Origin of the sequence: Sporofaciens musculi, from assembly GCF_009830285.1 — a bacterium.
GTDB lineage: Bacteria > Bacillota > Clostridia > Lachnospirales > Lachnospiraceae > Sporofaciens > Sporofaciens musculi.
In genome coordinates, this window is sequence record NZ_WUQX01000002.1 from 1 (window position 1) to 49,487 (window position 49,487).

Annotated in this window: 49 protein-coding genes and 15 pseudogenes; 53 read left to right on the forward strand and 11 right to left on the reverse strand. The window is 48.7% G+C overall.

What is annotated here, in order from left to right; translation table 11 throughout:
• The first annotated feature begins 238 nt into the window (after window positions 1–238).
• From GN277_RS27405 to GN277_RS29625, 12 genes and pseudogenes are all read left to right on the forward strand, one after another.
• Entirely contained in the window at window positions 239–433 is a 195-nt protein-coding gene (locus tag GN277_RS27405) for a hypothetical protein (RefSeq protein ID WP_159757322.1), read from the forward strand.
• A gap of 20 nt (window positions 434–453) precedes the next feature.
• Complete coding sequence (locus GN277_RS27410; RefSeq protein ID WP_159757325.1) at window positions 454–888, forward strand: hypothetical protein; 435 nt, start codon at window positions 454–456, stop codon at window positions 886–888.
• Window positions 885–1,055, forward strand: a complete 171-nt coding sequence (locus GN277_RS27415; RefSeq protein ID WP_159752888.1) for a transposon-encoded TnpW family protein — start codon at window positions 885–887, stop codon at window positions 1,053–1,055. The genes GN277_RS27410 and GN277_RS27415 overlap by 4 nt, the downstream gene beginning before the upstream one ends.
• Window positions 1,056–1,085: 30 nt before the next feature.
• A pseudogene (locus GN277_RS27420) lies at window positions 1,086–2,018 on the forward strand (VirD4-like conjugal transfer protein, CD1115 family); the annotation flags it as partial.
• A gap of 440 nt (window positions 2,019–2,458) precedes the next feature.
• Complete coding sequence (locus GN277_RS27425) at window positions 2,459–2,665, forward strand: hypothetical protein (RefSeq protein ID WP_159749052.1); 207 nt, start codon at window positions 2,459–2,461, stop codon at window positions 2,663–2,665.
• Window positions 2,649–4,475 carry a reverse transcriptase domain-containing protein gene (locus tag GN277_RS27430; RefSeq protein ID WP_016295882.1) on the forward strand — a complete coding sequence of 609 codons (1,827 nt, stop codon included), beginning with the start codon at window positions 2,649–2,651 and terminating at the stop codon, window positions 4,473–4,475. The genes GN277_RS27425 and GN277_RS27430 overlap by 17 nt, the downstream gene beginning before the upstream one ends.
• Before the next feature lie 90 nt (window positions 4,476–4,565).
• Window positions 4,566–4,905 (forward strand): annotated as a pseudogene (locus tag GN277_RS27435) (hypothetical protein); the annotation flags it as partial.
• Entirely contained in the window at window positions 4,892–5,062 is a 171-nt protein-coding gene (locus GN277_RS29615) for a hypothetical protein (protein WP_002569167.1), read from the forward strand. The pseudogene GN277_RS27435 and the gene GN277_RS29615, both read left to right, overlap by 14 nt.
• A complete protein-coding gene (locus GN277_RS27440) occupies window positions 5,059–5,415 on the forward strand; it encodes a hypothetical protein (protein WP_159757328.1) in 357 nt (118 codons plus the stop codon). Before GN277_RS29615 ends, GN277_RS27440 begins: the two co-directional genes overlap by 4 nt.
• 54 nt (window positions 5,416–5,469) lie before the next feature.
• On the forward strand, window positions 5,470–5,628 hold the full coding sequence (locus GN277_RS27445; RefSeq protein ID WP_159752892.1) for a Maff2 family mobile element protein: 159 nt from the start codon (window positions 5,470–5,472) through the stop codon (window positions 5,626–5,628).
• Between the two features lie 135 nt (window positions 5,629–5,763).
• Window positions 5,764–6,027 (forward strand): annotated as a pseudogene (locus tag GN277_RS29620) (helix-turn-helix domain-containing protein); the annotation flags it as partial.
• On the forward strand, window positions 6,022–6,387 hold the full coding sequence (locus GN277_RS29625) for a TnpV protein (protein WP_204162868.1): 366 nt from the start codon (window positions 6,022–6,024) through the stop codon (window positions 6,385–6,387). The pseudogene GN277_RS29620 and the gene GN277_RS29625, both read left to right, overlap by 6 nt.
• A 51-nt stretch (window positions 6,388–6,438) precedes the next feature.
• Here GN277_RS29625 and GN277_RS30680 read toward each other — a convergent pair whose 3' ends face one another.
• On the reverse strand, window positions 6,439–6,591 hold the full coding sequence (locus tag GN277_RS30680) for a hypothetical protein (protein ID WP_244325010.1): 153 nt from the start codon (window positions 6,589–6,591) through the stop codon (window positions 6,439–6,441).
• Between the two features lie 288 nt (window positions 6,592–6,879).
• On the opposite strand from GN277_RS30680, the gene GN277_RS27460 reads away from it, so the two are divergent.
• Both GN277_RS27460 and GN277_RS27465 read left to right on the forward strand, forming a co-directional pair.
• Window positions 6,880–7,077, forward strand: coding sequence for a hypothetical protein (locus GN277_RS27460; RefSeq protein WP_244325011.1), 198 nt, complete (start codon window positions 6,880–6,882; stop codon window positions 7,075–7,077).
• An 8-nt stretch (window positions 7,078–7,085) separates the two neighbouring features.
• Entirely contained in the window at window positions 7,086–7,244 is a 159-nt protein-coding gene (locus GN277_RS27465) for a hypothetical protein (RefSeq protein WP_244325012.1), read from the forward strand.
• 989 nt (window positions 7,245–8,233) lie between these two features.
• On the opposite strand, the pseudogene GN277_RS27470 reads toward GN277_RS27465, so the two are convergent.
• Window positions 8,234–9,038: pseudogene (locus GN277_RS27470) on the reverse strand (helix-turn-helix domain-containing protein).
• Window positions 9,039–9,238: 200 nt separating this feature from the next.
• On the opposite strand from GN277_RS27470, the gene GN277_RS27475 reads away from it, so the two are divergent.
• From GN277_RS27475 to GN277_RS27590, 25 genes and pseudogenes are all read left to right on the forward strand, one after another.
• Window positions 9,239–9,433 carry a hypothetical protein gene (locus tag GN277_RS27475; RefSeq protein ID WP_159749058.1) on the forward strand — a complete coding sequence of 65 codons (195 nt, stop codon included), beginning with the start codon at window positions 9,239–9,241 and terminating at the stop codon, window positions 9,431–9,433.
• Between the two features lie 137 nt (window positions 9,434–9,570).
• Window positions 9,571–9,762: a hypothetical protein gene (locus GN277_RS27480; RefSeq protein ID WP_159757334.1), complete on the forward strand. Its 192-nt coding sequence runs from the start codon at window positions 9,571–9,573 to the stop codon at window positions 9,760–9,762.
• Window positions 9,752–10,090, forward strand: coding sequence for a MarR family transcriptional regulator (locus tag GN277_RS27485; RefSeq protein WP_002592693.1), 339 nt, complete (start codon window positions 9,752–9,754; stop codon window positions 10,088–10,090). Before GN277_RS27480 ends, GN277_RS27485 begins: the two co-directional genes overlap by 11 nt.
• Complete coding sequence (locus GN277_RS27490) at window positions 10,083–10,376, forward strand: DUF3847 domain-containing protein (RefSeq protein WP_159757337.1); 294 nt, start codon at window positions 10,083–10,085, stop codon at window positions 10,374–10,376. Before GN277_RS27485 ends, GN277_RS27490 begins: the two co-directional genes overlap by 8 nt.
• A gap of 119 nt (window positions 10,377–10,495) precedes the next feature.
• Window positions 10,496–10,891 (forward strand): annotated as a pseudogene (locus GN277_RS27495) (DUF5720 family protein).
• A gap of 1,145 nt (window positions 10,892–12,036) precedes the next feature.
• Window positions 12,037–13,144, forward strand: a pseudogene (mobQ, locus tag GN277_RS27500) (MobQ family relaxase); the annotation flags it as partial.
• 67 nt (window positions 13,145–13,211) lie between these two features.
• Window positions 13,212–13,628, forward strand: a complete 417-nt coding sequence (locus GN277_RS30685; protein WP_244325013.1) for a transposase — start codon at window positions 13,212–13,214, stop codon at window positions 13,626–13,628.
• Complete coding sequence (locus GN277_RS30690; protein WP_244325014.1) at window positions 13,625–13,945, forward strand: hypothetical protein; 321 nt, start codon at window positions 13,625–13,627, stop codon at window positions 13,943–13,945. Before GN277_RS30685 ends, GN277_RS30690 begins: the two co-directional genes overlap by 4 nt.
• Window positions 13,906–14,490 (forward strand): DDE-type integrase/transposase/recombinase, encoded by a 585-nt coding sequence (locus GN277_RS32630; RefSeq protein WP_244325021.1) that lies wholly within the window; start codon window positions 13,906–13,908, stop codon window positions 14,488–14,490. The genes GN277_RS30690 and GN277_RS32630 overlap by 40 nt, the downstream gene beginning before the upstream one ends.
• Window positions 14,487–14,798, forward strand: coding sequence for a hypothetical protein (locus GN277_RS32635; protein ID WP_244325015.1), 312 nt, complete (start codon window positions 14,487–14,489; stop codon window positions 14,796–14,798). The genes GN277_RS32630 and GN277_RS32635 overlap by 4 nt, the downstream gene beginning before the upstream one ends.
• A 125-nt stretch (window positions 14,799–14,923) precedes the next feature.
• Window positions 14,924–15,571, forward strand: a complete 648-nt coding sequence (locus GN277_RS27515) for a CHC2 zinc finger domain-containing protein (protein WP_159757340.1) — start codon at window positions 14,924–14,926, stop codon at window positions 15,569–15,571.
• Window positions 15,483–16,877, forward strand: a complete 1,395-nt coding sequence (locus tag GN277_RS27520) for a virulence-associated E family protein (RefSeq protein ID WP_159757343.1) — start codon at window positions 15,483–15,485, stop codon at window positions 16,875–16,877. The genes GN277_RS27515 and GN277_RS27520 overlap by 89 nt, the downstream gene beginning before the upstream one ends.
• Before the next feature lie 256 nt (window positions 16,878–17,133).
• Window positions 17,134–17,331, forward strand: a complete 198-nt coding sequence (locus GN277_RS27530; RefSeq protein WP_016223833.1) for a hypothetical protein — start codon at window positions 17,134–17,136, stop codon at window positions 17,329–17,331.
• Between the two features lie 6 nt (window positions 17,332–17,337).
• Window positions 17,338–19,003: pseudogene (locus GN277_RS27535) on the forward strand (recombinase family protein).
• A gap of 94 nt (window positions 19,004–19,097) precedes the next feature.
• Window positions 19,098–19,181, forward strand: a pseudogene (locus tag GN277_RS27540) (Maff2 family mobile element protein); the annotation flags it as partial.
• 19 nt (window positions 19,182–19,200) lie between these two features.
• Window positions 19,201–20,070 (forward strand): VirB6/TrbL-like conjugal transfer protein, CD1112 family, encoded by an 870-nt coding sequence (locus GN277_RS27545; RefSeq protein ID WP_002595174.1) that lies wholly within the window; start codon window positions 19,201–19,203, stop codon window positions 20,068–20,070.
• Window positions 20,071–20,247: 177 nt separating this feature from the next.
• Complete coding sequence (locus tag GN277_RS27550) at window positions 20,248–20,649, forward strand: PrgI family protein (RefSeq protein ID WP_002569171.1); 402 nt, start codon at window positions 20,248–20,250, stop codon at window positions 20,647–20,649.
• Window positions 20,600–23,034: pseudogene (locus GN277_RS27555) on the forward strand (VirB4-like conjugal transfer ATPase, CD1110 family). Before GN277_RS27550 ends, GN277_RS27555 begins: the two are co-directional and overlap by 50 nt.
• Window positions 23,031–23,986 (forward strand): annotated as a pseudogene (locus GN277_RS27560) (DNA-methyltransferase). The pseudogenes GN277_RS27555 and GN277_RS27560 overlap by 4 nt, the downstream one beginning before the upstream one ends.
• A gap of 35 nt (window positions 23,987–24,021) precedes the next feature.
• Window positions 24,022–26,090: pseudogene (locus GN277_RS27565) on the forward strand (CD1108 family mobile element protein).
• A gap of 42 nt (window positions 26,091–26,132) precedes the next feature.
• The gene (locus GN277_RS27570) at window positions 26,133–26,411 is read left to right on the forward strand and encodes a DUF4315 family protein (protein ID WP_009003586.1); all 279 of its coding nucleotides are present in this window, start codon (window positions 26,133–26,135) and stop codon (window positions 26,409–26,411) included.
• Entirely contained in the window at window positions 26,404–27,120 is a 717-nt protein-coding gene (locus tag GN277_RS27575) for a DUF4366 domain-containing protein (protein ID WP_159752913.1), read from the forward strand. Before GN277_RS27570 ends, GN277_RS27575 begins: the two co-directional genes overlap by 8 nt.
• A complete protein-coding gene (locus GN277_RS27580; protein ID WP_159752915.1) occupies window positions 27,117–27,305 on the forward strand; it encodes a hypothetical protein in 189 nt (62 codons plus the stop codon). Before GN277_RS27575 ends, GN277_RS27580 begins: the two co-directional genes overlap by 4 nt.
• A 15-nt stretch (window positions 27,306–27,320) precedes the next feature.
• Entirely contained in the window at window positions 27,321–29,411 is a 2,091-nt protein-coding gene (locus tag GN277_RS27585; RefSeq protein ID WP_159757346.1) for a DNA topoisomerase 3, read from the forward strand.
• 239 nt (window positions 29,412–29,650) lie between these two features.
• Window positions 29,651–32,935, forward strand: a complete 3,285-nt coding sequence (locus GN277_RS27590; RefSeq protein ID WP_244325016.1) for an antirestriction protein ArdA — start codon at window positions 29,651–29,653, stop codon at window positions 32,933–32,935.
• A 4-nt stretch (window positions 32,936–32,939) separates the two neighbouring features.
• Here GN277_RS27590 and GN277_RS27595 read toward each other — a convergent pair.
• A protein-coding gene (locus GN277_RS27595) for an IS3 family transposase (protein ID WP_244325017.1) occupies window positions 32,940–34,086 on the reverse strand; the annotation gives its coding sequence in 2 pieces (ribosomal slippage) (window positions 32,940–33,834 and window positions 33,833–34,086; 1,149 coding nt in all).
• Between the two features lie 73 nt (window positions 34,087–34,159).
• Here GN277_RS27595 and GN277_RS27600 point away from each other — a divergent pair.
• The 4 genes and pseudogenes from GN277_RS27600 to GN277_RS27615 form a co-directional block, all read left to right on the forward strand.
• Window positions 34,160–35,206: pseudogene (locus tag GN277_RS27600) on the forward strand (YodL domain-containing protein); the annotation flags it as partial.
• Window positions 35,207–35,209: 3 nt separating this feature from the next.
• Window positions 35,210–36,163: a hypothetical protein gene (locus GN277_RS27605; RefSeq protein ID WP_159757349.1), complete on the forward strand. Its 954-nt coding sequence runs from the start codon at window positions 35,210–35,212 to the stop codon at window positions 36,161–36,163.
• Window positions 36,160–36,372, forward strand: a complete 213-nt coding sequence (locus GN277_RS27610) for a transposon-transfer assisting family protein (RefSeq protein WP_456300604.1) — start codon at window positions 36,160–36,162, stop codon at window positions 36,370–36,372. Before GN277_RS27605 ends, GN277_RS27610 begins: the two co-directional genes overlap by 4 nt.
• On the forward strand, window positions 36,369–36,734 hold the full coding sequence (locus tag GN277_RS27615; RefSeq protein ID WP_002585089.1) for a cysteine-rich VLP domain-containing protein: 366 nt from the start codon (window positions 36,369–36,371) through the stop codon (window positions 36,732–36,734). Before GN277_RS27610 ends, GN277_RS27615 begins: the two co-directional genes overlap by 4 nt.
• A 169-nt stretch (window positions 36,735–36,903) precedes the next feature.
• Here GN277_RS27615 and GN277_RS27620 read toward each other — a convergent pair whose 3' ends face one another.
• The 4 genes and pseudogenes from GN277_RS27620 to GN277_RS27635 form a co-directional block, all read right to left on the reverse strand.
• Complete coding sequence (locus GN277_RS27620) at window positions 36,904–37,551, reverse strand: hypothetical protein (protein WP_159757355.1); 648 nt, start codon at window positions 37,549–37,551, stop codon at window positions 36,904–36,906.
• Between the two features lie 60 nt (window positions 37,552–37,611).
• Window positions 37,612–38,954 (reverse strand): annotated as a pseudogene (locus GN277_RS27625) (relaxase/mobilization nuclease domain-containing protein).
• Entirely contained in the window at window positions 38,915–39,244 is a 330-nt protein-coding gene (locus GN277_RS27630; protein ID WP_004081247.1) for a plasmid mobilization protein, read from the reverse strand. Before GN277_RS27630 ends, GN277_RS27625 begins: the two are co-directional and overlap by 40 nt.
• A gap of 262 nt (window positions 39,245–39,506) precedes the next feature.
• On the reverse strand, window positions 39,507–39,860 hold the full coding sequence (locus GN277_RS27635) for a helix-turn-helix transcriptional regulator (RefSeq protein WP_009447119.1): 354 nt from the start codon (window positions 39,858–39,860) through the stop codon (window positions 39,507–39,509).
• A 189-nt stretch (window positions 39,861–40,049) separates the two neighbouring features.
• On the opposite strand from GN277_RS27635, the gene GN277_RS27640 reads away from it, so the two are divergent.
• The 10 genes and pseudogenes from GN277_RS27640 to GN277_RS30710 all read left to right on the forward strand — a co-directional run.
• Window positions 40,050–40,697, forward strand: coding sequence for a TetR/AcrR family transcriptional regulator (locus GN277_RS27640; protein WP_159752925.1), 648 nt, complete (start codon window positions 40,050–40,052; stop codon window positions 40,695–40,697).
• A gap of 109 nt (window positions 40,698–40,806) precedes the next feature.
• Window positions 40,807–41,043 carry a hypothetical protein gene (locus tag GN277_RS27645; RefSeq protein WP_159757358.1) on the forward strand — a complete coding sequence of 79 codons (237 nt, stop codon included), beginning with the start codon at window positions 40,807–40,809 and terminating at the stop codon, window positions 41,041–41,043.
• A gap of 14 nt (window positions 41,044–41,057) precedes the next feature.
• Window positions 41,058–42,167, forward strand: a complete 1,110-nt coding sequence (locus GN277_RS27650) for an ABC transporter transmembrane domain-containing protein (RefSeq protein WP_244325018.1) — start codon at window positions 41,058–41,060, stop codon at window positions 42,165–42,167.
• Window positions 42,164–42,739 carry an ATP-binding cassette domain-containing protein gene (locus tag GN277_RS30705; RefSeq protein WP_244325019.1) on the forward strand — a complete coding sequence of 192 codons (576 nt, stop codon included), beginning with the start codon at window positions 42,164–42,166 and terminating at the stop codon, window positions 42,737–42,739. The genes GN277_RS27650 and GN277_RS30705 overlap by 4 nt, the downstream gene beginning before the upstream one ends.
• A gap of 517 nt (window positions 42,740–43,256) precedes the next feature.
• Entirely contained in the window at window positions 43,257–43,697 is a 441-nt protein-coding gene (locus tag GN277_RS27660; RefSeq protein WP_159752929.1) for an RNA polymerase sigma factor, read from the forward strand.
• Window positions 43,678–43,938: a helix-turn-helix domain-containing protein gene (locus GN277_RS27665; RefSeq protein WP_002569189.1), complete on the forward strand. Its 261-nt coding sequence runs from the start codon at window positions 43,678–43,680 to the stop codon at window positions 43,936–43,938. The genes GN277_RS27660 and GN277_RS27665 overlap by 20 nt, the downstream gene beginning before the upstream one ends.
• Window positions 43,939–44,410: 472 nt before the next feature.
• Window positions 44,411–44,578, forward strand: coding sequence for a transposon-encoded TnpW family protein (locus GN277_RS27670; protein WP_244324802.1), 168 nt, complete (start codon window positions 44,411–44,413; stop codon window positions 44,576–44,578).
• 100 nt (window positions 44,579–44,678) lie between these two features.
• On the forward strand, window positions 44,679–45,431 hold the full coding sequence (locus GN277_RS31930; protein WP_204162866.1) for a recombinase family protein: 753 nt from the start codon (window positions 44,679–44,681) through the stop codon (window positions 45,429–45,431).
• Entirely contained in the window at window positions 45,407–46,213 is an 807-nt protein-coding gene (locus GN277_RS31935) for a DUF4368 domain-containing protein (protein WP_159757367.1), read from the forward strand. The genes GN277_RS31930 and GN277_RS31935 overlap by 25 nt, the downstream gene beginning before the upstream one ends.
• Window positions 46,214–46,932: 719 nt before the next feature.
• A pseudogene (locus GN277_RS30710) lies at window positions 46,933–47,184 on the forward strand (tyrosine-type recombinase/integrase); the annotation flags it as partial.
• 402 nt (window positions 47,185–47,586) lie between these two features.
• Here the strand turns inward: GN277_RS30710 and GN277_RS29635 are convergent.
• From GN277_RS29635 to GN277_RS30715, 4 genes and pseudogenes are all read right to left on the reverse strand, one after another.
• Window positions 47,587–47,772 (reverse strand): hypothetical protein, encoded by a 186-nt coding sequence (locus tag GN277_RS29635; protein ID WP_204162867.1) that lies wholly within the window; start codon window positions 47,770–47,772, stop codon window positions 47,587–47,589.
• Between the two features lie 448 nt (window positions 47,773–48,220).
• A complete protein-coding gene (gene rpsI / locus GN277_RS27690; protein WP_159752933.1) occupies window positions 48,221–48,613 on the reverse strand; it encodes a 30S ribosomal protein S9 in 393 nt (130 codons plus the stop codon).
• A gap of 26 nt (window positions 48,614–48,639) precedes the next feature.
• Window positions 48,640–49,069, reverse strand: a pseudogene (rplM, locus tag GN277_RS27695) (50S ribosomal protein L13).
• Window positions 49,070–49,260: 191 nt separating this feature from the next.
• Window positions 49,261–49,392, reverse strand: coding sequence for a M15 family metallopeptidase (locus GN277_RS30715; protein WP_244325020.1), 132 nt, complete (start codon window positions 49,390–49,392; stop codon window positions 49,261–49,263).
• Between the last annotated feature and the right edge of the window lie 95 nt (window positions 49,393–49,487).

Below are 49,487 nucleotides of genomic sequence, written 5' to 3' on the forward strand. Positions count from 1 at the left end.
TATGCAGGCGGCAGGGTTTAAGACTTTGAGCGCGGGGAACGTGGCAGTACAGCGGCACATCTGGGGCGTGCTGGAATACAAAAGATAAAGCAGGACAAGGGAGCGACTTGCCGGGCTTGCCGGTGACGTTGCCGACAAGAGGAACAGGCGGCGGCTCTGGATAAAACCTTGAAGCAGAAAGGCAAGCAATTAGCCGGGCTGGACAAACAGCTTACGGTCTGGAGAGAAAGCCAGCGCAATGTATAGCGAACTGGAACGCATGGGAAAGAAGAACCTTTGGGGACACATGGAACTACTCCCGGAAGAATTTAAGAAGCTGCTGACCCTTGCAAAGTCCGGGCTTGCGTCACAAGGGAAACTCCTTGAATTGCAACGGCAGCTTACCGAAGCGGTGAAGGGGCTGAAATCTACCGTACCCGCTGGCAGGACTTGAAGGGCAGGACAAAAGACTACATGGAACTGGAACGGCTGCACCCAGAACAGACAAGGAAGGCACTGGAAAGCCTGAAACGGCTGGAACCGGAAAACCTCCGCGCCCACGCAATCCCCCAAAAAGGAAGCGGCAACAGGAACGCTGACCCTCCCTCCTGTTCTTTGGATGAGGTCGGGGGTGTGGGGGCAGAGCCACCCATAGCACTAACGCCGCCGGTACACCAGTGGAGCCGGTTTTGCCGTAGAATGGAGCGGACGACAGCGGGAAAACAGTTCTTTTTCCTGTTCCCCGTTGTCGGCAGCGCAATGGCACGGCAAAATCCAGACTGTCAAGGGGAAAGGGTGGAGATTTTCAGAGCGGAGCGGCGAAAATACGACCCGACCCTTGACTGGCTGGATAGGCGGAACGGAAGGGAAAGACAAAAACTTGAATCAGCAGAAAGGAAATCTAAATGAATAGAGCAGATACAACAACTATCACCACAAGACAGGAAGCGCCGCGACTTATCCGGCGGATAGGCACGACCACTTATGAGGTATCTATACATTTCAGTGATACCAGCAAGGAAACAATGGCTGATAAAATCAAGAGATTGATTGAACAGGACATTCAGCTTGTGTAACGGTAAATATGTCCTTGACACACCGTCCGAAAAGGAACACTGATTTTGGAAACCGGGAAAATGTTGCAGCGGTACAAATACCGTATCAAAGTGTTAAATACGATTAACTTCAAAAAATCCATGAAATACAATCCCTTTGCCTATCTGCGGAGCGAAAAGGACATTTTGAAGTTAGTCAATACCATTATCGCCAACACCAAAGGCGACGGGGAAAAATCCGGCGAGGATTTCTGGGTGAAAGCGGAAAAGCTCTACTACACCGCACTAATCGGCTACATCTGGTATGAAGCCCCGGAGGACGAGAAGAACTTCACGACGCTGCTTGAAATGATAAATGCGTCGGAAGCCCGCGAGGACGACGAGGATTTCCAGAACCCGGTTGACCTCATGTTTGAACGTCTGGAAGAAAAAGACCCGGAACATTTTGCAGTCAAGCAGTACAAAAAATACAAACTGGCGGCGGGCAAGACCGCAAAAAGCATACTTATCTCATGCGGCGCGAGGTTAGCCCCATTCGACATTAAGGAGCTGCGGGAACTGATGGAAACCGACGAAATGGAGCTTGACACCATAGGCGACAGAAAGACCGCCCTTTTCGTCATTATCAGCGACACCGACGATACCTTTAACTTTGTCGTGAGTATTCTCTACACACAGCTATTCAACCTCTTGTGCGACAAAGCAGATGATGAATACGGCGGGCGGCTTCCCGTCCATGTTAGGTGCTTACTTGATGAATTTGCGAATATCGGGCAGATACCAAAGTTTGAAAAGCTCATTGCAACGATACGGAGCCGGGAAATATCCGCGTCAATCATCTTGCAGAGCCAGTCACAGCTAAAAGCCATTTACAAAGACAACGCCGATACCATAGTCGGCAACTGCGACACCACGCTTTTCTTGGGCGGCAAGGAGAAAACCACCCTTAAAGAAATATCGGAAATTTTAGGAAAGAAACCATTGTGCGCCCGTTAGGGTGTATGCCATAAACCGCCTTTAGCAAGCGGTAGACAAAGATATCAAAGAAAGGACGGTGAAAATTTATAGTCTATCATTCCACGACTTATCCGTGAGGGGAAACCCTCTGGGGAGTGTAGCATGTCGTTGTTATAGCCGCCACTATTAACGCTATAACTGGCATAAAACGGCGCAATCTTCTAACCGCTGTTTTATGTGGGGATGAAAATCCGTGTATGAGGATGAAAGCTAAACTGCTTGATTGGTAGCCGGAGCCTGGGAGTATCTGGCCTACGTGCGAAAGAAGATGAAACGCACGGTGCTTTGGCGTCTGTCGCTCAATCGTCGGCAGACGTGCGATATCCAAAGCAGGGCAAGCCTTAGATTAGGTTGAACGGCGAACGCCACATATCTACAAAGATTACCGACAACACGGAACGCTAAGTATGGCATACGCTACCGGGGATGACCTAAACCCGCCCATATGCGGGCATGGTTACACAGCTCCCATAGTAGCCCGTGGACTCTGGATTTACAGGGATAGCCGTAAAAACGGAAGCGGGAGAGCCGCCCACATGACGAAGGGGAGCAGTATGCTTTTAATACAGAGAAAGAAAGGAAGGTGCGTGAGGCATCATGAGAAATCCAACTGATGTATTGAATAGCCTAAACAAACAGTCTAAAGATTTATCGTATAGGTTCCAAAGGCTCTACCGGAACCTGTACAACCCGGAGTTTTACCTTTTGGCATATAGAAATATCTACGCCAATGAGGGAAGCATGACGCCGGGTGTGGATGGTGAAACACTGGACGGAATGAGCAGTCCGAGAATAGAGCGTATCATCAGCGCATTAAAAGACCGTTCTTACCGCCCAAAACCTGCACGGCGTACATATATTGCAAAGAAAAACAGCAGTAAGAAGCGTCCGCTTGGGATTCCTTCCGGGGATGACAAGCTGGTGCAGGAAGTAGTCCGAATGATATTGGAAAGCATTTATGAGCCAACCTTCTCCGACTATTCCCACGGATTCCGCCCGAAAAGGAGCTGCCATACAGCCCTCGAACAGATACAGCGGACATTTGCGGGGGCAAACTGGTTTGTGGAAGGTGACATTCAGGCATGTTTTGACAGCTTCGACCACCATGTTATCATTGATATTCTGCGCAGGCGCATTGATGACGAAGCTTTTATCTCATTGATGTGGAAATTTCTGAAAGCCGGATATATGGAACAATGGCAGTACAACAGGACTTACTGCGGCACTCCGCAGGGTTCCGGTATCAGTCCCATATTGGCAAATATTTACCTGCATGAATTGGATATGTATGTGGAGGAATACAAAGAAGGCTTTATAAAAGGGAACCGGGTAAACCGTAAAGTGAACCCGGAATACGCCAGACGGAACCGTGAAGTGCAGAAGTTCATGCGCCAGAACAGGGAAGTATGGGATACGCTTACCGAAGCCGAAAAGAAAGAACGTGCCGGGGAATTACGCAGACTGCGGGAGAAACAGAGGGAAATCCCGTCTAAGCAGTTCAGGGATGAAACCTATAAAAACCTGCAATACGTCCGTTATGCGGATGACTTTATCATAAGCATTATCGGGAGCAAAAGGGATGCGGAAGAATTAAAAGCAGACCTTGCTGTATTCCTCAAAGAAAAATTAAACCTTACGCTGTCAGTGGAGAAAACCAAAATCACCTATGCTACTGACCGGGCGAGATTCCTCGGCTATGATATCTCTATTTCAAAGAGCCGGGAAATCACAAAACGCCAAGGCAGGAAAGTGAAGGGGTACAGCGGCGCAGTAAAGTTATACATGCCGCATGAAAAATGGGAATCAAAACTGTTGGAGTATGGCGCAATCCGTATCAAGAAGGACAAAGTTACACAAAAAGAGCATTGGAAAGCCATTCACAGACCACAGCTCATTAACCGTAAGGATATCGAAATCCTGTCAAAGTACAACTCTGAAATCAGAGGTTTGTACAACTATTACTCACTGGCATGTAATGTATGCGCAATGAGCAAGTATGCGAGTTTAATGCATTATAGTATGTTGAAAACATTCGCAAATAAATACCGCACAAAGACCAGAAAAATCAAAAAGAGATATTTCAGAAATGGACGGTTTACAGTCATTTATAAGACAAAAGGCGGTATGAAGGAGAGCGTATTTTACAGAGGGCCTTTTATCCGCAAGGACAAGCCTAATGTGCCGCAGGCAGATATCCTGCCCGCCTATAAGCGGTATGATAAACCGAACCGCATAGCGGCAAAACTGCGCTCCAAAACCTGTGAACTCTGCGGACAGTACACAAATGACGTGGAGATTCATCAGGTGAAACGGCTGAAAAGCCTTAGCGGTAAATATGAGTGGGAAAAAGTTATGTTAAAGAACCATAGGAAAACGCTGGCAGTATGCCCGGCGTGCCACCGTGAGATACACGGAAAAGACTGATTTTGTTAGTTGATGGCATATGGAGAGCCGTGTGCATCGAGAGGTGCCCGCACGGTTCGGGAGGGAGCGTCCACGAGGCGCTTACCTCATGACAGCTTCAACACTTCCGAAACCAGAGGTACGGAGCCGTTCATGGGCTGAACTATCAGAAATTGGGAAAGAATTTATGACGGAAGATGAAATTGCAGTCATGGACGGAGGGAAATGTATCTTGCAGCTACGCGGGGTGCGCCCGTTCTTTTCGGACAAATTTGACATAACGAAGCACCCGAAATACAAGTACCTGTCCGACGCAGACCCGAAGAACGCCTTTGACATGGAAAAGCACCTTAAACGCCGCCCCGCCATTGTCAAGCCCGACGAGGTTTTTGACTATTACGAGATTGACGCGGCAGACTTACAGGAGGACGCAGACCATGAGGAAACGTAGCGCAGAGGAAAAACAAAAGCAGCTTGAACGGTTTTTAATGAATGTTGCGGAAGCCGCCGACGCTGCATTATGGGAGTATTGGCGGGAAAAGGAAGCGGAACACCGCCGTTTTGCAACGGAGTATGTCACGCGCCGGGGGCTTATCCCGCAACAGTGACAGCATGGCAGACCGCCGGGAGACAGGGGAAGCTACACTTCCCCTACGCTGCCTTGCGGCAGCTATCGCAAAGTGAACTTGCGGGAAGCGAACACCTTTACGCAAGCTATTCACTTCCCGCAAGTCTGAAAAAAACGTCCGGCAGCACAGCGGGACACAGAAAGGAGCGATTGAAGCAATCACATCTATCCATACCAAACATGATACGCGCCCCCACTTTCCGGCGCAGTACACAGCGGCAGGAGCCGCACCCCTGTACAACTGAATACCGCCGCGCCGCAGAACTTACGCAGCGCGGGGACAGCCGCCTTTACCAGAGGGCGGTTTTTTATGCGGCGGCGACCATACGCTGACCGCCTTTTGTCCGCTTGCCGGACAGCCGCAGACGCGGCAGAAAGGATATATTTATGGCATTTTTCAATAGCGCAGTAGACGTTTTGCAGACCCTTGTTGTAGCACTTGGAGCCGGGCTTGGTATCTGGGGCGTAATCAATCTGATGGAGGGCTACGGCAATGACAATCCGGGTGCGAAAAGCCAGGGCATGAAGCAGGTCATGGTTAATTAGATGTAATCAAAAGAGGAAAGGAAAAGCACAATCCAGACGGAACCGGCGATACCGTCAAGAAATATTTGTGAGTTAGCAAGAATCCTGATATAATGGGTATAAGCGCCCATCCGGGGCAGAAAGGCAGGGAGAAAAATGCACATCAGCTACAAACCGCTCTGGCACACACTGATAGAGCGAAACATGAGGAAAGAGGATTTAAGGCTTGCCGCTGGACTGACCACAAATATGATAGCCAACATGGGCAAAGAAGGGAAACATATCAGCATGGACACGCTGGCACGAATCTGCGAAACGCTGGATTGTGGCATTATGGATGTGATTGAGCTGGCCAGTGACGAGCCTTCCACCACAGGAGGGAACGACAATGGAAAAACTGAAAGAAAGAATCGGTTGAAAGAAAGAACAGAGAACGGTATTGATTATATTCTGGCAGGCGATTACTATATTCCGGACTTGAAGCTGCCGGAGGAGAACCGCCCCATCGGACGCTATGGGCGGCTGCACCGGGAATATCTCAAACAGGAACACCCGGCACGGTACAGCTCCCTTATCCTGACCGGGAAATTATGGACGTACCTTGCCGACCTGAACGAGCAGGCAGAGAAACGGCGTGACTTAATCATAGAGCAGATGAAAGCCGCCGAGGGAGTGACCGAGGAACTGAAAGCCCGGAACCAGCTTGAATGGGTAGGCCGGATGAACAATATCCGCAACCGGGCGGAGGAAATCATAAACAGCGAGTTGATTTATATTTGATTGGGTATAAAATGGCCAGCCGATTATAAATGGCTGGTCATTTTCTAATCTTCACCTGCGCTCCAATACCGCCTGAATCATGGCAACGGCGATTTCCTGTTGGCTGGGCGAAGTGCTTTCCAACAATGCTGCCAGTTCTCGTATTTTACTGACCTCATTATCTTCCAGCGCATCCCGCAGCAGATAATCCGGAGAAATTTTCAAGTACTTTGCAGATATTGATAAATACAGGCAGGCTGGGAATCTTTGTCCCGCCTTCAATCTGCCGGAGGTATGCGTTTATGGTAGCCCAATTCTGAAAAAAATCAGCCGTGTTCCCCGGTCTTTCCTCACCATGTTGATACGTTTGCCCAATTTTGTTTCCATAATGCCCACCCATTTCATAAGCTATTAGCATTTATTTTGTTAAGTTTTAGACTACATCACACATAGGGATTGCAATAGCTTTTAAAAGACTATATAATATTATTCTATAGACTTAAACAATGAGCGATGAACAACACAATGGAACTGAACGATTTTATCAAACTTTTTGATTTGCTGAATGACAGCAAAGGGATGAGGATTGCCGATCTGAACACAGACGAGCGGAACAGCCTGCTCAATGTCAGGACAGAGGACGGGGATGTATTTGAAATCGTATGCCGGCAGGCAGCAGGGAAGGAGGACGGATGGACGACCGCAAACTGACCGTTTAAATGGGCGAGGTGCTTTCAAGAAATCGCCGCCGCAGATTTTTTACAAAAAGTGGCTGGAGCAGGGTGGATTCTCCGGAAGGGGATAAAATCACCGTAAAATGCCAGCAGGGGAAGCTTATTATCACAAAAGACGGAACAAGAGCGGATTCAGTGGGATAATATCTATTGCAGCTAAATGAATTTTTGTAAAATCTATTCCATCAGGAAAGTTATTGCGATATAATGGAGCCAGTGACAAATCGGAATATGAATGGGCAAAAATATATGATTCAAAAGAAGTTTTACATGGCGGAAGAAGATTGGTAAAATATCAAAAGAAGAAGATAAAGTAATTCGCCCAGGAAATAAATGGACTTCGCATGTACAGTCATTTTTATCGTTTATGCATGAAAACGGGTTTAATAATATTCCTAAACCATATGGAATTAACGTATCTGGAATGGAAATGGTTTCTTTTGTGGATGGCACTGTTTATAATGACAGTTTACCGAAGTTCTATTCTAACAGATGACGATTTTGGTTGAAGTGGCAAAACAACAGCGTCGGTATCATGATACCATCGAAAATTTTGTTCATCGATTAAGGGAGAAGAAGTTTGGATGCTGCCCAAACAATTACCAAAGGTTATGTGTCATGGGGATTTTGCACCGTATAACATAACTTTTGTTGAGCGTGTGTAGCATGGGATAATGATTTTGATACATTACATCCAGGACCAAGAATTTGGGATGTTGAATACCAGTATATAGATGAATTCCATTTGTTTCACCGAAAATCCTGATTATTATTATAATTTATATGAACAGATTCGTAGATTAAAGTTATTTGCAGACGCCTATGATTTAAAGAATAATGAAAGAGAACAGTTGCCCAATATGATAATTCAACGGATAAACAGTCTTGTTGCATATATGAGAAATGAGGCAGTTCTGGAAATGAAGATGTTCGGAAAAATATAGAAGATGGACATTTGAATTTGTATTTGGATGATATTCAATATATAAAAGAGTCTCAAAAGAATATACTGGAAGGAATATTGTAGCCTTGTTAGCAAACTTCCTGTTTATCGAGCCATGTTCTCAACTAAATACCGCCAGCACGAAACCGCTGCTGCATGGAAACATACACAACCATGCAGCAGCGGCCAGCTATTTCCGTTTCTTCCTCTGGCCGACATAGCTCTTGAAGTATTTGGACTTTTCAAGGATATTGCACAAGCTGCCGGAATTCCACATCAGACAGCTTGTTATAATTGATACCCAGCCGCTTGCAGTAAAGCGCAGCCTCTTTTTCAAGAGGGCTTCCCTTGAAATTTGCAACATCCTCCAAATCCTGTTTCAATTCTTCGGCAATGGTAGTTGGCGGCGCACTCTCACTGTCAGACTTATGTGCAGCACGAATATCCCGGACGATTACGCTTATATCGTCCTGTTATCATGTGGCTGAAATATTCGTCATCCTCAATGTGTGCAGCTTTTGTAAAATCCGCAGGTACGGGTCATCTAAGTTCCATGGGCGGATGGGCGGTTCTATAATTCCGTTGCCGGACAGTATCGACAAGGGAGTTGAGGTTTTGAATTGCATGGAAGTTCCCATCCACATAAACTTCAATATCAGCCAAAAACTTTATAAAATCCTTGTGGGTGGCAAGTTCCACAGCAGACGGTTGTTAATCCGGCCACTTTTCCTTAAACCATTTCATCACTCAAATGCAATCTGTTAAATCCCGTGTTGGCCTGCTCCTGTTTTCTGTCCGGCATAGCAGATAATCAATGGACTTTTAGAAATCCGCCAGCGTGATAAGATTGCCATGATTGATTTCCATTGTCCTTAGATTCATAGCTGGCAAGGGCAGATTTTGAAATCTTTGTCAGTTGTGCCAGTTCTTCCAGATTCAGCCCTTTGTCCTTGCAGTTCCCAAAGGCGTTCCTGTATGGTAGTCGCTCCTTTCATGGGCGCAAAATGCACTTTCTGGATTTTGCTTCCCTGCCGCTTAACTGGATTATACCATACTTTCCACAATCGTGGAAATTTTCGAGATTTTGGGCTTTATTCCTGATTCGTGGACATACGGCACATGGTACAAAAATGTCATATGATATAGGCAGTTCATCGATGGATTATTCCAATCGAATGACCGGCCTGTATGGGATATGCTCCCCGGCGATGTAACGCAACGACTTCCGGCAGGGAAACGGAGGAACCCTGACCGGAACGAGCGTACCAAGGAGAGCGAAACGCCGCCAAAGACGGGGGCAGGAACGACAGCAGAGGGAACCGGCAAAATGAACACCGAAACGATACCGAAACACAACAATTTCACGGGGCATAGTCTGCCCTGCCCGTAATACCAAGGGGGATTTTGGGGCGGCTCTACGGCTGTATTTCCCCTGAAAATCGCCCCGAAACGATACACAAAAAACCACTGCCCGCCCATTCCGGCTGTACCTGCTGAATCGGGCGGTTTTTCTATGAAGGAGGCACCATGCCGAGAATGTCAAAGAAGTTGAAGAAAGAGCTTGCTTTCTTCCTGAACGACCGGGGGCGCAGAAGCTACAATGAACTTTGCCGGAAATGCCAGCATGGGTGCAAGCAGAGTTTCCGGGCTGTCATTATCGACTGCCCCCACTACCTATCCAAACGAGCCAAAAGGAGGACACCATCCAATGAATTGTGAATTTATGATAGCCAGTACGCCCCTGCCGCCCTGTATGCCGCTCCCAAAGGCAATGCTCCGGCTTCCGGTCAGCAACACGGCAAAGGTCATGTATGCCCGCCTGCTGGATGAAATCCTGACAAGGGGAACCGAGGACAGCAACGGGATTCTGTTCATCCGCTTCCCCGTCATGGAGATAGCGGCGGCACTCTCCCGAAGCCCCCAGACCTGCAAGCGTTCCCTGAATGAGCTGGAACAGGCGGGAATGATTATGCGTGTCCGTCAGGGAATCGGGGAGGTCAGCCACATCTATATCCTGCTCCCGAAGGAGGACGCTGCCCATGAATGAGAAGCTGGAAAAACTGAATCAGGAGATTGAAAAGACCGAAGCCAGACTGCGGCGGGCGCAGCATAAGGAGAAAATGCTGGAACACCAGATAAAGACCCTGAACCGGAAGGAACGGACGCACCGGCTCTGCACCAGAGGGGCAATGCTGGAAAGCCATCTCCCCCACCCGGAAGCCGTGACGGATGAACAGGTCAGCACCATTTTAAAAGTATTGTTCCACCGGAGCGACACCAAACGTCTTTTGGAACAGGTTCTTGCAGAAAACCGGAAGGAGGATATGAAATGAAATTTTCAAAAAATGAACTGAATGTCATCTATCAAAATGCCGCACCGACCAAGGCGGAAACTCTTGCAGGCATAAAAGAAATCGTATCGGTAACAGCGGATTTAATGACAAAGTTAATCATGGAGAACGCCATCCGAAGACTGGAACGAATACCAGAACCAGAGTGCAGCCAGTTTATTGCCAGTGTAAAAGCACGGTTCCCGACAGAACAAAACAACAATTCTATCCGTCAGCGACTTGCGGCGGCAAAGTTGCAGGAACAGATTTTACAGGGGCATGACCTGTCAGGAAAAGAACGGTTCCGCCCGGAAACCCGCCACATGATTATGGTGGAAGTACAGAAACAATGCTTTGTTGGCTTTAAGGGGAGCGGTTCCGTTTTATCTCTCCGATGAAGGCTACAGGAACGCAAAAAGCGCAGCGAGCAGGAGGGGGAAATCAAAATAAAAAGCCATGCCGCCGTTGTTGACGGAAAGCTCTATCCTGATAAGAAGCCCAGACAGCAGGAACGGTAAAAAGCCTGTTCCAGAAAAACGGCGCGCCAGGCGCGTTCTGATTTTTACCGGGCGCAATTATACACCACTTGGGGAATTTTTGGTCCAAATTGACAAGCTGGAAAATCTCCCAATATACACCACTTAGGGAAGTGGACAGCGGATGATTTCCTGCGGACAGCAGATGATTTCCAATCTACTCCAATCATCACAGGGGAAGCTACCCTTCCCCTGCGCTGGCTTTGCCAGCTACCCCTTTGTGGCTTTGCCACCTGAAAATCTTACAGAGAAGCTATTCCATTTAGCAAGTTAAAGCTGTATAATAGTACCAGTTTTGTTTGGGATTTGTAGGAATGAATATGAGTTTTTAAGAAGAAAATGGAAGAATTATTATCAAAGGAATTTTATATTAGTCCCTGTAACTAAATGGAAAATTGATAGTGTATACTGTTAACTTCAATGCAAAACAACCATATATTAAAATACTAGCCTATAGAAATTGTATTGTGGTTTGTACATATAAATTTCATTTAAAGTTCGAGAACTTTTACAAAGCAAATTAAGATGAAATATTTGAACTTCCTTTGGTTTATTTATAGACAATACATTATGTTCTAATGACAACAAAATTCAGAAGATGTATTGATTTCATTTTGCTGATTTTTGCCATTATATTTTATCCCTTACGGGCTTGACTGGTTTTGAAAATTCCTTAGCATATTGATGAAAATGGTTCTACAAAACAAAGAAACTAAATTTTCAGTGAAAATAATTAAAATTTTTGGGTTGGCAGGTGCCGCAGTATCATTAATAGATAAAATTTTTTGGGAGGAAGTTTAGACTTTGGAAGAATATAGAAATGCCAAATTTTGAATATTTAGGACTGTTGACTTAAAGAATTCTGGCAGAAAATTATTCCATTTATTTATCATCGAATATTTTTAGATGGTAGTAAAGAAATAACCGTTATGGGTTGATATTTGAACTATTCTTGATGGGAATAAATTCAAATTGTGAAAATTTAAGCTGAATCAAACTGTTTGTCGAACTGACAATCATCAAAAAACTAAATACTTGCCGCCCACCAGCGGCAACCCAAGCAGGAAACTGAAAAAGTTATCCTGCTCTTTTTTTGCCCGGAATCCGGGAGAAAGGAGGGCGCACACTTGCCATGCCCGCACTGTAAAATCACCATCATTAAGCGGAGCAACAATGAATCCGCTGTTTCTGCCGCCGCCTACCAGAGCGGCGAAAAGCTGTTCTCTGAATACGACCAAGAGCAGAAATACTATCCCTACAAGAACGAAGTCACCCACAAAGAAATCATGCTCCCACCCCATGTGCCGCCGGAGTTTGCAGACCGCAATACCTTATGGAACTCTGCCGAAGCGCAGGAAAAACAATGGAACTCCCAGCTTGCCCGGAGGTTCGTGCTTGCCATCCCAAGGGAAATCCCGCCGGAACAGTACGCCGACCTTATCCGTGACTACTGCCGGGAGTTTTTTGTTTCCAAAGGCATGATAGCCGATTTTGCCATCCATGACAAGGGGATGGGAACCCCCACGCCCATATCCTGCTCACCATGCGGGCGATGGACGAAAAAGGGAAATGGCTCCCAAGTGCCGCAAGGTATATGACCTTGACGGAAACGGCGAAAGAATCCGGCTCCCGTCCGGCAGATGGAAAAGCCACAAGGAGAACACCGTGGACTGGAACGACCGGAAATACGCTGAAATCTGGCGGCAGGGATGGGCGGACACGGCCAACCGCTATCTGGAAGCCAACGACCGCCCGGAACGGCTTGACCTGCGCTCCTATGCCCGACAGGGGATTGATAAAATCCCCACCGTCCACATGGGGCCTGCCGCCTGCCAGATGGAGAAGAAAGGAATCCAGACCAGCATCGGCAACCTGAACCGGGACATCAAAGCCGCCAACTCCCTCATGCAGTCCATCCGCCAGATGGTGCGCCACTTAAAAGGCTGGATTGCCGATTTAAAAGAGAAAAAAGCCGCTCTGATGGAAGCATTGGAGCAGACGAAGGAACCGACCATACCGGAGCTGCTCTCACAGTATTTAGAACTGCGGAGCGGACAGCGTGCCGACTGGACTTCAGGGAAGCTCAAAGGCACAGTTGCCGACTTCAACAAGGTACAGGCGGCAATGGATTTTCTGCGGAAAAAAGGAATCTCCACCGTGGAGAGCCTTGACACCCGGCTGGACGAAATCAGCCAGACCGCCGTTTCTGTCATGGAGGGCGTGAAAAAAAGCGAGAAGTGGTGTTAGTATATAAGTGTGGACAGGAAAAGTTGAACAACCTATACTATCAAGTGAAAAAGCCATGGCGAAAAACCAGCTGGAATTCAAGCAGCAGATCGTGGATCTGTATAATGCCGGAGGAACCTCGTATCCGCAACTGGAGCGTGAATATGGCGTAAATCGAAGCACACTCAGCAACTGGGTAAAACAGCTCTCCCCCATCAAAGTATCCGGGGAGGAGACGGTCACCCTTAAGGAGTATAAGGCTCTCCAGAAAGAAATCCAACGCCTTAAGATTGAGAATGAAATATTAAAAAAAGCGACCGCCATATCGCGAAAGAACAATAGCCGAGATTGTTTCCTTTATCCAGAACAACTTAACCCGCTACTGTGTATCTCAGCTTTGCAGCGCTCTGAAATTCCCAAGGAGTACCTATTACAAGGCTCTGGTTTGTGTACCCTCGCCAGAAGGCATATGCGGAATTCGGCAGGAAAGTGAAACAGGCATATGATGACTCAAAACAAAGGTATGGGGCTGTCAAAATATGCCGTGTGCTGAATGATAATGGTACACCTTGCAGCGTCAAAGGGTGCAGAGGCATATGGCAGAGCAGGGACTGGATCGTAGTAAAGAAGTACAATCATCATGCCAACCATGGCAGCATCCCGGAGGATAAGAAAAATATCCTGAGGCGTGATTTTGGGCGGAGACCATCAACCAGAAATGGTGTACGGATATCACTTACATCCATGTACAGAAAGAAGGATGGACCTATCTGGCTTCTGTCATGGATCTGTGCAGCCGAAAGATTATAGGGTATGCCTATGGCACATCTATGACGGCGGAACTGGCGGTTAAAGCGGTAGAAAACGCATGCCTGAATGTCAGGGATACCGAGGGGATCATCCTTCATAGTGATCTTGGAAGTCAGTATACGAGCCAGGCATTTGAAGACTGCCTGGGCAGTAAAGGAATCCTTTCATTTAGTCGTAAGGGAAATCCATACGATAATGCCTGTATGGCTGAAAAAGGAAGAAATCTATCTTCATACTTACCAGGATTTAAGGGAAGCGGCAATGGATCTTTTCTGCTGGATAACCGTAATCTCCACCATAGCTCTAGAGCCTTGACACCCGGCTGGAGGAAATCAGCCAGACCGCCGTTTCTGTCATGGAAAGTATTGAAAAAGCCAAAGCGTATCAAAGCCATCGACACCATGCTGTCCTACATTGACAAATACGAAGCCAACAAGCCAGTCCATAAGGAGTACGCCGCCATCGGCTGGAAGAAGAAAAAGAGCAGTTTGCGGAGAGCCACCGGGAGGAACTGGACGCTTACAATGCCGCCATCCGGTATTTGAAAGCCAACCTGAAAGGCAACTCTTACTCCCGCAAAGATTTGGAATCCGAACGGGAACAGCTTGCTTCTGCCCTGCCGGAACAGGGGGAGGAGCTGGAAGCGGTTCAGGCAGATGTAAAAGTGCTGCGGGATGTGCGCCGCTGGCTCAATCAGGTATTGCCGTCCGAGCAGTACCGCCAGACCGCCGAGCCGGGGAAGAAACCGTCCGTACAGGGGAACCTGAAAGGGCGGCAGGAACGCATCCGGCAGGAGCAGGCAGAGAAACGCCAGCCACCCCGGACACAGAAACAACAGAATATGGAACTTTAAACAGGCACTTGTTTTGTGATTGGAAATCGCTGGCAAGTGCCTTTTTCATTTTGAACAAGATGGATTTACAGACAACGTGAACGACATTGTGTCGCTCACGTTGGGATTATCAGGAGGAACGCCTATTGAACGTATTTGAAGCCGTGAAGCAGTCCGTCACCACAAGGCAGGCTGCGGAGCGTTATGGAATCAAAGTAAACCGGAATGGGATGTGCGTCTGCCCGTTCCACAACGACAAGAACCCAAGCATGAAGGTTGACCGCCGCTTTTACTGTTTCGGCTGCGGAGCCACCGGGGACGTGATTGACTTTGTTTCCCGGCTCCACGGTATCGGCAGTAAAGAAGCCGCCCTCATGCTGGCGCAGGACTTCTCCATCCCCTATGAGGACGGGAGGAACGCCGGGAAGCCGCCCATCCGGCCACGCCTGCGGAGGGAAACCGAGGAACAGAAATTTAAGCGCATGGAGCGGCACTGTTTCCGGGTGCTGTCCGACTATTACCATCTCCTGCGCCGCTGGAAGGAGGAATACGCCCCACGGCAGCCCGATGAAGCATGGAATCCCCGGTTTGTGGAAGCCCTGCAGAACATGAGCCGGGTGGAATACCTGATGGACGTGCTTCTCTCCGGGGACATTCAGGAGCGGGCAGCCCTTATTACAGGACACGGAAAGGAAGTGAGGAACCTTGAAAGACGAATGGCAGAATTTACCGCCCCAGATACGGCAGGAAATAGCGAACATGGCAGACAGCGCCGAGCCGCCCCGGAGCGTTGAGGAAGTCAAGGCCATGCTGGAAACCACCGAGAAAGGCGGCTTCCGCAACAGCATCCGCAACTGCCTGACCGTGTTCCAGTGCGACCCGCTCCTGTCCGGGGCGGTTGCCTATAACCTGCTGACCGACCGCACCGATATTTTAAAGCCCATCGGCTACAAAAAGACCCCAAACAGCCCCATGACCGACACGGACATGAAATATATCCGGCTGTATCTGGAAGAAACCTACGGCCTGACAAGCGAAAAGAAGATACAGGACGCCGCCGACCTTGCCGCCAATGAGAACAGCTACCACCCTGTCCGGGAGTATTTAAACAGCCTGACATGGGACGGAACCGGGCGGATACGCTCCTGCCTGCGGCATTTTTGGGAGCCGGTGAGGACGAGTACACCTACCAATCCCTGCGCCTGTTTTGTTGGGAGCCATCCACCGGGCATTTTCCCCGGCTGTAAATTTGAAGTCATGCTCTGTCTGGTAGGCGGGCAGGGAGCCGGGAAGTCCACCTTCTTCCGTCTGCTGGCAGTCAAAGACGAGTGGTTTTCGGACGATTTGCGGAAGCTGGACGATGACAATGTATACCGGAAGCTGCAAGGTCACTGGATAATCGAAATGTCGGAGATGATTGCCACCGCAAATGCAAAGAGCATAGAGGAAATCAAGTCATTTTTGAGCCGCCAGAAGGAAGTCTACAAGATACCCTACGAAACCCACCCGGCAGACCGCCCAAGGCAGTGCGTGTTCGGCGGCACATCCAACGCCCTTGACTTCCTGCCCCTTGACCGCTCCGGCAACCGCCGCTTTATCCCCATACAGGTATGCCCGGAACAGGCGGAAACGCACATTTTAGAGGACGAAGCCGCTTCCAGAGCCTATTTAAACCAGGTGTGGGCGGAAGCGATGGAGATTTACAAAAGCGGCAGATGGAAGCTGACATTCAGCCCGGAAATGGTGCGCTATCTAAAGGAACGCCAGCGGGACTTTATGCCGGAGGACACCAAGGCCGGGATGATTCAGGCTTTCCTTGACAGCTACCCCGGCGATACCGTCTGCTCCAAACAGCTTTACAAAGAAGCCCTGAACCACTCCTTTGACGAGCCGAAACAATGGGAAATCCGGGAAATCAACGAGATAATGAACCAGTGCGTCACCGGCTGGAAGTATTTCTCCAACCCCCGGATGTTCGCCGGGTACGGCAGGCAGAAAGGATGGGAACGGGAAAAGCCGGCAACGGACACTGGCAACGGGCGTGGAAAAACCCCGGAGGGATTTACGCCAGTGCCGGAGCAGATGGAGCTTCCCTTCTGAAAAACCGGCAAATAACAGCCCGTTGCATCACGTTGCACGTTGCTATCCCGTTGCCGGGCCGGTTGCCGGGGAAAATCCCGTAACTGTCGGCTTTTCTCCCCTTTAACAACCAAAGCAACAGAAAAATAAAAGAAAAAGTATAAAATAACCCAACCGCCAGACAAGGATTAGTTCCAAGGTTTTTTGAAGCCCGTTGCCGGACTTCGTTGCCGACCTTCCCTGTCTGGCTGTTTTCATGTATGGAGGACAACTGCCTATGGCGAAAAATAAAACAGAGATTCATGTCACCACAGTATTTGACGGCGAGCTGGACGCTACGGACGTTTTCGTGAGCCTTATCGCACAGAAACACAGCAGAAAAACAGATAAAGAATATCTTGCTAAACCACAAGAAATAGGGTATAATAAAGATGAGGTTCCAAGTGACCGTGTTCCGTCTGGATTGTGCGGGTAAACGGTTATGATGAACACAATGGAATATACAGGGATGGACACACTTCTTGCCGGGAGCTTCCGGGCAGCTATCTATTGCAGGCTGTCCAAGGACGACGACCTTGACGGGACGAGTGCCAGTATCGAGAACCAGCGGGATATGCTGGAAAAGTTCTGCCAGAAGCAGGGATGGGAGGTTACGGCAGTCTATCAGGACGACGGCTTCACCGGTTTGAACATGGAACGCCCCGACCTGAAACGGATGTTGAAAGCCATTGAGCGGAAACAGATAAACCTTGTGATTACAAAGGATTTATCGAGGTTAGGACGGAACTACTTGCAGACCGGGCAGCTTATCGAGGACTTCTTCCCAAGAAACGGTGTGCGCTACATCGCCATGAATGACGGTATCGACACCATGCGGGACAACAACGACATTGCGCCCTTTAAAAATATCCTGAATGAGATGTACAGCAAGGATATTTCCAAGAAAGTCCATTCTTCCTATGTGCTGAAGGCGCAGAAAGGCCAGTTCACCGGCTGTATCGCCCCGTTTGGCTACAAGAAAGACCCGGAGGACAAGAACCACCTTCTCATTGACGGGGAAACCGCCCCGGTTGTCCGGCTGATTTTCGGATATGCGCTGGACGGCCACGGCCCCAACTACATCCGGCGCAGGCTGGAGGAAGAAAAGCACCCCTGCCCGACATGGTGGAACCGGAAGCGGGGACACCGGAACATCCGCACCAAATGGGAAAAGAAAGACCCGGAAAACGGGCGGTACGTCTGGGACTTCTCCGTGATTAAGGAAATCCTGATGAACCCCGTCTACACCGGCGCAATCGCTTCCCAAAAGACCGAGTACCGCTTTAAAATCGGCACTATCCGGGATAAGAAGCCGGAGGACTGGATTGTGGTGGAGGGGACGCATGAGCCGCTGGTGGACAAAAAGGACTTTGCGATTGTGCAGGAAAAACTGAAATCCCGCCAGCGACCGGGCAAATCCGGGGAAATCAACCTCTTTGCAGGGCTGATAAAATGTGGGGAGTGCGGAAAGGCTCTCACCATCCGCACCACGCATGAGAAGTTCCCGAAGCGGATTTTCTCCTGCAAGACCTACAATGCCTATGGGAAGCAGCACTGCACACAGCACCGGGTTGAGTTTGACACGCTCTATTCTCTTGTGCTGAACAAAATCCGGGAGTGCGCCGCCGCTGCCCTGACCGACAGTGAAGCAGTAGCCGGACGGCTGACCGATACCTGCCAGGCCGAGACAGAAAGACCAGCGGGAAGCGATGGAGCGCACCCTTGCCAAAGACGAAGAACGGATTGAAGTGCTGGAAAAGATGGTATTGCGGCTCTATGAGGACATGGTAGCCGGACGAATCACAGAAGAAAACTTCAATCTCCTGCTGGAAAAGACACAGAAGGAACAGGCGGAATTAAAAGCCAAGGTTGAGAAAGGCCGGAAACGCCTTGCCGATGAAATCCGGCTTGCCGTGGACGCAAGGCAGTGGGTGGAATCCATACAGGAATACCGGGACATCACCGAGCTGGACGCTTCCATCCTGAACCGCCTGATTAAAGAAATCGTTGTCCATGAAACCATAGACAGCGCGAAAACAAGACACATTTCTATCGAAATTCATTTTAATCTCAAACCCATACCGGAAGTGGAGCAGGTCACAGGCTGACCGCTCCCCTGCTCCGGGGGATTCTTTAAAAACTCCATATATATTTCTTGACGTGCCGCCGCCCGCCAGAAAGCTGTATTGTTCCTACTAATTGGGGATAACACAGCTTATGGCGGGCGGCGGCGTTGCCCTTATCGGCATGACCCTTGTACCGCTGCTTTCCGGCTTGTTCGGTTAAGAAGCGCGGGTAAAGGCTTATGCAGAGCATACTTGACGCGATTAACGAATGGATAAAGGAAATCCTCATAGGAGCCATAAACGGTAATCTGTCAACTATGTTCGGGGACGTAAACGAAAAAGTCGGCACTATCGCCGCAGAGGTAGGGCAGACCCCGCAAGGGTGGAACGCAAATATATTCTCCATGATACAGACCCTTAGTGAGAATGTAATCGTACCCATTGCGGGGCTTGTCATTACCTACGTCCTATGCTATGAGCTTATCAGCATGGTAACGGAAAAGAACAATATGCACGACGTTGACACTTCCATGTTCTTCAAGTGGGTGTTCAAGGCGTTTGTGGCAGTCTACCTTGTGACGCACACCTTTGACATCACTATGGCGGTGTTCGATATGGCGCAGCACGTTGTTTCCGGCGCGGCGGGGGTTATCGGCGGCAGCACAGAGATTGATGTTGCCGCCGCCCTTGCTTCCATGCAGGACGGGCTTGACGCTATGGAAATCCCCGAACTGCTCTTACTTGTCATGGAAACAAGCCTTGTGAGCTTGTGCATGAAAATCATGTCCGTACTGATAACCGTTATCCTCTACGGAAGAATGATAGAGATTTACCTTTACTGTTCGGTATCGCCTATCCCGTTTGCAACTATGACGAACCGGGAATGGGGGCAGATAGGAAACAACTACCTCAAATCCCTGTTCGCTATCGGTTTTCAAGGCTTCCTCATAATGATATGCGTCGGCATTTACGCCGTACTGGTGAACAACATGATAATAGCGGACAATCTGCACAGCGCGATATTCTCCCTTGCAGCCTATACCGTTATCCTCTGTTTCTCCCTGTTCAAATCCGGCGCACTGGCGAAGTCGATATTCTCCGCGCATTAGCGGCGTGTCAAGGATAGGGTGGAGATTTTCAGAGCGAAGCGGCGAAAATACGACCCGACCTTGACGCGGATAACCCCCATAAAATACGGGCGGGCAAAGGGCATAAATTGACCTTTGCCTTGATTACCCTTATGGGAGATTACAGCAACACCAAACCCAGAGAAAGGAGGTTTTCACTTGGCGTATGTACCCGTACCCAAAGATTTATCCAAAGTCAAGACAAAAGTAGCGTTCAACCTTACCAAACGGCAGATTGTATGTTTTGCGGCGGCTCTCCTGTTCGGCTTGCCGCTTTTCTTTCTGCTCAAAGACAGCACAGGCACAAGCCTTGCGTCTATGGCTATGATTGCCGTCATGCTGCCCTGTTTCCTGTTCGCCATGTATGAAAAGCATGGACAGCCCCTTGAAGTGGTGGTGAAGAACATAATTCAGACGAAATTCATAGCCCCCAAAGAACGACCATACAGGACAGACAACTTTTATTCCGTCTTAGAACGGCAGAGAAAACTTGAAAAGGAGGTATCAGCGATTGCAAAAGGAAACACGAAGAAACAGCGCGGCGGGAAGCGCAAAGCCTAACCCGCCCCGCAAGCTCACCCGCGCCGAGAAAAAGCAGATTGCGGAAATCATCAGACAGGCAAAGGGCGACGGAAAGCGCACACCGCGCAGCAGACAATCCCCTATATCCAGATGTACCCGGACGGTATCTGCAAGGTTACGGGACGGAAATATTCAAAGACCGTCGCCTTTGAAGATATTAACTATCAGCTTGCACAGGCAGACGACAAGACCGCCATTTTTGAGAACTGGTGCGACTTCCTAAACTACTTTGACGCTTCCGTTTCGGTGCAGCTCTCTTTCATCAATCAGGGGACGCAGCGGGGCGAAGCGGAAAAGCGGTCAATATCCCGGCACAGGAGGACGCTTTCAATTCTATCCGAACAGAATACCGGGATATGCTGAAAAACCAGCTTGCAAAGGGCAACAACGGGCTTGTCAAAGCAAAATATATCACCTTTGCCATTGAAGCCGACAGTCTGGGCGCGGCGAAATCCCGCCTTGCCCGTATCGAAACGGACGTACTGAACAACTTTAAGCTCTTGGGCGTAGCTGCCCGCCCCATGACAGGCTATGAACGCCTTAAAATGCTGCATGGCATTTTCCACCCGGAGGGCGGGCAGTTTGCCTTTGATTTTTCATGGCTTGCCCCGTCCGGGCTTTCCACAAAGGACTTTATCGCCCCGTCCTCTTTCCGTTTTGGCGAGGGGCGGTATTTCCGCATGGGGCGCAAAATCGGCGCGGTTTCATTCCTTGAAATCCTTGCGCCGGAATTAAACGACCGTATCTTATCGGATATTCTGGACTTGAAACGGGCGTTATCGTCAATCTGCATATCCACAGTATCGACCAGACCGAAGCCATAAAGACAATCAAGCGGAAAATCACCGACCTTGACAAAATGAAAATCGAGGAACAGAAAAAAGCGGTACGCAGCGGCTATGACATGGATATAATCCCGTCCGACCTTGCCACTTTCGGCAGCGAAGCGAAAAATCTCTTACAGGACTTGCAGAGCCGGAATGAAAGAATGTTCCTTTTGACGTTCCTTGTGGTGAACATGGCAGACACAAAAAGGAAACTGGAAAATGACGTGTTCGCGGCGGCGGGTATAGCACAGAAGAACAACTGCGCCTTAACCCGCCTTGACTACCAACAGGAAGCGGGGCTTATGTCCTCTGTACCGCTTGGGGAGAACCTTATCCCCATTCAAAGGGGGCTTACCACGTCAAGCACCGCTATCTTTATCCCCTTTATCACACAGGAGCTTTTTCAATCTGGCGCGGCTTTATACTACGGCTTAAACGCCCTGTCTAACAACATGATACTCTGCGACCGCAAGCAGCTTAAAAACCCCAACGGCTTAATCTTGGGTACGCCGGGAAGCGGGAAATCCTTTGCAGCCAAACGGGAAATGACAAACGCTTTCCTCATTACAGACGACGACATAATTATCTGCGACCCGGAAGCAGAGTATTTTCCCTTGTGCAGCGGCTTGACGGGCAAGTGATACGCTTGTCGCCTACGGGCAAGGGCATTGACGGGAAACCCCAGTATGTAAACCCTATGGATATTAACCTTAATTACAGCGAGGACGACAGCCCCCTTGCGCTGAAATCCGACTTTATCCTCTCCCTCTGCGAGCTTGTCATAGGCGGCAAGGAGGGCTTGCAGCCCGTCGATAAGACCGTCATTGACCGCGCCGTTAGGAACGTGTACCGCCCTTTCCTTGCAGACCCCGCCCCGGAGAAAATGCCGATTTTGGGCGACCTCTACGACGAGCTTTTGAAGCAGCCGGAGCCGGAAGCGGCGCGTATCGCGGCGGCATTGGAGCTTTATGTTTCCGGGAGCCTTAACGTATTTAACCACCGTACCAACGTGGAACTGAACAACCGCCTTGTCTGCTTTGACATCAAGCAGCTTGGGAAGCAGCTCAAAAAGTTAGGTATGCTCATTGTGCAGGACCAGGTATGGAACCGCGTCACCGTCAACCGGGCAGAAAGGAAATCCACCCGGTATTTTATGGACGAATTTCATCTTCTCTTGAAAGAGGAACAGACCGCCGCCTATTCCGTTGAAATCTGGAAGCGTTTCCGTAAATGGGGCGGCATACCCACAGCCATTACGCAGAACGTCAAGGATTTGCTTGCTTCCCGCGAAGTGGAGAATATCTTTGAAAACTCTGATTTTGTCCTCATGCTCAATCAGGCGGCGGGCGACCGGGCTATCCTTGCAAAGCAGCTCAACATCTCCCCGCAGCAGATGAAATATGTCACCCACACCGAAGCGGGCGAGGGGCTTATCTTCTACGGGAACGTGGTGCTGCCCTTTGTAGACCGTTTCCCGAAAGACACCGAGCTTTACCGGGTAATGACGACGAAGCCGGAGGAAGTGGGCGAAGCATGAACGGGCTGAAAACTGACACCATCATCAACCGGGACGCGCTCTATGCCTTGCGGGAGCTTCCAGAGGAAAGCGTACACTGTTGCGTCACAAGCCCGCCCTACTACGCACTTAGAGATTACGGGCTTGATATGCAGATTGGGAGGGAGGACACGCCGGAGCAGTACATTGACAGGCTGACCGAGGTTTTCCGCGAGCTGCGCCGGGTACTGCGTTCTGACGGCACTTTCTGGCTGAATATCGCGGACACCTACTGCGGCACAGGGAACAAGGGCTACCATGCAGACCCGAAGAACCCGAAAGGGAGGAACGGACAGCAGATTGCAAGAAACAACCGCGTTTCCGGCTGCAAACAAAAGGACTTAATCGGTATCCCTTGGCTTTTAGCTTTTGCCCTACGCGCTGACGGGTGGTATTTAAGGAGCGACATTATCTGGCAGAAAGAAAACCCCATGCCGGAGAGCGTGAAAGACCGCCCTACCCGCTGCTATGAACATATCTTTCTGCTTACGAAGTCAAAGAAATATTTCTATGACGCAGCCGCCATAGCCGAGCCGTTAGCCCCACAACGGCGGCGCGGTACCGCACCGGGCGCAGCGCGGGACAGAAATATGCGGACGAAGTACCCGGACAGGGGAACGTACAGGGGCTTAACCGGGCGAGAAGCGGCAGCTACTACGACGAAGCCCTCATGCCGACCATGCGGAACAGGCGGGACGTGTGGCTTATCAATACCGTTCCCTACAAGGGCGGGCATTTCGCCGCGTTCCCGCCAAAACTTGCCGAAACCTGTATCAAGGCGGGCTGTCCGAAAGGCGGCGTTGTGCTTGACCCCTTTTTCGGCAGCGGCACGACGGGGGCAGCCGCAAAGCAGCTTGACAGGTATATAGGCATTGAGATAAACGCCGAGTATTGCGCCCTTGCAAGGGCGCGGATTGGAGGGACAGACACATAAAACAATATAAAGCGCGTGAAAAAGTCACGCAGAAAATGACCCGCGAGGGGGCTGTCGAGGTAAACGCCGCCACCGGGAAAAAGAAACGTATCAGCAAGCGGATAAGGGACGCGGACTTTGCAAAGACCGAAGCCCCGCCGCAGCCGGAACAGGCAGCGCAGCCCCTACCGGGCGGTGCAACTTCCCCGCCCTTAACCGACACGCCGCCGCTTCCCCATGTGCCGGGGGCAGAACGGGAACAGGACACCGCCGCAGCCGAGCGCGTCTTGGAGCGTATCGACGGGGCGCGTACCAGAAAGGCGAGCAAAAAGGCGGCGAGGAAGGCACAGGCAGAAGCCACAGCAAAAGAAAAATCTTCCCGTTTGCAGTTTACCGACGAGGAACGGGCAACGCCGGAGCTTGAAAAGTATATCCGAAAATCGGACAAAGCAGCCGACCGTCTGGACGCTGCAAAGGCGGCTATCCCCAAAGAAAAGAAACTTGTACGGGAGCGCACCTTTGATGAAACCACCGGGAAAGGCAAGACCCGCCTACGCTTTGAGGAACGGGAAAAGCCCATAGGAAAGAACAAACCCCACCATAACCCGCTATCCCGCCCCGCACAGGAAGCGGGTATTTTCGTCCACAACAAGATACATTCCGTTGAAAAGGACAATTCCGGCGTTGAGGGGGCGCACAAATCCGAAGAACTGGCAGAGCGCGGCGCAAAGTACGGGGCGCGGAAAGTCAAGGAGGGCTACCGCAGCCACAAGCTGAAACCCTACCGGGCGGCGTCAAAGGCAGAGAAAGCGGCGTTCAAGGCGAATGTGGATTTCCAGTACCATAAAGCCCTGCATGACAATCCGCAGATTGCGGGCAATCCCCTTTCCCGCTTCATGCAGAAGCAGCAAATCAAGCGGCAGTATGCAAAGGCAGCGAAAAAAGGGGGCACAGCCACAGCAAAAAAGGCAGCGGAGAATACAAGGAAAGCGGCAAAGAAAACCACCGAGGAAACCAAACGGGCAATCGCTTTTGTAGGGCGGCACCCGGCGGGCGTATGTATCGCCGTTGCCGCGCTGCTCTTATTCATCATGGTATCGGCGGGGCTTTCCTCTTGCGGTTCCATGTTCTCCGGCTTGATGAACGGCATACTTGGGACTTCCTACACGTCGGAGGACAGCGACCTTGTGGCGACGGAAAATAATTACGCCGCAAAGGAAAACGAGCTTCAGCAGCAGATTGACAATATCGAAAGCACCCACCCCGGCTATGACGAATACCGCTATGACCTTGACAGTATCGGGCATAACCCCCATGAGTTAGCGTCCTACCTCACCGCCCTTTACAGACCTACACCCCGCAGAGCGCACAGGCAGAATTAAACCGCGTCTTTGCCATGCAGTACACTTTGACGCTGACGGAAGAAACGGAAATCCGTTACCGCACAGAAACAAGCACCGACCCGGAAACAGGGGAAACCACCACCGAGGAAGTACCCTACGAGTACCATATCCTCAACGTGAAACTGACGAACAAGCCCATTTCCGAGATTGCGGAGGAACTTCTAACGCCGGAGCAGCTTGAAATGTACCGCGTCTATCTGGAAACAAGCGGAAACAAGCCGCTGATTTTTGGCGGCGGCTCCCCCGATATGGGCGCGTCCGAGGATTTAAGCGGCGTACAGCTTGTAAACGGCACACGCCCCGGCAACACCGCCGTTGTAGACCTTGCGAAGCAGCAAGTCGGCAACGTGGGCGGGCGACCCTTTTGGAGCTGGTACGGATTTAACAGCCGCGTGGAATGGTGCGCCTGTTTCGTTTCATGGTGCTACAATCAAGCCGGAAAGAGCGAGCCGCGCTTTGCCGGGTGCCAGTCACAGGGCGTACCCTGGTTCCAGTCACGCGGGCAATGGGGCGCGAGGGGCTATGAGAATATCGCCCCCGGCGACGCTATCTTTTTCGACTGGGACGGGGACGGGAGCGCAGACCATGTGGGGCTTGTTATCGGAACGGACGGGGAGCGCGTCTATACCGTCGAGGGCAATTCCGGCGACGCCTGCAAGATAAAGAGCTACCCCGTTAATTACTCCTGTATTAAAGGCTACGGGCTGATGAACCGGAACTAAAAACAAACATAACACAGAAAATCTGAAAGGAGAAATTTATTGATGGCTATGAACAAAATTGAACGTATCGACAAGGAGATTGCAAAGACCCGCGAGAAAATCACCGAGTACCAGAACAAATTAAGGGGGCTTGAAGCGCAGAAAACCGAAGCGGAAAACCTGCAAATCGTACAGCTTGTGCGCTCCATGCGCCTTTCCCCGCATGAGCTTTCCGCTATGCTTTCCGGGGGCGGTATTCCGGGCATGGAAGCCGCGCCGGGCTACCCCGCAGAACCCGCAGACCACGACAACGAAGAAATGGAGGACACCGAGAATGAATAAGAAAATCCTTAGACCACTGACCGCACTTTGCGCCGCCCTTGTACTTATGGGCGGCTTTTCCGTTACCGCTTTTGCACAGACCCCGGAGGGAGAGGACGACACCAACGACAGCGGCGTTGTCTACGAGGAACCCCAAAAGGAAGAACCCCTTACCCCGGACGGGAACGCGACCCTTGTAGACGATTTCGGCGGCAACAAGCAGCTTATCACCGTAACGACCAAAAACGGCAATTACTTTTATATCCTCATTGACCGGGACGACGAGGGCGAGGACACCGTACATTTCCTTAATCAAGTGGACGAAGCCGACCTCTTAGCACTTATGGAGGACGGAAGCACCGAAGCAGCCCCGCCCGCCGTTTGCAGTTGTACCGAGAAATGCGAAGCCGGGAAAGTGAATGTGAGCTGCCCCGTCTGCAAGGACAACATGACCGCTTGCAGCGGCAAGGAAGCGGAGCCGGAAACCGAGGAACCAACAGAGCAGCCCAAAGAGAAAGGCAATACAGGCGGGCTTGTGCTTTTCCTTGTCGTGGCACTTCTTGGCGGCGGGGGCGCGTTCTATTATTTTAAGTTTATGAAACCGAAGCAGAGCGTCAAGGGCGACACCGACCTTGAAGATTTCGATTTTGACGATTACGACGAGGACGAGCCGGAGCCGGACGAGGGGGACGGGCTTTCTGATGAAGAACAGGAGGACGAGGAAGCATGACCCTGTTTACCGACAATCCCTTTGAAAAGATGATGATACAAAGACCGGGCGGGCGGCGTGACAATGCGCCGCCCGTTCCCCATTCCCCGGCTTGCGCTTCCTGCCCGTACAAAGGGCAGCTCCCTTGTGTGGGCTACTGTCTGAAACAGATACAGGAGAAAAAGGCAAGCGAGCCGGAACGCTGAAAGGAGGATTTTTTCATGGCACTTAGACTTGTGATTGCAGAAAAACCGAGCGTGGCGCAGACTATCGCCGCCGCGCTTGGCGTTAAAGAAAAGAAAGACGGATATATCGAGGGCGGCGGCTACCTCATTTCATGGTGCGTCGGGCATTTGGTACAGCTTGCGGAAGCTGCCGCCTACGGGGAACAGTACAGGAAATGGCAGCTTGACAGCTTACCCATTCTGCCGGAGGAATGGCAGTACACCGTTGACCCGGACAAGGGGAAGCAATTCAAAACCCTAAAAGAGCTTATGCACCGCGCCGACGTTTCCGAAGTGGTAAATGCGTGTGATGCGGGGCGCGAGGGTGAATTGATTTTCCGCTTTGTCTACGAAACGGCGGGCTGCAAGAAGCCCATGCGCCGCTTGTGGATTTCCTCAATGGAGGACGGGGCGATTAAGGCGGGCTTTGCTTCCCTCAAAGACGGGCGGGACTATGACGCGCTCTTTGCGTCTGCCCTCTGCCGCGCAAAGGCTGACTGGCTTATCGGCATTAACGCCACCCGGCTTTTCTCCTGCCTGTATGGAAAGACCTTGAACGTGGGGCGCGTCCAGACCCCGACCTTAAAAATGCTCACCGACCGGGACGTGGCTATCTCCCATTTCCAGAAAGAAAAATATTATCATGTTCGCCTTGATTTATCCGGCGCGGAAGCGGCAAGCGAAAGGATTTCAGACAAGGCAGAAGCCGACGCGCTGAAAGGAGCTTGCGAAACAGAAACGGCGGTATGCGTTTCCCTTACCAGAGAGAAGAAAACCGCAGCCTCGCCGAAGCTCTTTGACCTTACCTCTTTGCAGCGGGAAGCGAACCGCATTTTCGGCTACACCGCAAAGCAGACCCTTGACCTTGCACAAGCCCTTTATGAAAAGCGGCTCCTTACTTATCCGAGGACAGACAGCAGCTATCTTACTGACGACATGGGCGGCACCGCAGCGGGCATTATCGCGCTGCTTTGTGACAAGCTCCCCTTTATGGCGGGCGTAAATTTCACGCCGGAGGTTGCAAAGGTATTAGACAGTAAAAAAGTATCAGACCACCACGCAATCATTCCCACTATGGAGCTTGCAAAGGCTGACCCGGACACGCTGCCGGAAAGCGAGAAAAATATCCTTACCCTTGCGGGGGCGCGTCTGCTCCTTGCCACCGCCGAGCCGCATATTTATGAAGCGGTTACGGCGGTTTTCTCATGCGCCGGGACAGACTTCACCGCAAAAGGAAAGACCGTACTTGCGGAGGGTTGGAAAGAGCTTGAACGCAGATACCGGGCGACGCTGAAAGACAAGCCCGAAGCAGAGGACGGGGAAAATGCAGACGTGACGCTGCCGGAGCTTTCCGAGGGACAGGGCTTTGAAAACCCCGCCGCAAAAGTAACGGAGCATACCACAACGCCGCCGAAGCCCCACAGCGAAGCAAGCCTTTTGTCGGCTATGGAACGCGCCGGGAACGGGGACACTGACCCGGACGCGGAACGCCGGGGGCTTGGCACTCCCGCCACCCGCGCCGCCGTCATTGAAAAACTGGTAAAGGGCGGCTTTGCGGAGCGCAAGGGGAAGCAGCTTATCCCCACGCAGAACGGAGCCGCCCTTATATCAGTGCTGCCGGATATGCTCACTTCCCCACAGCTTACCGCAGAATGGGAAAACAATCTGACGCAGATAGCAAAGGGAGCCGCAGACCCCGGCGAATTTCTGTCCGGCATTGAAGCTATGGCGCGGGAGCTTGTGCAGACACACGCCGCAGCACTGGACGGGAAAAAGGATTTGTTCCGGGAGGAAAAGCCCTCTGTCGGCAAATGCCCCCGTTGCGGCTCTCCCGTCTATGAGGGGAAGAAAAACTATTATTGCGGCAACAAAGAATGTGCCTTTGTCATGTGGAAGAACGACCGCTTTTTCGAGGAACGCAAGACCGCTTTTTCCGCGAAGATTGCCGCCGCGCTCCTTAAATCCGGCAAGGCGAATGTGAAGAAGCTCTACTCCCCGAAAACAGGCAAGACCTACGACGGAACTATCGTTTTGGCTGACACTGGCGGGAAATACGTCAACTACCGTATCGAAGTACAGAAGAACTAAAAACTTGAATAGCAAGCATAGGAAGCGGGTACCCACTTCCGTAAATCCCTGTCCTGCCGCTGACGCGCCGGACGGGGATTTTGCTTGTTGGGAAGTTTCCCAAACCCTCTTTTTGCGGAGGGCTTCACCCTCTGAAAATTTTCATAAATCTTTGGCAGAAATGCGGGTGTGCCGTAGTAGGCTATGCAGCCAAAAAATGCAGCTTGTGACGCTGACGCAGAGAAAGGAGGTTTTCATTTATGGCAAGTTTACGGGACACCGTAAAGGACTATCAAGACGAGCTTAGGGACGGTATCGCATGGGTAGCGTTCTGGAAACAGGGGCGTTCATGGAACGCGGAATATTTTCATCTTGATATGGACGACACCCTCTACCCGGAGGACAGGAGCCGGTTAGAGGAAATCAAAAGCACCGACCCCGCCGCCGTTATCTTAAACGGCTATTACTGCGGGCATTTAGGCGAGGACATGAGCCTTGACGAGCTGACCGCCGGAGTGCGCTACCACTACGAAAACAGCATGAACGACATTGACGGTTTTATCGGGGCGCATGACGACAGGCTTCCCCCGGAGGTTATCGAGGAAGCGAGAGCCGCCGCCCATGAAGCGGGGCTTCCCTTTTCCGAAAAGCCCTACCGGGACGGTGAGGATTTTAACCCCTATGTATTTGACGGGAGCATGAGCATTGAAGATTACGAGCTTATGCACCGCATGATGAACGAAGAAAGGAGCGAACAAATGGCAGAACCGATTTTAAGCGGCTATCTTTCCAATCTTGGAAAGTACACCGAGGGCAGACCCGCGGGCGAATGGGTGACGTTCCCCACGACTGCCGAACATCTGAAAGAAGTCTTTGACCGTATCGGGATTGACTTCAAGCACTATGAGGAATGGCATTTCACAGAATTTCAATCCCCTATCCCCGGCTTGACGGAACATTTAAGCGAGTATTCCCACCCCGACGAGCTGAACTATTTAGGAAAGCTCTTGGAAATGCAGTTTGACGACGACCGGGAGAAATTCATTGCAGCCATTGAATACGGCGACCATGCCGACAGCTTACAGGACATCATCAACCTTGCACAGAACCTTGACTGCTACTGGCTTTATCCGTCCGTCCACAGTGAAGAAGAATACGGGCATTATCTGGTTGACGAACTGGAAGAACCGGAGCTATCCGACGAAGTGAAACGGTATTTCATGTATGAGGAATACGGGCGGGACGCTTCCATTAACGACGACGGTATGTTTACCGAAAAGGGCTATATCTACAACAACCGCAACACCTTTACAGAATGGTACGACGGGCGCGACGTGCCGCAGGAATACCGGGTAACGCCGCAGCCCCCGCAGCCAGAACGCCCCGACCCGGAAAAAGAAGATTTTGACGCTGCCGCAATGCAGCCCGCCCTTGCTGCCGAACCGCGCCCGGTTATCCCGATTATCCCTACCGCCGACACTTCCGACGGGAAGCTGAAAGAGATTGCCGCCCACCTGGAACGCGGCATTACAGAACTGTTTGACAGTGAACGCTATGCGGACTATCTGCGCGTCATGTCAAAGTTTCCAACGTACAGCTTGCGGAACACCGTCTTAATCGCCATGCAAGCCCCCGACGCTACCCATGTCATGGGCTTCAACGCATGGAAAGACCCGCTTATCAACCGCCATGTAAAGGCAGATGAAAAGGGAATACGGATTATCGCCCCTACCGAAAAGACCATACGGAAGCAGGTAGAAAAACTTGACCCGGACACGCAGCAGCCCATAATCGGCGCGGACGGAAAGCCCGTCACCGAAGTACAGGAAATCAAGATACCAAAGTTTATTGTCGTTTCTGTCTTTGACGTGGCGCAGACCGAGGGAAAGGAGCTGCCCACCCTTGCCGCCGAGCTGACGGGCAATGTGGAACAGTACCCGGATTTTTTTGCCGCCCTTGAAAAAACGTCGCCCTTTGCCGTTGGCTTTGACGAACTGACAGGCAGCATAAAAGGACGCTGCAACTATGAGGAAAGAAAAATCATCATCAACGAGGGCATGAGCGAATTACAGAATATCAAGACTGCTATCCATGAAATCGCCCATGCAACGCTACATGATACCGCTATCGACGCGCCGGAACGCCCCGACCGTCGCACCCGCGAGGTACAGGCTGAAAGTATCGCCTTTACCGTCTGCCAACATTACGGGCTTGACACGTCGGATTATTCCTTCGGCTATGTCGCCGGGTGGAGCAGCGGACGGGAGCTTGCCGAGCTGAAAAGCTCTCTTGAAATCATCAAAAGCACCGCTGCAAAGCTGATTGAAGCCATTGACGGACATTTTGCGGAAATCCAAAAGGAACAGGCAAAAGGACAGGCACAGGCGCAGCCCGAAGCAGTAACAGAGCCGCCGGACCCCCCCGCGCCGGAGCAGCCCGAAGCAGCCCCGCAGAAACAAGCGGACACAGCACAGGAAACCCGCAGCGAAGCCCCACAGGAAACCGCCACAGCACAGGAAACGCAGCAAGCCGCCGCCCCCTACTATTCTATCAACGAAACCGCCGCCCGCCGCGCAAAGGATATGAGCAGCTTTTACGATTACAAACCGGGCAGCGCAACGGCAGAATACCGCAGCTACATTGACGAAGCCGTACAAATCGCGGAACGGCAGAAAAAACGTGTTGACCCTATGTACCATGAAAAGATTGACAGTCTGCTTGACACTTATGCCCGGAAACTGGCGGCGAATATGAACAAGGGCTATGAAATTGCGGGGCGCGTTCCCTCTATCTTGATTGCCGGAGGTTCCAACTTCCCCACAAGGAAGAAAGAAAAGCAGAACGCCGCCACCGACCGGAATATGCAGGAATACCGGGACATACAGGGCTTGCTTGATAAAATCCGCAGCACAGGAATGGGCGGTATCAGCGCGGACGACCCGCAAGCAGTCGAGAAACTTCAAAAGAAACTTGCGGGACTGGAAAAATCACAGGAAACCATGAAAGCAGTCAACGCCTATTACCGCAAGCATAAGACCCTTGACGGTTGCCCGCATTTACCGCCGGAGCAGCTTGAAAAGCTGAAAGCCGATATGTCGAGCCAATGGCACTTGGGGGATAAGCCTTTCGCGACATGGGCGTTATCCAACAACAACGCAGAAATCCGGCGCGTCAAAGACCGCATTAAATCCCTCTCACAGACAAAAGAAATCGGTTTTGTCGGTTGGGAGTTTGAGGGCGGCAGAGTGGAAGCAAACACCGAAGCAAACCGTCTGCAAATCTTTTTTGACGGGAAGCCCGACGAAGCGACGCGGACAGAACTGAAAAGCAATGGTTTTCGGTGGTCACCCAAAGCCGAAGCATGGCAGCGGCAGCTAACCAATAATGCCTATTATGCGGCAGACTATGTGAAATCCATTCAGCCCCTTACCGGGGAAAAGCCCACTGATTTACTGCGGGCGCATATCCGCAGCCAAAAGGAAGCGGCACAGGCGCAGCCCCCACAGGAGTGGATCTATGTCAATACTTTAGACAAAAAAAGTTGAAAGATTATGCTGTGAGTTCCTCATCCTCCTTTTGCTGTGGTGTCAGATAACCGATAGAGCTATGGATCCGTTTACGGTTATACCAGCCCTCTATGTATTTAAAGATTGCTCTGCGAGCTTCCCTTAAATCCTGGTAAGTATGAAGATAGATTTCTTCCTTTTTCAGTACGGAATGGAAAGATTCCATACAGGCATTATCGTATGGATTTCCCTTACGACTAAATGAATGCAGGATTCCTTTACTGCCCAGGCAGTCTTCAAATGCCTGGCTCGTATACTGACTTCCAAGATCACTATGAAGGATGATCCCCTCGGTATCCCTGACATTCAGGCATGCGTTTTCTACCGCTTTAACCGCCAGTTCCGCCGTCATAGATGTGCCATAGGCATACCCTATAATCTTTCGGCTGCACAGATCCATGACAGAAGCCAGATAGGTCCATCCTTCTTTCTGTACATGGATGTAAGTGATATCCGTACACCATTTCTGGTTGATGGTCTCCGTCCCAAAATCACGCCTCAGGATATTTTTCTTATCCTCCGGGATGCTGCCATGGTTGGCATGATGATTGTACTTCTTTACTACGATAGAGCGCAGTCCCTGCTCTGCCATATGCCTCTGCACCCTCTTGACGCTGCAAGGTGTACCATTATCATTCAGCACACGGCATATTTTGACAGCCCCATACCTTTGTTTTGAGTCATCATATGCCTGTTTCACTTTCCTGCCGAATTCCGCATATGCCTTCTGCTTATTTGAGGGTACACAAACCAGAGCCTTGTAATAGGTACTCCTTGGGAATTTCAGAGCGCTGCAAAGCTGAGATACACAGTAGCGGGTTAAGTTGTTCTGGATAAAGGAAACAATCTCGGCTATTGTTCTTTCGCGAATATGGCGGTCGCTTTTTTAATATTTCATTCTCAATCTTAAGGCGTTGGATTTCTTTCTGGAGAGCCTTATACTCCTTAAGGGTGACCGTCTCCTCCCCGGATACTTTGATGGGGGAGAGCTGTTTTACCCAGTTGCTGAGTGTGCTTCGATTTACGCCATATTCACGCTCCAGTTGCGGATACGAGGTTCCTCCGGCATTATACAGATCCACGATCTGCTGCTTGAATTCCGGAGTGTAAGATTTCTGGTTTTTCGCCATGTAAAACATCTCCTTTGCTTTTTCACTTGATAGTATAGGTTGTTCAACTTTTCCTGTCCACACTTATATACTAACACCAGAGTACATCTATCAAGTACACGCGAACCCCCGAAGCGACAGCCGGGAAAATCTTTCTATTCTGCAAGCATACGTTCCACAGGAGGACGGGAAAGCCAAAATAGGCGACGTTCTGTATATCGGCACACCCGAAAAATGCCGCGAGCTTATGGGGCAACTGAACGCCGGGGAACTGACACAGGCAGAGGTAAAAGAACTTTACGCAAAGGCACAGGAAACGGCGCAGACCGCCGGACAGGACAAAGACACCTTTTCCATTTACCAGATAAAGGGCGGGGACGAAACAAGGGACTTGCGCTTTGAGCCATACGACCGCCTGCAGGCGGCGGGAAATGTGGTTGACAGGGCGAACTATGAGCTTGTCTATTCCGCGCCCCTTGCGCCGGAAACTTCCCTTGAAGATATTTACGCCCGTTTCAATATCGACCACCCCAAAGATTTTAAGGGACACAGCCTTTCCGTTTCGGACGTGGTAGTGCTTCATCAGGACGGACAGGACGCGGCGCATTTCGTTGATAGCGTAGGCTTCCGGGAAGTGCCGGAGTTTTTACAGGAGCAAAAGCAGCTTACCCCGGACGACTTGGAAACGGGCGAAACTATCAAAACACCGAGGGGGACTTTCCATGTGACCGCTATGAGCCGGGAGCAGATAGAAGCCGCCGGATATGGCTTTCACCACCAGTCGGACGACGGAAAGTATCTGATTATGGGGAATGGGACGCGGGCGTTTGCCGTTGCCGCAGAACAGGCGCAGCGGGACAATCCCTTGAAAACCGCCGAGCAGACCACAGAGCAGAACGGGAACATGATTGACGGTATCATCAACAACACCCCCACCGTTGACGAACTGGAAGCAAAGGTAAAGGCGGGCGAGCAGATTTCCCTTGTTGACCTGGCTAATGCTGTCAAAGCCGACAAGGAGCGCGGCAAGGGAGCGAAGCCGGAAAAGAAGCCCTCTATCCGGGCGCAGCTTAGAGCCGACAAGGAAAAGGCGCAGAAGAAAAACGCAAAGCAGAAGTCACAGGACTTGGAAAGGAGCTGACCCATGCCGGAACAGAGCAGATTTGAAAACGTGGACGTGACCGCTTCCCTTGAAGCGATTATGAAGCAGAATACAGGCTTTTACCAGAGCGACTTGGAGATTGACAAGGAGATTATCGCAAAGGCGGCGGCAAGCCCCCACAGGGAGGACAAGACCCTTTTGTGGTTCTGCCGCCCGTCTGGGACGCATTGCTTCCGGGAGCGCGACGTTTTCCTAAAGGACACCGCGCCCCACAATACATGGCGTTTCTACATGGAGCAGACAAGCGACCGCGTACTTGCCTATGCAATCGAGCTGACGGGCAAGGAGCGCGGGAAAATCAAGGGCAATCTGTACGAACTGGACTACGCTAAACATTATGAGCGTGTCAAGGAAAAGGAGCTGCCCGCCGATACGGTGAAGCTGATTTATGAGCATGGGGAAAGGGTACAGGAAGCCGGGAGATATTTTGACGGAACCCCAGACCCGCAGCTTGGGAAGTTTGAACACTTTGAAGCCCTACCCAACGACCCGGACGCGTTGCAAGCTATTTTACAGGAAGAACGGCGCAGCCGGGAGCAGCTTTCGCCGGGGGACTTCAAGGCGCATATCGCAGCCTTGCGGGACGGACTGATTGAAACGGAAGCGCGGCGCATTGTGCGGGAAATGAAGCGGCACGACACGCCGAACAGCCCGAACAAGACCCATTTCATGTCAGAGCTTTCCCCGGCGTTCATGCGGCTTGCGGGGACAAAGGACACTGACCGCCTTTTCTCCATGCTGCCCTACAAGACACTTTCCTTTTCCAAAATCGAGGGCAGACATGGGACGTATGCGCTAATTGACAAGGGGGAGAACCGGGACAGAGAGATAAGGAAGCCCCGCCCCTCTATCCGGGCGCAGCTTAAAGCAGACAAGGCAAAGACCGCCCCGAAAAAGGCGGTGGCGAAAACAAAAAATCACGATATGGAGGTATGAGCATGATTAGACTGACTGTTGAAGAAACAAACCTTTTGAGCATTTACAACGAGGGCGGCAAGCGGGCTTTGATTGAGAATGTCAACGCCGCGCTGCCCTACATGGACGCGGATATGCGGGAGCTTGCAAAGCGCACCCTTTCCAAAGTGGACGCTTTGACCGAAGCGGAATTTGCAGAGCTTCCCATTTACGCCGCTGATGAAGCATGAACGGGGTTAAGCGGCTGACGCCGCCCCAAAGCCGGAAAGTAAACGCCCTTGTGCGCCGGACGTGCTGCAATTATGATAACGGGAACTGTATCTTACTGGACGACGGGGACGAGTGCGTATGTCCGCAGCTCATTTCCTATTCGCTTCTCTGCAAGTGGTTCCGGGTTGCGGTGCTTCCCGCCGACAGGCTGCTTTATGCGGAGCTTTACCAGACAGGGGATAAGAAGAAATGTACCGAGTGCGGCGCGTTCTTTGCGTCAACCTCTAACAGCGTCAAATACTGCCCCGTCTGCCGGAAACGTATCACCCGCAGACAAGCCGCCGAGCGCATGAGGAAAAGACGCGCCCCTGTTACGCAGTAGGCGCGGAAAATCCCTTGATTTACAGGGCTTTCCGGGCGTGAAAATCAGAAAGGCGATACTTTATACCTTTACCCCCGAAAATGGCGTTCTACTGCGTAACATTCACGAAAACAGCACCCACAAAAAGACAGGGCGCGGAAGTCATATACTGGCTTCCGCGTCCTGTTCTTTATTTGGGAAACATATAAATGTATTGAACCACTGGATAATCATGTTTTGAATTTGGCATCCAAAAATTTATGTAGTATACGGTTTTTAATATGTCTGATAGAGAAAGGCTTTCAGAGTATTTAATATCATCTGTTTTTTCTTCAAAATCATTTATTGTGCCTAATTCATATCTTCCACTTCGATTGTTTATAAGATACAATTCGCATATCTCTTGTAAAGTTTTTTCTTCTAATGGAAGATGTAAATTTAACTGAAAAGCATATGAGGATTGTTCTGGTATATTAACAGGTAAATACAATTTGTCACCCGATATTTCATATATCTCATTCCATTCATAATCACTTTTTGAGGTATCAGCAATTTCAACATCTATCCTGTCTACTGGCTGTACTAAATTTGATTTATTAGTTATTGTAATAATTAGAGGTATATTCAAATATGCTTCATCTTCATTTATGACACATTCAATCATCCTATTCTTTTCAAATCCCTCTGAAAGAATTATGTTGATTTTATCGTATTTTACTTGATTATATACTGTAAAAATAAGTGTAGAAAATGATACAATCAGTGCAATTAGACTTATTACATTATAAAAAACTTGTGAACGCAAAATGTTTAATACTTTTTTTCCTTGATTTTTCACGTTACCCCTCTTTCCTAAAATCATTATAATGAATTTTTTTAAAAAATCTACACAAATATATCATCGTTCCGTTTCTTTTTCCCGTTCCGGCTGTCTGTCTGCCTGTAAAATGCTGTCAATGTTCTGCTTGATAATGTCATATTCCCGGACTTTCTTTTTCAGCTTCCCATAGTCGGCGTAAAGGGCTTCTTTCTGCGCTTGGAGGGCTTCATACTCCGATTGCAGCGCGGCGAGGTTCGGGAGCTTTGCAATGCCCGCCGCTTTCAGCGACCTTGCGGCGGCTTCATGGAGGATAATTGCCTGTTCCTGTCTGGCGCGGTATTTCTCCCTGTTCCTTGCCTTGCGGTATGCGTCATAGACGGGCTTTGTCTTTTGGTAGGTGGAAACATTCTTGATAAGCACCGCCATTTCCGCAAGCCGCTTTTCGGCGTTCTTCAATGCGTCTGCCGCCTGTCCGCTTTCCGCTGCCATTTCCTCTATCCGGCTGACTAAATCTGCGTACTGCTCAATCTTATGTTCCGTCAAGAAATTCATTGTTTTCGCTGCCTGTTTCAGATTATGGATTTTCGCCCACTGTTCATAGCCCTTACTCTGCGCCGCCTTGATACTGTTCTCAATGTCGATAAGCAGCGACACGCCGCGCTGTTCTCTGGGAGCTTTCACCGCTTTTGTCCGTCTGCCCGCTATCCGTTCCCTTATGGCTTCCTCTGTATAGTCTGCGCCGAGGGTTTTAAGGCGTGTGAAGCGTTCCTGTCCGGGGGCGCGGCATGACACATATTTCCCCGGCTTTATCTCATAGCCCGCCGCCTGTAACCGCGTTAGCAATTCCTCAAAACTGGAAACTTGGGGGATAAGCGCGTCAAGGGCGGTTTTCAGTTTGCCTTTCCAACTGGTACCCGTCTTTTCTGCCTGGTACTCCGCATAGCTCTTTCCCTTGCTGCCCTTGCCGGGAACGCCGACGGACAAGCCATTCTCCCGGCACAGCTTGTCGCTCATGTTCCGTATGCCGTAATAGCTCCTTTTGTTGGAATTGTATTTGTGGTGGTCTACGAAATTTACGGCGCAGAAAATAATGTGATTGTGGACGTGTCCTTTGTCAATGTGCGTCGTGAGTACATATTCATGCTGCCCCTTTGTTACCGCGTCGGCAAGCTGCTTTCCGATTTCATGGGCTTTCTGATAATCTACTTCCCCGGCTCAAAGGACTGTATCAGATGAAAGGCTAAATTGTTCCCCTTTTGGAGTGCTTGGGACAAGGTATATTCAAACTCAATATCTGCCGTTTCATAGGAGCAGCCGAAAGAGGACACAAGCATTTTCCCGTCTGTCTTGTCCGGGTTTTCGATATAGTCAAGGGCTTTGCTTAGAGTGCTTTTAATAGGCTTAATCTTTGTAACCGCCATATCTCCGCAAGCACCCCCTTTATTTCCTCTATGTCCTCTTGGTATGCGTTCCCCGTCGCGTTTACGCGGCGTGCTATCTGGTTGACGTTGACACCGATTTTCTGTATCTCTGCGGTCATTGCCTTAATGTCGCTATGGTCTATCTGAATGATGTACCCGTCAATGGCAATCTTCCGCAGATATGCCGCCATGTTCCGGGTGGGTACGAGCTTCATTTTTTCCAGTATTAAATCCCGTTCCGCTTCCGTCACTCTGAATTTGATTTGCACCGTCCTTTTCCGTCCGTCCATGTATTCGCTCCTTTCCTTTCCGTTCCGAGGGTTTGGGACACTTCCCAACAAGCCATTTTCAACCGACGCGCCGCAGCGGAGGGGGAAAATACGGAAGTGGGTACCCGCTTCCTATGCTTGCTACGAATGTTTTTATCCTTTAGGCTCTTATCCTCTACTACGGAGAAAAAGCGATTTTGCCAAACTTCCACAAAGAAAAACGCTGCAATCTCAAAAGATTACAACGCTCTCTAAATCCTGTTCAGTTTTAAGCCGGACATTCCTATTCGCCCTCTTTTTCGACTTCGGAAATCTCTTTTGCTGTTGCGGTCACAATCCGTATGCCCGTATCGCTCATACCGTCAAGGAGCGCGTCAAGCTGCCGCCGCTTTGTATCCTTTGCGGCGGGCGTGTCTAACAGGAATTGGTCTACGGATATATGGTAACGCTGTATCAGCTCAAAAAATATCTGTAAACTTGGGTGTTGCCCCTTGTTCTCAATGTTCGCAAGATAGCGCGGTGAGATAAACATTTCGTCGCCTACTTTCTTGCGGCTCTCCTTGCGCCCCTCACGCGCTGCCTTTATCGCTGCCCCAAAAGCCTTGAAGTCGTATTTTGGTACTGGTCTTTTTGCCATAATTATTCACCCTATTACATTCTACTGTTCACCTTTGCTTTTGGATATGCCTACACAGTTCTATTAGTTAGCCAAAATAAAACATATTATTCTGCTTTACAATTAAATACCGTCTGAATGTATCTTGACAAGCAGACGCAAAAAGAATATAATACATACCAAACGAATGAAATGGGAGGTGGTAGATACATGGCGCGTAATAAATATCCTGAAATAACCGTTGAAAAGATATTAGAAGTGTCACAGCGGTTATTCATGGAAAAAGGGTACGACAATACAACTATTCAAGATATTGTAAATGAACTTGGTGGATTGACTAAAGGAGCAATTTATCATCATTTCAAATCGAAAGAGGAAATTATTGACGCATTAGGGGGGAAACTCTTTTTTGACAACAATCCATTTGTTACCGTACAAAATCAGAAGAACCTAAATGGTTTAGAAAAAATGCGTGAAGTCATTAAGTTAAACCATGCAGATAATGATAGGACTGAACTTGGAAAACAGAGTATTCCTCTTTTGAAAAATCCCCGCTTGTTGGCTGAACTGGCTGATACAAACAGGAAATTGATTGCCCCTCTTTGGTTGCAACTTATTCAAGAGGGAATAGAGGACGGCTCTATCCAAACCGAGTATGCAAAAGAACTATCTGAACTTTTGCCATTACTTACAAATTTTTGGTTAATTCCCTCTGTCTATCCTGCAACCCCGGAAGAACTGCTTTCAAAGTTTGCATTTATTAAATATTTGTTAGATAGTATGAACTTGCCGATTATTGATGATGAAATTTTCGATATGGCACAGAATTACTTTGAACACTTAAACGTAGGCGAATAGATAAAATTGCCTTGCAAAAGGCAGTTTTATTTTCAAACTATACATTCATTCGTAAGGTATTATTTTTTCGACAGATACATACCGTCTTAATGTATGAAAGGAGAATACTATGTCAAATTTAGACCAAAAAATCGAAAATGCTGCAAACAAAATTGAAGTTGTCGCAAATGAAGCATGGAAAAAGCGGTCATTCCGCATTGTATCTAAGTCTATATCTGCTGCGGCAGAAATGGGTCTGATGATAGGGGCTGCACATTTATCCGAAGGCTATAAATCAGCCGCCACCTGTCTGTTTGGTTTAGGGGCAGTAGGACTTGCCTGCGATTTACTTTTTAACAGAAAATAGGAGGACACCGCTATATGATACGATACTTAAAACAATACAAATTTTTGCTTTTTCTTACCATATTATTTACTGCAATCAGTTCTCTATCTTATGTATTTATTGCTATCTTATTGCAACAAGTTATGGATATTGTAGATATGGGCGATATGGACGGCTTTATCAGAATACTACTCTTTTCTTTAGCCTACTTTGCACTTATGGGAGTATTCATGTACCTACAATCTTTGTTTAGCAAAAAATTTGTCTGTAAAATTATGAAAGCTGTCCGTTCTAAAACCTTTATAGGAATTGAACGGCACACGATAGAGGACTACTCTAAAAATAATACTGCTGATTATTTATCCGCAATTACGAATGATGTAAAAATGATTGAAGATAACTATTTACTTCCCCTGTTGCAAGTTATCCAATATACGATTATTTTTATAGCTTCCCTTGCTGTAATGATTTATTTTGACATTATCGTTACAGTCTGCGTGATTATCGCAATCGCTATCATGCTTATTGTACCCAGTCTATTCGGAGGACTACTCTCCAAACGACAGGATAAATATTCTGATATGCTATCCGATTTTACAAACCATGTAAAAGACCTGTTATCCGGTTTTGAGGTTATCAAGTCTTATCGAATGAAAAAATATGTCCTCTCACGATTTGAAATAAGTAACGAGGACACTATAAAAGCAAAATATTCTGTTGACAAGGCGATTGCAGCAAATGAAGCGGTTTCTATGGTGCTTGCGCTTCTTGTTCAAGTGGTTGTTGTTTTTCTTTCTGCATACTTCATTATTATTGGTCGTATCAGTGCAGGAGCCTTGTTAGGCATGGTACAGGTAAGCAGTAACCTTGCAAATCCATTACTGATTATTTTTAGCAATATTCCAAAAATCAAGAGTATAAAACCAATTACACAGAAGTTAAATAACCTTTCAGATTACAAAGAACAGGACACAAATACGAAAAAACCACCCTCTTTCAAAAAAATGATTTATGTAGATGATTTGCATTTTTCCTATGATAAAGAAAACGAAGTCATAAACGGTATTTCACTATCCATTGATAAAGGAAAAAATATGCTTTTGTCGGTAAAAGTGGGTGTGGAAAGTCTACGTTTATTAAGTTGATTGCCGGATATTACTCTAATTTCAAAGGTAATGTACTATATGACACAGATAGTCTTTCCGTTTTGGATATTGATAAAATAACTGCGCTATCGTCGGTCATTCATCAGAATGTTTATATGTTTGATGAGAGCATTTTTGATAATATTTGCCTACACGAAGATTTCAGTAAAGAAGAATTGCAATCCGTATTGTCTGATAGTGGTTTATCACAGTTTATTGAGCAAGTACCAAACGGACTTAAATATCACGTTGGAGAAAATGGAGATAACCTTTCCGGCGGACAGAAACAAAGAGCCGTAGCAAGAGCTTTAATTCGCAAGAAGCCACTGTTGATTTTAGACGAGGGTACGTCTGCTATTGATATGCAAACTGCGTATGATATTGAAAGTAGGCTATTGGCAATATCTGATTTAACGCTACTTACTATCACTCATAATATGAGCAGCGATATTCTTACACTCTATGACGAAATTGTATTTATGGCAGACGGAAAAATAATTGAACATGGCACATTTGAAGAACTTATTACTAAACACGCTGCATTTTATGACTTCTACCAACTAAAGAAGTAGGTATCTTTAGAGGAAAGTTTTTTTGAACTGTACACAATCCTTAAATAATATTATCTGCTCCCTTAACGGGGAAAGAAAAAAACCGTTAGAGGAGCAGATGTTTTTGTATGCCTTTTTACGCAATATCTAATCTATCGGCGGTTTTGAAATATCAAATCCGCCGTTTCTTTTTTATCTTCTCAAGGAATGACGCGGTATCACTGTTGAAATCGGCGGCTAAAGGAGGTAGCCGCCATGAAGCAAAAAGCATATCGACAAAATCCGACAGTTATTGACTTATCAAAAAAAGCCCGCCCACCACCGGGGAAACTACGCTTATATATATGAACTGTCTAATCATCTGAATACTGCTTACAATGCCTATGCGCCCGTCCGGGCTTTTCGGACGGGCGCATTTTGTACGTTCAAAAATTTTTGAAGAAATTTCAAAAAATCTTCGGCGTTTTTGAAAAACGCCGTATTGCCCGCGAAAAGGGGGAAGCACCACCAACTTTCCAACGAGAAAGGAGGTGAGAATGTGGAACCTAACAGCAGGGAGTTTTACAAACAGTGTGCTTTTCAGAAGTTTTGTAATACGGTATTGCACAATGAAGCGTGCGACACTCATAGAGAGCTTCGCAGACACAAGGCAAAGGAAGTGACCTTTTCCGACATGACCTTAGACGAAGCGCGACAGCTTCATACGTTTGATGAATATTTCAAACGGGAAACTGCCGAAACCGCCTTTGAGAAAGCCGGGAAGAAAATCACGCCAAAGCTGCTTCTTGAAGCAATCCGTACTTTGCCGGAAGAAAAGCGCAAAGCCATATTGCTGTATTACTTCGAGGGAATGAACGATACCGAGATTGCAGAACTGTTCAATACGTCGAGAAGCACGATACAGTACAGGCGGACAAGCTCTTTTGAGCTGCTAAGAAAATATCTGGAGGAAAATGCTGATGAATGGGACGAATGGTAACGAACCCGGCTACCCGGAAAACGCCCTTGTTCCCTATCCTGTCATTGTGGCAGCGACAAAGGGCGACCCGGACGCCATGAAGATTGTCTTGCAGCATTTCAGCGGCTACATAGCCCGCCTTTCCATGCGGAAGCTGTACGACGAGCGCGGGAACGTCTATTTCGGCGTAGACCACGACATTCGGGAACGGCTGCAAGCAAAACTGATGATGGCTGTCCTCACCTTTAAGGCAGAGGAATAACCGCAGCGGCGGGACGCTTTCTCTAACCCCTTTTCCGTTCCGCTGCTGACGCGGCAGCACAGCCATTTTGAACCTTGAAAAAGAAAGCGGCGCAAGATAACGGCGGCGCAGCATAGGGCAAATCGGATACGTTCCTTTTGCGCCGAGCCATACGGCGGGTGCGCCATGACGCTATCCGGGTGAGGTTATCCCCGCCCGGACAGCCGAGCGACCAACACCGCGCCGGAAAGCAAGTGTAGCGGCTTGCGGGCGACGACACGCAGAATATACAATGATACTTCCTTACAGCCACAGTCCGAGCGTTAAGAGCGTCGCAGGCAATGGGTAGGGCTGCATGAGAACCATGCGGGGGTGCAATTCCCATGAGGTTATGCTGATAACCGTCCGATTAAAGCCTTTGATTTATTGAATAGTGGACTTGCTGCTATTCATAGACTGTATTATATGTTTGCGAAAGAAAGGGGGATTTTCTTTGACGCAAAACCAAACGCCCGTTACCACAACGGAGCATAAAATAGGAAAAGTTACTTACCTTGTATGTTCGTCCGCAAGTGAACGCGCGACGGACACACTGGATAAAAAGATAAAAAAGCTCATTCGCAAAGACATGGAGCTGAACCCCACAAACGCCCGAAAATAGGGCGTTTCTTCACATTTTATACATGACACAGGCAGCGGTATGTGGTATAATATAGACAGTACAAATACCATGCTTGTCTGTCGTCGGAAAGGAGGACAAAATGTTACAGACAGACAAGATTACCGCTTTATATTGCAGATTGAGCCAGGAAGATATGCAAGCCGGGGAAAGCGAGAGCATACAGAACCAAAAGCTGATTTTACAAAAGTACGCTGACGAACACCACTTTTTCAATACGCGCTTTTTCGTAGACGACGGATTTTCCGGCGTGAGCTTTGAGCGTGAGGGGCTTCAAGCCATGCTGCATGAAGTTGAAGCCGGAAACGTGGCGACCGTCATAACAAAAGACCTTTCCCGTCTGGGACGTAATTATCTGAAAACCGGGGAGCTGATAGAGATTGTCTTTCCCGAATACGAAGTGCGCTACATTGCCATTAACGACGGTGTAGACACAGCAAGGGAAGATAACGAGTTTACCCCTCTGCGGAACTGGTTCAACGATTTTTATGCTAAAGACACAAGCAAAAAGGTGCGGGCAATCAAACGGGCGCAAGGACAGGCGGGGGAACACCTGACAAAGCCGCCCTATGGCTACATAGTAAGCCCTACGGACAAAAAGCAATGGATTGTAGACGAGGAAGCCGCCGCTGTGGTGAAACGGATTTTTGATTTATGTATCGGTGGGAAAGGTCCCATGCAGATAGCAAAAATCCTCAAAGAAGATAAGGTACTGACTGCCAAAGCCCACTACGCAAAGAAAAGGGAAAAGCTTTTTCCGAAAATCCCTATGATTGGAGGGATAGTACCATTGTTGGTATTTTGGAGCGTATGGACTACTGCGGACATACCGTAAATTTCAAAAGCTATTCCAAATCCCACAAATTGAAAAAGCGGATTCCAACCACAAAGGAGCAGCAGGCTATCTTTTTCAATACCCATGAAGCGATTGTAGAGGACGCCGTTTTTGAACGGGTGCAGGAACTAAGGGCAAACAAACGCCGCCCCACAAAGGCAGAGCGGCAAGGTTTATTTTCCGGCTTGGTATATTGTGCGGACTGTGGGAGTAAGCTACATTTCGCTACTTGTAAAAGTTTTAACGGTTCACAAGACCATTACCGCTGTGCAAAGTACAAGAGCAATACGGGAAGCTGTACGGCTCACTTTATCCGCGAGGAAGTGTTGAAGCAAATCGTATGGAGCAGGATATTTGACGTGACTGCCCTTTTCTTTGATGACATCATGGCTTTCCATGAAATGATGTATCATCAACGCTCCGCTGAAACAGAAAAGGAAATGAAGCGCAGGAAACGTGAGGTCGGACAGGCGAGGAAGCTGTCCGCAGAATATGAAGCGGAACAGCGGGAACTGGAAGAAAAGGTCAAGGCAGACCAGCAGGAAGTGGATACCTACGAACAGAACAAGAGCGATTTTGACAGCTTCGCCGCAATTATCCGCAAGTATGTGGGGATAAAGGAACTCACTCCCGCAATCGTCAATGAATTTATCAAGAAAATCATAGTCCATGCACCGGAAAAGGTGGACGGGAAACGAGTACAGAAAGTAGATATTGTTTTCAACTTTGTAGGGGAAATCAATTTCCTTTCTGCCACGCAACCGAAACGGCAAGGCGCATAGGAACTCGAAAAGACGGTACAGCCCCTGTAATTGGGGCTATACCGCCTAATCCGAAATTACTTCCCTCTAACCGTAAACATTTGATTTTCCGGGCTTTTTGAGCCGTTTTGATAAAATTTAACTCTTACATAGTTTCAAACCCTTATTTTCCGGCATTTTCAAGGCATTTGTTTATTACCTGTTTATTACCGGAAAAGTCTCATATGCTCCGCTATTGTTTTATTATACATCGGAATCATGATTTTTGTAATACTTTTTCCGGATTTTACAACTGTTCAAACTGAACGTGTTCAGACAGTCCAGAGAGATAGTGGTCGTCAATCGTCCTCACCATCTTCATTGTCAGTCAAGCCACCGACGACCACTCCGTTTTCATCCCATACGGTGAGAACCTCGTCTTTCGCTGCTGCCAGTACATTTTTTAATGTCTTTTATTCTTTGCACTCCTCTTTCTTGAACTCCGTTCCCTTGCCTAAATAGTATAACATGATTTCGTCCTCCTTACTTTTTCAGATATTTACATCCTCATGTTGATATATTCCGGATGCCGTATCTCGGAACTGCTCGACCTAAAGAAAGAACATGTCAACCTTGAGGAACGCTATTTCAATATCGTCTAGGCGAAAACCGCAGCCGGAATCCGTGTTGTTCCGATTGCTGACAAGGTTCTCCTATTTTTTGAATACTGATATGTACATAGCAAATGTGAATACCTCCTCTGCACCCCGGACGGCGGACATTTCATATACCGTAATTATTATGATTCGTACTGGTCTTCTTTGGTTGAGGTTCTAAACATCGACCACACGCCACACTTCACCCGGCACACCTGCATTTCAATGCTGACCGTCGCAGGTGTCGATGATAAGGTCATCAAAAAAATTGTCGGTCATAAAGGGCAGAGTGCGACGGAGGTTGTATATACCCACTTTGAAATTGAGGAACTAATCGACGCAATCAACAAGATATGACAACAGGCAGGTTCAAGCCTGCCTATTGTATGTTCTCACATTATCTCATATCGCCTCACACTATCCCACAAACGATTTTACCCTTGAACTCTCCGCCTTCTTATGGTATATTATAAATACAAAAAAAGACAACCGCCCACAAGGTGGGTTGACCAAATGAATAAAGATAGAAAAATCCACCCTTGCACTCGGTCAAAGTTTTGGGGTGGTTTTTCTATGTAGACCTACTTACAAAACGTAAAAACGAATGTAAGCAACGCCAAAAGGAACAGACCAAAGGTCATAATGTCCTTAAAATCAAAATGATTTTTCATAGGCATCACCCCCATTCTATAAAAATGAGAGGTCAGCCCACCCTGCAACACGGTTGTCATGTCGTATTTTATCATATTTTCTTATGTTCTACAATCTTTTATTTTTATGTGTCTTTCCAATTACCCGCCGAACCTCGGAAGTCTTTTCACAATGGATGCTCCTGCTGCCAGTCACATCATTTATGAATCCATCCTTGAGATATATGAAATATCCCTCCTCCTTTGAATAGGACATATCCTCAATCATATCATAATATTTTTCGGAACTTGCCACTTTTCCAACATGCGACGCTGCTCCTCATTGAATCCCTGCTTTTTCTTCCCGAACTTACTTTCCCCGGATGCAAGGTCATTACATATCAGTGCATAGAGATATTCGTTGACCGACATCCCGATTGCGGATGCTGCTGCCCGTATTCTTTCTTTTTCCCTATTGGTATTCTGAAATTTATCCGGTCGTAATGCTCTTTTGCGTGTTGGTTCTTATACTCTGTCCGGTTCACTGATACCGCCTCTTTTCCTGTTTTTTTGCATTATAACATTGTCGTGCGCACGACACAAGAAAAAGATTTTCTCATTTGTCACTTACCTGTTACTTACTTGTTACTTACCGTTGGAATTTTGTGTGATTTTGTGCTGTCTCATAAGAATTTCAGAATACAAGAAAACCCCGGAAACGCGCTGTTTCCGGGGAATGTCTCTCTTTGCAATATTCGCTTGAATTATCGCTTGCTGAACTGCGGAGCGCGACGAGCCGCCTTGAGGCCGTATTTCTTACGCTCTTTCATACGTGGATCACGTGTCAAATATCCTGCCTTCTTAAGCACCGGCCTGTAATCTGCATCTGCCTGAAGAAGCGCTCTTGCGATACCATGACGGATTGCGCCTGCCTGTCCTGTATATCCGCCGCCCTTTACATTAACAATAACGTCAAACTTGCCGTCTGTCTCTGTTGCAACCAGCGGCTGACGAACAACAACCTTCAATGTCTCTAATCCGAGATAATCATCGATATCTCTTTTATTTATCGTAACCTTACCTGTTCCTGGTACTAAATACACTCTTGCGATTGATTTTTTTCTTCTTCCTGTTCCGTAGAATCTTGCATTAGCCACTTTAATATCCTCCTCTCAACCTTCTCTTACAGTTTCAGTTCAACCGGCTTCTGAGCCTGCTGATTATGCTCTGGTCCGGCATATACATGAAGCTTCTTGATCATGGATCTTCCCAAAGGTCCTTTGGAAGCATACCCTTAACAGCAAGTTCAATCACTTTCTCCAGGCTTCTTGTCCATCATCTCTGCCAATGTAGTCTCCTTCATGCCTCCTACATAGTCAGAGTGATGGTAATAGATCTTCTGCTCCATCTTCTTGCCTGTTACCTTAATCTTTTCAGCATTGACAATTACTACATAATCGCCGGTATCAATATGCGGAGTAAATTCCGGCTTATTCTTACCTCTTAAAATCTTAGCCACTTCTGATGTGAGACGACCCAACGTACATCCCGCAGCATCAACTACATACCATTTTTCTTTCAATCTTATCTGGATTCGCCATATAAGTTTTCATCAGTCTACCTCCTGTGAAACATTAACATATTCATGATAATTATACGAAGACAATCTGCCCAAGGCAATTCTTACGCATATTATGGTATCGAAATCAATAAGGCTCCGGGGCTTTGGTTCCTCACTGTTTCTCTTTTTGTCATACTGTTAAGGTATATTATAAGTTGCCGCGTGTGTCAACCATTTTTGCTTCTATTTTATCAGCAGAATTTTACCCCAATTCTTCTCAAAATACTGATAATCGATAGGGTCTGTCCAATCCCGCCCATGTAAAAAGCCATACCTGGTAAAAATCTGATAACGAACATCCTCATGCCCAATCACTTATACGGCTCTCCGTTTGCCCTGTCGATAAACCGTTCCATCTCCGGATAGATTTCTCTGAAGCTTCCATCTGCATTGTACGCCACATAAGGATT

Bases quoted from the DNA above. Each gene is read 5' to 3' on its own strand.
- GN277_RS27585 (WP_159757346.1), top strand. From the start codon at position 27,321: ATGGCACTTAGACTTGTGATTGCAGAAAAACCGAGCGTGGCGCAGACT.
- GN277_RS27430 (WP_016295882.1), top strand. From the start codon at position 2,649: ATGAGAAATCCAACTGATGTATTGAATAGCCTAAACAAACAGTCTAAA.
- GN277_RS27580 (WP_159752915.1), top strand. From the start codon at position 27,117: ATGACCCTGTTTACCGACAATCCCTTTGAAAAGATGATGATACAAAGA.
- GN277_RS27405 (WP_159757322.1), top strand. From the start codon at position 239: ATGTATAGCGAACTGGAACGCATGGGAAAGAAGAACCTTTGGGGACAC.
- GN277_RS27575 (WP_159752913.1), top strand. From the start codon at position 26,404: ATGAATAAGAAAATCCTTAGACCACTGACCGCACTTTGCGCCGCCCTT.
- GN277_RS27610 (WP_456300604.1), top strand. From the start codon at position 36,160: ATGAGCATGATTAGACTGACTGTTGAAGAAACAAACCTTTTGAGCATT.
- GN277_RS27415 (WP_159752888.1), top strand. From the start codon at position 885: ATGAATAGAGCAGATACAACAACTATCACCACAAGACAGGAAGCGCCG.
- GN277_RS27650 (WP_244325018.1), top strand. From the start codon at position 41,058: ATGATACGATACTTAAAACAATACAAATTTTTGCTTTTTCTTACCATA.
- GN277_RS27630 (WP_004081247.1), bottom strand. From the start codon at position 39,244: ATGGACGGACGGAAAAGGACGGTGCAAATCAAATTCAGAGTGACGGAA.
- GN277_RS27640 (WP_159752925.1), top strand. From the start codon at position 40,050: ATGGCGCGTAATAAATATCCTGAAATAACCGTTGAAAAGATATTAGAA.
- GN277_RS27645 (WP_159757358.1), top strand. From the start codon at position 40,807: ATGTCAAATTTAGACCAAAAAATCGAAAATGCTGCAAACAAAATTGAA.
- GN277_RS27425 (WP_159749052.1), top strand. From the start codon at position 2,459: ATGGCATACGCTACCGGGGATGACCTAAACCCGCCCATATGCGGGCAT.
- GN277_RS27480 (WP_159757334.1), top strand. From the start codon at position 9,571: ATGCCGAGAATGTCAAAGAAGTTGAAGAAAGAGCTTGCTTTCTTCCTG.
- GN277_RS27635 (WP_009447119.1), bottom strand. From the start codon at position 39,860: ATGGCAAAAAGACCAGTACCAAAATACGACTTCAAGGCTTTTGGGGCA.
- GN277_RS27465 (WP_244325012.1), top strand. From the start codon at position 7,086: ATGGGCGAGGTGCTTTCAAGAAATCGCCGCCGCAGATTTTTTACAAAA.
- GN277_RS27410 (WP_159757325.1), top strand. From the start codon at position 454: ATGGAACTGGAACGGCTGCACCCAGAACAGACAAGGAAGGCACTGGAA.
- GN277_RS27530 (WP_016223833.1), top strand. From the start codon at position 17,134: ATGGCGAAAAATAAAACAGAGATTCATGTCACCACAGTATTTGACGGC.
- GN277_RS27485 (WP_002592693.1), top strand. From the start codon at position 9,752: ATGAATTGTGAATTTATGATAGCCAGTACGCCCCTGCCGCCCTGTATG.
- GN277_RS27490 (WP_159757337.1), top strand. From the start codon at position 10,083: ATGAATGAGAAGCTGGAAAAACTGAATCAGGAGATTGAAAAGACCGAA.
- GN277_RS27615 (WP_002585089.1), top strand. From the start codon at position 36,369: ATGAACGGGGTTAAGCGGCTGACGCCGCCCCAAAGCCGGAAAGTAAAC.
- GN277_RS27460 (WP_244325011.1), top strand. From the start codon at position 6,880: ATGAACAACACAATGGAACTGAACGATTTTATCAAACTTTTTGATTTG.
- GN277_RS29615 (WP_002569167.1), top strand. From the start codon at position 4,892: ATGAGGAAACGTAGCGCAGAGGAAAAACAAAAGCAGCTTGAACGGTTT.
- GN277_RS31930 (WP_204162866.1), top strand. From the start codon at position 44,679: ATGTTACAGACAGACAAGATTACCGCTTTATATTGCAGATTGAGCCAG.
- GN277_RS27590 (WP_244325016.1), top strand. From the start codon at position 29,651: ATGGCAAGTTTACGGGACACCGTAAAGGACTATCAAGACGAGCTTAGG.
- GN277_RS30685 (WP_244325013.1), top strand. From the start codon at position 13,212: ATGGCGAAAAACCAGCTGGAATTCAAGCAGCAGATCGTGGATCTGTAT.
- GN277_RS27445 (WP_159752892.1), top strand. From the start codon at position 5,470: ATGGCATTTTTCAATAGCGCAGTAGACGTTTTGCAGACCCTTGTTGTA.
- GN277_RS31935 (WP_159757367.1), top strand. From the start codon at position 45,407: ATGGACTACTGCGGACATACCGTAAATTTCAAAAGCTATTCCAAATCC.
- GN277_RS27665 (WP_002569189.1), top strand. From the start codon at position 43,678: ATGAATGGGACGAATGGTAACGAACCCGGCTACCCGGAAAACGCCCTT.
- GN277_RS27475 (WP_159749058.1), top strand. From the start codon at position 9,239: ATGCTCCCCGGCGATGTAACGCAACGACTTCCGGCAGGGAAACGGAGG.
- GN277_RS27545 (WP_002595174.1), top strand. From the start codon at position 19,201: ATGCAGAGCATACTTGACGCGATTAACGAATGGATAAAGGAAATCCTC.
- GN277_RS27605 (WP_159757349.1), top strand. From the start codon at position 35,210: ATGCCGGAACAGAGCAGATTTGAAAACGTGGACGTGACCGCTTCCCTT.
- GN277_RS27570 (WP_009003586.1), top strand. From the start codon at position 26,133: ATGGCTATGAACAAAATTGAACGTATCGACAAGGAGATTGCAAAGACC.